Source organism: Paratractidigestivibacter sp. (assembly GCF_963660155.1).
Lineage (GTDB): Bacteria > Actinomycetota > Coriobacteriia > Coriobacteriales > Atopobiaceae > Paratractidigestivibacter.
Window position 1 is genome coordinate 31,832 of record NZ_CAVKWG010000045.1, and the last position, 57,085, is coordinate 88,916.

At 64.9% G+C, this 57,085-nt stretch carries 53 protein-coding genes and 1 pseudogene (1 of these 54 only partly in view); 15 read left to right on the forward strand and 39 right to left on the reverse strand.

What is annotated here, in order from left to right:
• Positions 1-174: 174 nt before the first annotated feature.
• Positions 175-2,883: a phosphoenolpyruvate carboxylase gene (locus tag U5709_RS08490; protein WP_321971213.1), complete on the reverse strand. Its 2,709-nt coding sequence runs from the start codon at positions 2,881-2,883 to the stop codon at positions 175-177.
• A 202-nt stretch (positions 2,884-3,085) separates the two neighbouring features.
• Between U5709_RS08490 and U5709_RS08495 the strand changes: the two genes are divergently transcribed.
• Positions 3,086-4,552, forward strand: a complete 1,467-nt coding sequence (locus U5709_RS08495; RefSeq protein WP_321971214.1) for a lipopolysaccharide biosynthesis protein — start codon at positions 3,086-3,088, stop codon at positions 4,550-4,552.
• A gap of 194 nt (positions 4,553-4,746) precedes the next feature.
• On the opposite strand, the gene crcB is transcribed toward U5709_RS08495, so the two are convergent.
• From crcB to U5709_RS08630, 27 genes are all read right to left on the reverse strand, one after another.
• Complete coding sequence (gene crcB / locus U5709_RS08500) at positions 4,747-5,121, reverse strand: fluoride efflux transporter CrcB (protein WP_321973204.1); 375 nt, start codon at positions 5,119-5,121, stop codon at positions 4,747-4,749.
• Positions 5,118-5,879, reverse strand: a complete 762-nt coding sequence (locus tag U5709_RS08505) for a TlyA family RNA methyltransferase (protein ID WP_321971216.1) — start codon at positions 5,877-5,879, stop codon at positions 5,118-5,120. The genes crcB and U5709_RS08505 overlap by 4 nt, the downstream gene beginning before the upstream one ends.
• Positions 5,879-6,175, reverse strand: a complete 297-nt coding sequence (locus U5709_RS08510; RefSeq protein WP_321971217.1) for an exodeoxyribonuclease VII small subunit — start codon at positions 6,173-6,175, stop codon at positions 5,879-5,881. Before U5709_RS08510 ends, U5709_RS08505 begins: the two co-directional genes overlap by 1 nt.
• Positions 6,175-6,813: a transcription antitermination factor NusB gene (gene nusB / locus U5709_RS08515; RefSeq protein WP_321971218.1), complete on the reverse strand. Its 639-nt coding sequence runs from the start codon at positions 6,811-6,813 to the stop codon at positions 6,175-6,177. The genes U5709_RS08510 and nusB overlap by 1 nt, the downstream gene beginning before the upstream one ends.
• Position 6,814: 1 nt before the next feature.
• A complete protein-coding gene (locus tag U5709_RS08520) occupies positions 6,815-7,177 on the reverse strand; it encodes an Asp23/Gls24 family envelope stress response protein (protein ID WP_321971219.1) in 363 nt (120 codons plus the stop codon).
• A 67-nt stretch (positions 7,178-7,244) separates the two neighbouring features.
• Entirely contained in the window at positions 7,245-7,811 is a 567-nt protein-coding gene (gene efp / locus U5709_RS08525) for an elongation factor P (RefSeq protein ID WP_321971220.1), read from the reverse strand.
• A 73-nt stretch (positions 7,812-7,884) separates the two neighbouring features.
• Complete coding sequence (locus U5709_RS08530) at positions 7,885-8,259, reverse strand: DUF956 family protein (protein ID WP_321971221.1); 375 nt, start codon at positions 8,257-8,259, stop codon at positions 7,885-7,887.
• Positions 8,260-8,360: 101 nt separating this feature from the next.
• Positions 8,361-9,281: a PTS system mannose/fructose/sorbose family transporter subunit IID gene (locus U5709_RS08535; protein ID WP_321971222.1), complete on the reverse strand. Its 921-nt coding sequence runs from the start codon at positions 9,279-9,281 to the stop codon at positions 8,361-8,363.
• A 16-nt stretch (positions 9,282-9,297) separates the two neighbouring features.
• Positions 9,298-10,113, reverse strand: coding sequence for a PTS mannose/fructose/sorbose transporter subunit IIC (locus U5709_RS08540; protein WP_321971223.1), 816 nt, complete (start codon positions 10,111-10,113; stop codon positions 9,298-9,300).
• A gap of 21 nt (positions 10,114-10,134) precedes the next feature.
• Positions 10,135-11,130, reverse strand: a complete 996-nt coding sequence (locus tag U5709_RS08545) for a PTS sugar transporter subunit IIB (RefSeq protein ID WP_321973205.1) — start codon at positions 11,128-11,130, stop codon at positions 10,135-10,137.
• Between the two features lie 331 nt (positions 11,131-11,461).
• On the reverse strand, positions 11,462-12,586 hold the full coding sequence (locus U5709_RS08550) for an aminopeptidase P family protein (protein WP_321971225.1): 1,125 nt from the start codon (positions 12,584-12,586) through the stop codon (positions 11,462-11,464).
• A gap of 83 nt (positions 12,587-12,669) precedes the next feature.
• A complete protein-coding gene (locus U5709_RS08555) occupies positions 12,670-13,854 on the reverse strand; it encodes a 3-dehydroquinate synthase (RefSeq protein ID WP_321971226.1) in 1,185 nt (394 codons plus the stop codon).
• Positions 13,851-14,399, reverse strand: a complete 549-nt coding sequence (locus tag U5709_RS08560) for a shikimate kinase (RefSeq protein ID WP_321971227.1) — start codon at positions 14,397-14,399, stop codon at positions 13,851-13,853. The genes U5709_RS08555 and U5709_RS08560 overlap by 4 nt, the downstream gene beginning before the upstream one ends.
• Positions 14,400-14,514: 115 nt before the next feature.
• A complete protein-coding gene (locus U5709_RS08565; RefSeq protein ID WP_321971228.1) occupies positions 14,515-15,027 on the reverse strand; it encodes a YqeG family HAD IIIA-type phosphatase in 513 nt (170 codons plus the stop codon).
• Positions 15,017-16,192: an endolytic transglycosylase MltG gene (mltG, locus tag U5709_RS08570; protein ID WP_321973206.1), complete on the reverse strand. Its 1,176-nt coding sequence runs from the start codon at positions 16,190-16,192 to the stop codon at positions 15,017-15,019. The genes U5709_RS08565 and mltG overlap by 11 nt, the downstream gene beginning before the upstream one ends.
• A 668-nt stretch (positions 16,193-16,860) precedes the next feature.
• Complete coding sequence (ruvX, locus tag U5709_RS08575) at positions 16,861-17,298, reverse strand: Holliday junction resolvase RuvX (RefSeq protein ID WP_321971230.1); 438 nt, start codon at positions 17,296-17,298, stop codon at positions 16,861-16,863.
• Positions 17,298-19,961 (reverse strand): alanine--tRNA ligase, encoded by a 2,664-nt coding sequence (alaS, locus tag U5709_RS08580; RefSeq protein WP_321973207.1) that lies wholly within the window; start codon positions 19,959-19,961, stop codon positions 17,298-17,300. The genes ruvX and alaS overlap by 1 nt, the downstream gene beginning before the upstream one ends.
• Before the next feature lie 252 nt (positions 19,962-20,213).
• Entirely contained in the window at positions 20,214-21,542 is a 1,329-nt protein-coding gene (locus tag U5709_RS08585; protein ID WP_321971232.1) for an AI-2E family transporter, read from the reverse strand.
• Positions 21,539-22,414 carry a SigB/SigF/SigG family RNA polymerase sigma factor gene (locus tag U5709_RS08590; protein ID WP_321973208.1) on the reverse strand — a complete coding sequence of 292 codons (876 nt, stop codon included), beginning with the start codon at positions 22,412-22,414 and terminating at the stop codon, positions 21,539-21,541. Before U5709_RS08590 ends, U5709_RS08585 begins: the two co-directional genes overlap by 4 nt.
• Positions 22,401-22,787 carry an ATP-binding protein gene (locus U5709_RS08595; RefSeq protein ID WP_321971234.1) on the reverse strand — a complete coding sequence of 129 codons (387 nt, stop codon included), beginning with the start codon at positions 22,785-22,787 and terminating at the stop codon, positions 22,401-22,403. The genes U5709_RS08590 and U5709_RS08595 overlap by 14 nt, the downstream gene beginning before the upstream one ends.
• 10 nt (positions 22,788-22,797) lie before the next feature.
• Positions 22,798-23,379, reverse strand: coding sequence for a hypothetical protein (locus U5709_RS08600; RefSeq protein WP_321971235.1), 582 nt, complete (start codon positions 23,377-23,379; stop codon positions 22,798-22,800).
• Between the two features lie 101 nt (positions 23,380-23,480).
• Positions 23,481-24,389, reverse strand: a complete 909-nt coding sequence (locus U5709_RS08605) for an AEC family transporter (protein WP_321973209.1) — start codon at positions 24,387-24,389, stop codon at positions 23,481-23,483.
• A 72-nt stretch (positions 24,390-24,461) separates the two neighbouring features.
• Complete coding sequence (locus U5709_RS08610; RefSeq protein ID WP_321971237.1) at positions 24,462-25,790, reverse strand: replication-associated recombination protein A; 1,329 nt, start codon at positions 25,788-25,790, stop codon at positions 24,462-24,464.
• A 106-nt stretch (positions 25,791-25,896) separates the two neighbouring features.
• A complete protein-coding gene (locus tag U5709_RS08615) occupies positions 25,897-27,141 on the reverse strand; it encodes a deoxyguanosinetriphosphate triphosphohydrolase family protein (protein ID WP_321973210.1) in 1,245 nt (414 codons plus the stop codon).
• Positions 27,142-27,175: 34 nt separating this feature from the next.
• On the reverse strand, positions 27,176-28,315 hold the full coding sequence (locus tag U5709_RS08620) for a hypothetical protein (RefSeq protein WP_321973211.1): 1,140 nt from the start codon (positions 28,313-28,315) through the stop codon (positions 27,176-27,178).
• A 160-nt stretch (positions 28,316-28,475) separates the two neighbouring features.
• Positions 28,476-29,549: an SGNH/GDSL hydrolase family protein gene (locus U5709_RS08625; RefSeq protein ID WP_321971240.1), complete on the reverse strand. Its 1,074-nt coding sequence runs from the start codon at positions 29,547-29,549 to the stop codon at positions 28,476-28,478.
• Positions 29,550-29,553: 4 nt separating this feature from the next.
• On the reverse strand, positions 29,554-30,384 hold the full coding sequence (locus tag U5709_RS08630; RefSeq protein ID WP_321973212.1) for an HAD family hydrolase: 831 nt from the start codon (positions 30,382-30,384) through the stop codon (positions 29,554-29,556).
• Positions 30,385-30,460: 76 nt separating this feature from the next.
• Between U5709_RS08630 and U5709_RS08635 the strand changes: the two genes are divergently transcribed.
• Complete coding sequence (locus U5709_RS08635) at positions 30,461-31,120, forward strand: histidine phosphatase family protein (RefSeq protein ID WP_321973213.1); 660 nt, start codon at positions 30,461-30,463, stop codon at positions 31,118-31,120.
• A gap of 64 nt (positions 31,121-31,184) precedes the next feature.
• Here the strand turns inward: U5709_RS08635 and U5709_RS08640 are convergent, their stop codons facing one another.
• Both U5709_RS08640 and U5709_RS08645 read right to left on the reverse strand, forming a co-directional pair.
• Positions 31,185-31,985 carry a metallophosphoesterase family protein gene (locus tag U5709_RS08640; protein ID WP_321973214.1) on the reverse strand — a complete coding sequence of 267 codons (801 nt, stop codon included), beginning with the start codon at positions 31,983-31,985 and terminating at the stop codon, positions 31,185-31,187.
• A gap of 175 nt (positions 31,986-32,160) precedes the next feature.
• The gene (locus tag U5709_RS08645; RefSeq protein WP_321971244.1) at positions 32,161-33,132 is read right to left on the reverse strand and encodes a hypothetical protein; all 972 of its coding nucleotides are present in this window, start codon (positions 33,130-33,132) and stop codon (positions 32,161-32,163) included.
• 205 nt (positions 33,133-33,337) lie between these two features.
• Here U5709_RS08645 and U5709_RS08650 point away from each other — a divergent pair, with 205 nt between their 5' ends.
• Positions 33,338-34,576, forward strand: coding sequence for an MFS transporter (locus tag U5709_RS08650; protein WP_321971245.1), 1,239 nt, complete (start codon positions 33,338-33,340; stop codon positions 34,574-34,576).
• A gap of 107 nt (positions 34,577-34,683) precedes the next feature.
• On the opposite strand, the gene U5709_RS08655 is transcribed toward U5709_RS08650, so the two are convergent.
• Entirely contained in the window at positions 34,684-34,968 is a 285-nt protein-coding gene (locus U5709_RS08655; RefSeq protein WP_321971246.1) for a helix-turn-helix transcriptional regulator, read from the reverse strand.
• 261 nt (positions 34,969-35,229) lie between these two features.
• Positions 35,230-36,255, reverse strand: coding sequence for a VanZ family protein (locus U5709_RS08660; RefSeq protein WP_321971247.1), 1,026 nt, complete (start codon positions 36,253-36,255; stop codon positions 35,230-35,232).
• A 129-nt stretch (positions 36,256-36,384) separates the two neighbouring features.
• Here U5709_RS08660 and U5709_RS08665 point away from each other — a divergent pair, with 129 nt between their 5' ends.
• The 6 genes from U5709_RS08665 to U5709_RS08690 all read left to right on the forward strand — a co-directional run bounded on the left by U5709_RS08665 (position 36,385) and on the right by U5709_RS08690 (position 42,047).
• Positions 36,385-37,320, forward strand: a complete 936-nt coding sequence (locus U5709_RS08665) for a D-2-hydroxyacid dehydrogenase (RefSeq protein ID WP_321971248.1) — start codon at positions 36,385-36,387, stop codon at positions 37,318-37,320.
• Between the two features lie 155 nt (positions 37,321-37,475).
• Positions 37,476-38,357 (forward strand): HAD hydrolase family protein, encoded by an 882-nt coding sequence (locus U5709_RS08670; RefSeq protein WP_321971249.1) that lies wholly within the window; start codon positions 37,476-37,478, stop codon positions 38,355-38,357.
• Positions 38,358-38,502: 145 nt separating this feature from the next.
• Positions 38,503-39,081 (forward strand): xanthine phosphoribosyltransferase, encoded by a 579-nt coding sequence (locus tag U5709_RS08675; RefSeq protein ID WP_321971250.1) that lies wholly within the window; start codon positions 38,503-38,505, stop codon positions 39,079-39,081.
• A 331-nt stretch (positions 39,082-39,412) separates the two neighbouring features.
• Positions 39,413-39,748 (forward strand): metalloregulator ArsR/SmtB family transcription factor, encoded by a 336-nt coding sequence (locus U5709_RS08680; protein ID WP_321973215.1) that lies wholly within the window; start codon positions 39,413-39,415, stop codon positions 39,746-39,748.
• Positions 39,749-39,791: 43 nt separating this feature from the next.
• On the forward strand, positions 39,792-40,010 hold the full coding sequence (locus tag U5709_RS08685) for a heavy metal-associated domain-containing protein (protein ID WP_321973216.1): 219 nt from the start codon (positions 39,792-39,794) through the stop codon (positions 40,008-40,010).
• A gap of 87 nt (positions 40,011-40,097) precedes the next feature.
• Positions 40,098-42,047, forward strand: coding sequence for a heavy metal translocating P-type ATPase (locus U5709_RS08690; RefSeq protein WP_321973217.1), 1,950 nt, complete (start codon positions 40,098-40,100; stop codon positions 42,045-42,047).
• A 364-nt stretch (positions 42,048-42,411) separates the two neighbouring features.
• On the opposite strand, the pseudogene U5709_RS10680 reads toward U5709_RS08690, so the two are convergent.
• Together U5709_RS10680 and U5709_RS08695 are read right to left on the reverse strand one after the other, a co-directional pair.
• Positions 42,412-42,480, reverse strand: a pseudogene (locus U5709_RS10680) (HAD hydrolase family protein); the annotation flags it as partial.
• Between the two features lie 138 nt (positions 42,481-42,618).
• Positions 42,619-42,882, reverse strand: a complete 264-nt coding sequence (locus U5709_RS08695) for a hypothetical protein (protein WP_321973218.1) — start codon at positions 42,880-42,882, stop codon at positions 42,619-42,621.
• Between the two features lie 121 nt (positions 42,883-43,003).
• Between U5709_RS08695 and U5709_RS08700 the strand changes: the two genes are divergently transcribed.
• The 6 genes from U5709_RS08700 (at position 43,004) to U5709_RS08725 (ending at position 48,518) form a co-directional block, all read left to right on the forward strand.
• The gene (locus U5709_RS08700; protein WP_321973219.1) at positions 43,004-44,011 is read left to right on the forward strand and encodes a LacI family DNA-binding transcriptional regulator; all 1,008 of its coding nucleotides are present in this window, start codon (positions 43,004-43,006) and stop codon (positions 44,009-44,011) included.
• A gap of 164 nt (positions 44,012-44,175) precedes the next feature.
• A complete protein-coding gene (locus tag U5709_RS08705) occupies positions 44,176-44,634 on the forward strand; it encodes a PTS sugar transporter subunit IIB (protein ID WP_321973220.1) in 459 nt (152 codons plus the stop codon).
• 95 nt (positions 44,635-44,729) lie between these two features.
• Positions 44,730-45,521, forward strand: a complete 792-nt coding sequence (locus tag U5709_RS08710; protein ID WP_321973221.1) for a PTS sugar transporter subunit IIC — start codon at positions 44,730-44,732, stop codon at positions 45,519-45,521.
• Positions 45,514-46,365: a PTS system mannose/fructose/sorbose family transporter subunit IID gene (locus tag U5709_RS08715; RefSeq protein ID WP_321973222.1), complete on the forward strand. Its 852-nt coding sequence runs from the start codon at positions 45,514-45,516 to the stop codon at positions 46,363-46,365. The genes U5709_RS08710 and U5709_RS08715 overlap by 8 nt, the downstream gene beginning before the upstream one ends.
• A 64-nt stretch (positions 46,366-46,429) precedes the next feature.
• Positions 46,430-46,846 (forward strand): hypothetical protein, encoded by a 417-nt coding sequence (locus tag U5709_RS08720; protein ID WP_321971259.1) that lies wholly within the window; start codon positions 46,430-46,432, stop codon positions 46,844-46,846.
• Positions 46,833-48,518, forward strand: coding sequence for an alpha-glucosidase (locus U5709_RS08725; protein WP_321973223.1), 1,686 nt, complete (start codon positions 46,833-46,835; stop codon positions 48,516-48,518). Before U5709_RS08720 ends, U5709_RS08725 begins: the two co-directional genes overlap by 14 nt.
• Before the next feature lie 276 nt (positions 48,519-48,794).
• On the opposite strand, the gene U5709_RS08730 is transcribed toward U5709_RS08725, so the two are convergent.
• The 5 genes from U5709_RS08730 to U5709_RS08750 form a co-directional block, all read right to left on the reverse strand.
• The gene (locus U5709_RS08730; protein WP_321971261.1) at positions 48,795-49,856 is read right to left on the reverse strand and encodes a hypothetical protein; all 1,062 of its coding nucleotides are present in this window, start codon (positions 49,854-49,856) and stop codon (positions 48,795-48,797) included.
• Between the two features lie 439 nt (positions 49,857-50,295).
• On the reverse strand, positions 50,296-51,897 hold the full coding sequence (locus tag U5709_RS08735; protein ID WP_321971262.1) for an MFS transporter: 1,602 nt from the start codon (positions 51,895-51,897) through the stop codon (positions 50,296-50,298).
• 237 nt (positions 51,898-52,134) lie between these two features.
• The gene (locus U5709_RS08740; RefSeq protein WP_321971263.1) at positions 52,135-52,590 is read right to left on the reverse strand and encodes a hypothetical protein; all 456 of its coding nucleotides are present in this window, start codon (positions 52,588-52,590) and stop codon (positions 52,135-52,137) included.
• A 3-nt stretch (positions 52,591-52,593) separates the two neighbouring features.
• On the reverse strand, positions 52,594-55,848 hold the full coding sequence (locus U5709_RS08745) for a glycoside hydrolase family 3 C-terminal domain-containing protein (protein ID WP_321971264.1): 3,255 nt from the start codon (positions 55,846-55,848) through the stop codon (positions 52,594-52,596).
• 438 nt (positions 55,849-56,286) lie between these two features.
• Positions 56,287-57,085 carry the 3' end of a glycoside hydrolase family 3 C-terminal domain-containing protein gene (locus U5709_RS08750; protein WP_321973224.1) on the reverse strand. The gene runs 2,219 nt beyond the window's last position, so the window shows 799 of its 3,018 coding nt (coding positions 2,220-3,018); the start codon falls outside the window, past its right edge; the stop codon is at positions 56,287-56,289.

The following is a 57,085-nucleotide window of genomic DNA, read 5'->3' on the forward strand; positions in this document are numbered from 1 at the left end:
AGCCCCCGTTCTTGTGCTGTACGGGAGCCTGGAGCGGGTGAATATAACGAAGCCCGCCCCCGCCGCGTTCCTTCTTGGGCGATTTCGCGTCAGCGAGCGAGCCGTGCGAAGCACGGCGAGCGCTGAGCCCAAGAAGGAACGCGGCGGGGGCGGGCCGCACATTATGACCCCCGATCACCCCGTGTTCTGCAGGCCGGCCGCCACGCCGGAAACCGTGCACAGAATCAGGTAGATGAACCGCTCCTTCTCCTCCGGCGTAAGCGTCTCGCCCTTGGTGCGAAGCGTGCGCAGCACGAGCGCCTGCGTGACGGAGAGGACGTTGACGAAGGGCAGGCGCATGCGGATAACGGGCCCGAGGATGCGGCGGTGCTGCAGCGGCCACTCGTCGCCCACGATGGCGAGCACCCACTTGCGGGTGAGCTCCATCTCGCCGATGACCTTCTCGTTCAGGTCCTCGCGCTCGCCCAGGCGCAGGTAGAGTTTGCCGATGCGCTCATCGGTCTTGGAGAGCGACATCTCGATGTTGTCGATGAAGGTGGTGAAGAGCGGCCAGTCCTTGTAGGCGGCCTGCAGCTTCTTGAGGTCGCCGCACTTCTCGCAGGCTGTGCCCAGGCCGTACCACGCAGCCAGGTTGATGCGCGCCTGGCTCCACGAGAAGATCCAGGGAATGGTGCGCAGGTCGTCGAGGCTCTTGGCGCCCAGGCCGCGCTTTGCCGGGCGGCTGCCGATGGGCATGAGGCCGACCTCGGTGAGCGGCGTCACGGTGCTGAACCACTGTGCGAAGTCCTCGGTGTTCAGCAGGTCGAGGTAACGCTCGTGCGAGGCGTCGTCGAGGACCTTCGCGAGGTCCGCGTACTTCTCGGTGGAATCGGTGTTGGTCCACTCCACGGAAGGGGCGGACTGCAGCAGCGTGGCGCCCGCGACGGACTCGACGTGGCGGCGGGCCAGAATCGGGTCGCCGTAGCGCGCGAAGATGACCTCGCCCTGCTCGGTGAGCTTGAAGCGGCAGTTGACGGAGCCCTTGGGCTGGGCGAGGACCGCGCGGTTGGCGGGGCCGCCGCCGCGGCCGACGGCGCCGCCGCGGCCGTGCATGAGGATCAGGTCGATGCCGTTGGCGTCGGCCCACTTGGCGATGTCCTCCTGCGTCTTGTGCAGGGTGAGCGTGGCCGAGGTGGGGCCCGCGTCCTTGGAGGAGTCGGAGTAGCCGAGCATGACCTCGAGTCGGCCGTCGGTCTGCGAGAGGCGACGACGGACCTCGGGGAGCTTGATCATCTCGTCGAGGATGCCCACGGCGCCCTGAAGGTCCTCGAGCTGCTCGAAGAGCGGGATGACGTCGAGCACGGGCACGTCGTCCTCGTGCGCGAAGGCGAGGCGGGCGAGCTCGTAGACGTCGGCCACGTTCTGCGCTGACTTGGTAAAGGAGATGATGTAGCGGCGAGCAGCGTCGACGCCGTTCTTGCGCTGGATCTGGCCGATGGCGCGGAAGGTGTCGAGCACCTCGTGGGTCATCGGGTCGAGCTCTCCCCTCTCGCCCCAGCGACCGTGCTTCTTGATGTCCTCGAGGGCGCGGGCGTGGACGACGGAGTGCTGACGAAACTCCATCTCGACCATGTGGAAGCCGAAAGACTGGGCCTGCCAAATGAGCCTCTGGACGGGTCCGTAAGCGGTGCGGGCGGCGCCGGCCGAGGCCAGCGACTCCTGAACAACGCGCAGGTCGGCGATGTACTCGTCGCAGTCGGCGTACATAACGTCGGAGGTGCGCTCGATGGTGGCGCGCAGGCGCTCGGCGATGACGAGCATGCAGGCGCGGTGGAGCTCCGAGGCCGAGATGCCGATGGCGCGTGTGGTGATCTTCTCGCTCATCTCGCACTGGTGGCTCCAGAGGTTGACGAGCTTCTTGGAGGGCTCGGTGGAGATGCCGTCCATGGTGAGGTTGCGGCCGATGGCGTGGGTGGCGTCGGCCAAGGTCTCCAGCATGTGGACGCGGTACTTCTCGGCCACCTGGCGGCTCACCTTGGCGGTCACGTTCGGGTTGCCGTCGCGGTCCGAGCCGATCCAGCTGCCGGGGTGGAAGAACGCGGGGCAGACGGGCGGCACGGTGCCGGCCTTCTCACCAAGCTGCCAGTCGTCGAAGCGGCGGTAGACCTCCGGCACCATCTCGAACAGGGTGCTGTCGAAGATGTCGATGATGGTGTCGGCCTCCTCGACGGGGGTCGGCTTCTTGTGGGCGATGGGGCTCGTGCGGAAGAGGGCGTCGATCTCCTGGAGCAGGCGCCGCTCGTTCTCGAGCGCGGCGACGCCGCCCAGGCCCTCGTGGGCGTCGAGCAGCTCGGCGATGCGGCGAATCTTGCCCTCGACGGCCTTGCGGCGCGCCTCGGTGGGGTGAGCAGTAAAGACCGGGTGGAACTCGAGGCGGTTGAGCAGGGCGTTCGCCTTGCCGCGGCCGCACTCGTCGACGAGCTGGCTGTAGGCCACGGTGAGGTCGTTGATCGGGTCGGCGGCGGCGTCGACGCTAACCTCGCTCTCGCGCTTGCGCAGCGACTTCACGCGGTAGTTCTCCTCGCAGATGTTGGCGAGGTGGAAAAACGTGACGAACGCGCGCATGAGCAGCGTGGCGCTCTTCTCGTCGAGCTCGGTGATGATGTCGCCCATGTCCTCGAAGGCCTGGTGCTCGGCCTCGGACTCGTCCATGTCGTCGTTCATCGAGATGGCGTCATAGAGCAGGACGTCGAAGATGGCGCGCAGGTCCTGGTCGGACTCCTCGACGACCTTGCGGACGAGGCGCAGAAACAGCGCCATGTTGTTGCGGATCTGCTCGGGGACGTCGACGCCCTGCAGGGCCTCGAGCGCGGCGGTCTCCTCAACGCTGAGCTTCTTGGTCAACGCGTCTCCCTCCGTGGGGCCGCGAGCGCATCGCGGCGTGGTTTGACGATATCTACTTTAAGGAATCATCCGTCCGCCGACAAAATTCTACCGTTCGCGAAACAATGAGTTCACCAATTGCGCTGGACTGATTCCAAGACGGCGCCCGCGCGGGGACTACAATCTTGTCTTGTAAAGCAAATCACAGGGAGGCGACCGGCACATGGCGGACAACCCTACGGGCAACCCTATAAAGAAGCTCGCGCTCAAGGTCGAGGGCAAGCGCGCGAAGGCGATCGCGGCGCCCGCTGGCGGCGAGGCGGCGGGCGGCGGCAAGACGGCCGGCGCGGACAAGGAGCATAAGCCGAGGTTCCTTCGCCGCGTCGTCGAGCAATGGTGGAACCGCCTCATCGGCGCCGTCTTCGGGCACCAGGAGTCCGCGCTCTCCGAGCAGTACCTTGCCCACCAGACCACGCGCGACTATGCGCTGAACACCGCGGGACAGGCCGCATGGGGCGCGCTCTTCCCGCTGCTCACCATGGTGTGCACCTGGGTCGTGGGCGCCGAGCAGGCGGGCCTATTCTCAATGGCCTTCACCATCGGCACGCTGCTGCTGTTCCTCGCGAACTTCGGCACCCGCACCTACCAGGTCTCCGACATCGACGAGATGCAGTCCTTCGCCGACTATCAGGTCCACCGCGTCATCACCTGCGCGGCCATGATCTTCGTCGGGTGGGCCTATTGCCGCGCGCGCGGCTACGCGGAGCCCATGATGAGCATCTGCATGGGCGTCCTCGCCTTCCGCGCCGTCGACGGCATGGCCGACGTCTACGAGGGGCGCCTGCAGCAGAAGGACAAGCTCTACCTCGCCGGCCTCTCGCAGGCGGTGCGCTGCGGCGCGGGCTTCGTCCTCTTCGCGCTCGTGCTCCTCATCACGCGCAACCTCGTATGGGCGAGCTGGGCCATGGCCATCGCCGCTGCAGCGTCGCTCGTCTTCATCTCCGCGCCGCTCGCCATACTCGAGACCGACCGCGGCGAGCGCCCGAAGCTGCGGCGCATCGGCGAGCTCTTCTGCGCATGCTGGCCGCTCTTCGCCGCGCTCTTCCTCTACAACGTGATCGACTCCATGCCCAAGTTCGCCATGGAAGGCGCGCTCTCCTACGACAACCAGCTCTACTACAACGCCATGTACTTCCCGGCGCACACCATCCTCATGATTAGCGCGTTTATCTATAAGCCGCAGCTCGTGCGCCTCGCGCGCATCTGGGACGACCCCGAGAAGCGCCGCCGTTTCGACCTGCTCGTGCTTGCCATGATCGGCGTCATCGCGCTCACCGGGGGCGCCATGGCCCTCTTTATGGGGACGCTCGGCATCCCGCTGCTCAACCTCATGTACGGCCTCGACTTCGAGCAGTTCCGCAGCCTCGTCTTCGTGATGGTGGCCACGGGCGGCCTGTGCGCCTGCATCGATTTCCTCTACCAGATCGTGACGGTGCTGCGCGCGCAGCGCGAGGTCACGCTGTACTACGGCGTCGCGTTCGCGTTCAGCATCCCGGTGAGCATGCTGCTCGTCAACTTCGCCGGCCTCTCGGGTGCCGTCGTGGGCTCGCTCGTGGTCATGGCGATCCTCTTGCTGCTGCTCGTGATGGAGTACCTCAACATCCGTCGCCGCATGGCCAAGGAGGGGTAGGGCAGCAGGCGCGGCAACAGTGCCTGCGATTTGGGGACAGTCCCCTTTTTGCACACAAGCCGACGTTTCAAGCAATTCGCCCAACGATTCGGCGGCGAGCTCGCAGCATCCATGCGTGTGCAGAAAGGGGACTGTCCCCAAACCGCTGCAGAAAGGGGACTGTCCCCAAATCGCAGGCCTGTAACCGAGCAGGTCTATGAGGCGATAACGGCGCCCAAGCGTGTGCCGGCCCACACGGCGAGCAGACACACGGCCACGTTGGCCACGATGTTCGCGGCTGCCCCGGCGACGTTTCCGGACTCGATGAGCGAAAACGTCTCGTTCGAAAACGTGGAGAAGGTGGACAGGCCGCCGCAGAGCCCGACGGTGAGAAGCGCCTTGACCTCGGGCTGCAGGGGCGACGCCGCGTTTGCGCCGCTCACCAGGCCGATAATGAGCCCGGCGAGCACATTAGCCGCGAAGGTCCCGGCCGGGAGCCCGGGCAGAGCCACGCGAAACGCATTGCCGATGCCCCAGCGCCCAAGGCTGCCGAGGGCGCCCCCGAGGGCGACCGCCAAAGCTTCCATCATCTCTTGCCCCCAATAAAGCCGCAGTTCCCGCGATGCCCCAGCATGAGGTACTCGACGTTGCCCTTCGCCCCGTGGATCGGGCTCTCGCAGACGCCGGCCACGTTAAGGCCGCCAGCTACGAACGCCTCGCGCACGCGCTCGACGGCTGCGTTGCGCACCGCCTGGTCGCGCACGACGCCGCCCTCCCCCACGTCCTCTCGCGCGGCCTCAAACTGGGGCTTTACCAGCGTAAGGAACGCGCCGTCGACACGAAGAAGCTCGAGAACCGCCGGCAACACCGTGGTGACCGACGTAAAGGACACGTCGCAGACAGCCAGCTCGAAGGCGCCCGTGCCTACGATGCCCGGCACATCCACGATGTTTGTGCGCTCAAGCAACCGCACCCGCGCGTCCTGCCGCAGGCCCCAGTCGAACTGCGCGTAGCCCACATCGACCGAGGTCACGGCCGCGGCGCCCCGGCGCAGCAAACAATCGGTGAAGCCGCCCGTGGAGCAGCCGACGTCCACGCAGCGAAGCCCCGCGGGGTCCACGCCGAAGTGGTCGAGACCGCGCTCGAGCTTGAGGCCGCCGCGGCTCACAAAGGCGCGCTGGCCCTTGACGTGGAGCGGCAGGCCCGCGGCCACGCGCTCCCCTGCCGACGTCAGGCGGTGGTCAGAAGTCGAGACCTCGCCCGCCATGATGGCGCGCAAGGCCTCGTCCTTGTTCGCGAAGAATCCCTGCTCGACGAGCTCCTCGTCGAGGCGGCGCCTCTTCGTCACTATGCGTTTTCCTGCTCGGCGAAGGACGGATCGACGGCGTCCTGGGCGGCCACGTCGCCCTCCCCCTCGGCGCCCTTCTTGGCGGCCTCGTCCTCGAGCTGCGCGGCCTCCTCGGACGTGAAGTCCATGGTATCGACCATGTCGACGGCCTTGGAGCCGAGCGCGATGGCCTCGTCGAAGAGGTCGAGTGAGCGCTCGAGCGAGACGTCCTTGTCGCGAACCGCCGAGACGATGGCGTCGAGCCGCTCGGTGATCTGCGGGAACGTCTGGTACTGCGACGTGTCGACGCGGGCCATTACCAGTCTTCCTCGTCGTCGTAATCGACGGTGCCGGGGCCCTCGACGTACCAGATGCCGCCGGTGAGGTCGTCCAGCATGTCGGAGCCGAACACGTAGGGCTCGGCCTCCTCCTCGGGCTCCTCCCAGACGTCGTTCTTGCCGCCCTCGAGGGCGTACTGGACGTCGGCCGAGGTCTCGCCGCGCTCGGCCAGGGCATCATGCGCCTTGGCCACGACGTCGATGCCGGCCTCCATGTCGTCGGCCACGCGGCCAAGAAGACCGTTGACGAAGCGCGCGGTCTCGTCGGTGCCGTAGGCCTTGGAGAGCTCGACGACCTCGTTGATGGCGACGGGGATGTCGACCTCGGGCACGTAGATCATCTCGTAGAGCGAGAGGCGCAGGAGATTGCGGTCCACCGCCGGCATGCGGTTGATGGACCACGACTCGGACCTCGTGGCGATAATGGCGTCCAGGTCGTGGCGCACGCCGTCGCAGCCAAGGGCGAGCTCGCGGCCGAACTCGCGCAAGGGGCCGTTGTCGAGGGCGTACTCGCCGTCGAGGACCTCAGCCACGGTACGGCCGGCGGCCTCGGCTTGGAACATGAGCTGCAGCGCTTGGCTGCGGGCGCGGGTACGCCCACCGAATCGATACGCCACGCTACTCCTTCGGGAAGACGAGGCTGTCGATGCAGATGTCCACGGCAGACGCCTCGACACCGATCTGCTCGCGGACGGCCTCGGCCACAGCGGCGCGTACGTCGGCGGCGAGCTTGGTGAAGGGATAGCCGTAGAAGACGGCGAGGTGCACGGTGACGTGCAGCGCGTCGTTCTCCACAAAGGACTCGACGGCGACCTCGGGCGAGACCGTGCGGCTGGTGAAGACCGAGATCAAGCTCGACGCGATGTCGTTGCCGCCCACGGACGCGACGCCCTCGACGCGCTTGGCGGCGATGGTCACGATGGTGGAGACAACGCTCTTTGAGATGCCGATACCAGAGACGGAAAGCTCGCTCTCTGCCATGGATACCCCCTCGTTAGATTGGCCGCCCCGTGTGCGCGGGGCGGCTTCGGCTCGTTATAAAGAAGAACTAGACGCGGGAGACGAACTTGCCCTCGCGGGTGTCGACCTTGATCATCTCGCCCTGGTTGAGGTACAGCGGGACCTGCACGACGGCGCCGGTCTCGATGGTGGCGGGCTTGGAGCCGCCCTGGACGGTGTCGCCCTTGAAGCCAGGGTCGGTCTCGGTGATCTCGACCTCGATGAACATCGGGGGCTGGACGGTGAGGAGGTCCTCATCGGCGTACATGAGCAGGCAGGTGTCGTTCTCCTTGAGCCACTTGGCGTTGTCGCCGATGAAGTCCACGGGCACGGGGATCTGGTCGTAGGTCTCCATGTCCATGAAGTAGTAGTGGTCGCCGTCGTTGTAGAGATACTGCATCTCCTTGGTGGTGAGCATGACGGAGTCGAACTTGGTGCCGGCGTTGCAGGTCTGGTCGCCGATGACGCGGCCGGAGCGGAGATCCTTGATCTTGTAACGGACGAAGGCGCCGCCCTTACCGGGCTTGACGTGCTGGAACTCGACGAGGGTGTAGATCTTATCCTTGATCTTGAGGCCCATGCCGTTCTTGAACTCGGCGGTGCTGATCTGCTGCATCGAATGACTCTCTTTCGTCTTGGCCGCTACCGGCCCCTTGCATACAACCTCGAAAGTATAACACCTGCGCGGACTAGCGGCCCAAATGCAACAAACCCCGCACACCTGCGCCGAGGACCTTGGCCAAGCTCGGGCTTTTCTGCAAGCGATCGTCGCTCACGTGCGCGCGCATCGCGCGCAGGGCGGCCTTGTTGTCGCGGGTGCTGAAGGAGAAATGCGAGCCCTCGGTGGTAAAGACGGCGAAGCGCGAGATCTTCTTGCCGGGCAGGACCTCGGCCGCTACGTAGTCAACCTTATCCCAGGGAATCTGAATATAGTCCTCGACGTTGCGCTCGTTGTAGTACTCGAACGCCTTGTCGCCGAGCATGATGTCTCCGCGGGAAGTGAGGCCGTTGAGCGAGCTGGCCTTGGCCGAGTACTCGACTTTGGTGTTCTGGGACTGAGCCATAGGTGCGCTCCTATTCGCGGGTGTTTCCTGCTTACAAAGAACGGGCCGCACCCGCGTCGGGGTACGGCCCGCTAGCGCGTAACGTGGGTTACGCGAGCATCTTACATGAAACCGACGACGCGGCCGATGATGCCCACGGCGAAGAGCGCGAGGATGATGGCGATCGGGCTCACGTTCTTCTTGAGGAGCTTGCAGCACAGCAGGGTGAGGAGCACGGCGGCAAAGCCCGGGATGAGCGAGTCGAGGTTGCTCTGGAGCGTGGTGACCTTGTTCACATCGAGCGCGGTGGCGCCGATGGAGCTATACATGGTCAGCGCCTCCTTGATGCCCTGGGCGCCCGCGGACAGCGAGTTCCAGTCGATGTAGGCGCCCTCGGACTGCGCGACGGTGGAGACAACCGGGGTGAAGGAGATGGACACCCAGCGCTCGACCAGCGAGCCGATGATGAACATGCCGAGGATGGAAGCACCCTCGGTGACCTTGCCCATCAGGCCGCCGGAAAGGTCCTTGGCGATGGAGGAGCCCACCTTGTAGCCGAATTCCTGGGTGTACCAGAGGAAGGCGACGCGGATGACGTTCCACAGCACGAAGAAGAGGATCGGGCCGAGGATGTTGCCGGAAAGGGCGAGGCTGGCGCCCAGGGCACCCAGGATCGGGCGCAGGGTGTACCAGAAGACCGGGTCGCCGACACCGGCGAGCGGGCCCATCATGCCGACCTTGACGCCCTGGATGGCGACGTCGTCGACGGCAGCACCGTTGGCGCGCTCCTCCTCAAGGGCGAGGGTAACGCCGATGACAGGGGCGGAAACGTACGGGTGGGTGTTGTAGAACTCGAGGTGGCGCTTCAGGGCCGCCTTCTGGTCCTCGGGATCGCTGTAGAGCTTCTTGATCGCGGGGATCATCGAGTAGCACCAGCCGCCGTTCTGCATGCGCTCGTAGTTCCAAGAGCCCTGGAGGAACTGGTGGCGGAAGCAAACCGCCTGACGGTCGGACTTGGAAAGCGTGATCTTGTTGTCTGCCATTCGAATCACTCCCTTCCTACTCGTAATCGTTCAGGATGTCGCCGAGCGGGTCGCCCGAGCCGCCGCCCGAGCCGCCGCCCTGCTTGGCCATGTCCTTAAGGCCGAGGTAGATAAGGGCGAGCGAGATGCCGATGGCGCCGAGGGCAATCAGCGTGAGGTCGGAGATGGCGGCGAGGACGAAGCCGAGGATGAAGAACGGCCAGACCTCCTTGGTGGCCATCATGTTGATGACCATGGCGTAGCCGACCGCGGCGACCATGCCGCCGCCGACGGCCATACCGCCGGAAAGCCATTCGGGCATAGCGTTGAGCGCGGCCGTCACGGCGTCGGACGGGATGAAGCAGAGCAGCGTCGCGGGGACGGCGATACGGATGCCCTGCATGAAGATGGCGATGTACTGCCAGCGCTCGATGGCGCCGAAGTCGCCCTTCTCGGCGGCGCCGTCCATGATGTGGGCGATGCCGGTGGCGAGCGTGCGGCAGATCATCGTGAGGAAGAGGCCGGCGACGGACAGCGGCACGGCCACCGCAATGGCGGTGTTGATCGAGGTGGTGGAGTCGGTGCCGCCGTTGAGGCCGAGGACCATCAGAATGGCCGAGGCCACGGAGGCGAGCGCCGCGTCAGGGGCGACGGCCGCGCCGATGTTGGCCCAGCCGAGCGCCATGAGCTGCAGCGAGCCGCCCAGCATGATGCCCTCGGTGAGGTGACCGGAAACAAGGCCGATCAGGGTGCAGGCCACCAGGGGCTGGTGGAACTCGAACTCGTCGAGGATGCCCTCCATGCCAGCAAAGAAGGCGACGACGATGATGAGCAGAATCGTGATTGGGTTCATGACCCATCCTCCTTACGTGTGTTACTTGGCCTCGGCGAGCGCGGCCTTGGCGGCGTTAACGAGCTCGTCGTAGCTCTGGGCCTTGTCGGCCGGGACCTTCTGTGCGGTGATGGTGAGGCCCGCGTCATGAAGGGCCTCGACGCACTCGAGGTCGGCCTCGTCCATGGCGATGGCGTTGGTCACGACGACCTTGCCCACGGAGTGAGCCATGGAGCCGATGTTGACCTGCTTGATGTCCGCGCCGCCCTGAATGGCCTGGAGCAGGTCCTGGGGCTTCTCGAACAGCAGCATTGCCTTGGTGGCGCCGAAGCGCGGGTCCTTAAAGACCTCGATCATCTTGGAGATGGGGACGACGTTGGCCGGAACTCCCGGAGGTGCCGCCTGCTCGATCATGGTCTTGCGAAGCTGATCGTGCGCGACGCCGTCGGAGACGACGATGATGCGGTCGGGTGCGACCGACTTGGTGATGGCCGTGGCGACCTGGCCGTGGAGAAGGCGCGTGTCGATGCGGACGTGCGCGATCTTGATGTGGCCGTCGCCGAGGACGGTGCCCTCGGGGATGGCGCCCTGCGGGGCAGGGGCCGCGGCGGCCGCGGGCGCGGCCTCGGCGGGGACCAGGGAATCCGGCTTGATGCAGACGCCTGCCTTGGCCTCCGGGTAAATGGCCTTGGCGACCTCGGCGGCCGTGTCGACCCCCATACGCTCGCCGTAGGCGGAGATGACCATCGGCAGGTTCATACCGCCGACGGCGACCCAGTTCTCGTGCCCCGGCTCGTCGAGCAGAAGCGAGATCTGGTTCCAAGGCGTGCCGCCCTGGAGATCGACCAGGAAGAGGACCTGGTCCTTCTCCTCGAAGCTCTCAACGGTCTCGAGGATCTTTGCCCTGAGGTCATCAGGCCCCATCTCGGGCATGAGCGTCACGGCTTCGACGTCCTGCTGAGGGCCGAAAATCATCTGGCCGGACATCTTGATGCCCTCGGAAAAAGTTCCGTGACTGGCTAGAACAATGCTAACCACCGCTTACCTCCCTTTCCTTTCTCTAACACTTCCTTACACCCCTTGAGCTGCATAAATACGGGAGCTATCATAATTTCTGCGCTTCCTCTACACAACTTCTTCATGGACTATAAGACATCAGCCTTACAGATGCAAGAGTTCGGAAGATTTTGGGAAAAACCGGCAACGCTGATTAAATAATTGCGCGATTTCGCGCGAATGGCAGCGCCGCACAAAGGTACCCGCCCGCGTTTCTCGCAGGCTGGTGCCTATTTTCTAGCGACGAGCATCACATGCGGGCGCCCACGGGCCAGGGCTACGTGACAAGGGGCCTCGCGGCTTTATGGACCCCTTAGCAGTCGATGCAGACGAGGTCGTGGGTCGACTCGGTGAAGGGCACGTAGCCCTCGGCGGTCATGATGCCGAAGTCCTCGAGGCGCACACCGAAATTGCCGGGCAGGTAGATGCCGGGCTCGATGGTGACGACGGATCCTTCGGGCACCTCGCGCTCCCAGCGGCGGCCGAAGTTCGGGTTCTCGTGGATCTCGATGCCCACGCCGTGGCCGAGGCCGTGCTTGAAGTAGTCGCCGTACCCGGCGTCGGCGATGACCTTGCAGGCCAGGTTGTGGATGTCGGCGCCGATGCAGCCGGGCTTGGCGGCGGCGGCGCAGGCCTCGTGGGCCTGGCGCACGATGTCGTACACGCGGCGCTGCTCCTCGGAGGGCTCGCCCATGCAGACGGTGCGGGTCATGTCGGAGTGGTAGTCGTGGTAGCCCGCGCCGTAGTCCATGACGATCATGTCGCCCTTCTTGACGACGTACTCGCCGGGCTGGGCATGCGGATTCGCGCCGTTGGGGCCGGCGGCGATGATGGTACCGAAGCTGAGGGCGTCGGCGCCGTGAGAAAGCATGTAGTTCTCGAGCTCGACGCGGATCTGCTGCTCGGTCATGCCGACCTTGATGAATCCGCAGATGTGCTCGAAGGCCGCGTCGGTGATCTTCTGCGCGTGGCGCATGAGCTTGACCTCCTCGGCGTCCTTGACCATGCGCAGGTCGCAGATGTCGCCGTGCAGGCGCGGGGTCATGCAGGCTATCGAGGCGTGGGCGCACTCCTCCCCGAACGCATCGAAGAAGGCGAGGTCGCAGGTGTCCTCGACGGCAACGACACGCGAGCGGGTCTCGAGCGCGCGGGCGGCGGCCCAGGCGGCAGGCTGCACGACCTGTTCGTCGATGGCCCAGGCGGTGTCGGAGCCCAGGCGCTCGAGGAACGTGTTCGCGTAGCGGGAGTCGGTGTGGAGCCACTGGCCGTCGGCGGTGATAAAGGCCGTGTGCGCGACCTCGTCGTCGAAGACGCGCTCAGCGCCGGTGAGCCAACGCAGGTCGGGGTTGTTGCGCAAGATCACGGCATCGTAGCCGCGCTCCTCCATGAGCTCACGGAGACGGGTCACGCGGCCGGCGCAGGCTGCTGCATCTGCCATAGTACGTACTTCCTTTCTTCTGTGCCCGCAAGAACGGCGCCGGCGAGCCCCCTGCACGGCGCCGCCGCTCGGGCTCTTTTAGGCTATCGGGCGGCGCACCAGGCACCGATGTGCTCGCAGAGCATATCGGTGTCCACGGCGGCAAGGCGCACGCGGCCCAGGGCGCGCGGCAGGTTGAGGACGAAGCGGTTGGAGCGCGAGAACCGCTCGGACTTGATGGCCTCGACGAGAGCGTCGGCGCCCACGGGGCAAGAGACGGTGCCCAGGCCCAGGCGCTCGAGCAGGTCGTCCTGGGTGAACATGTCGTCGATGGGGAGTTCCTCGCGGGCAACTGAGAGGCGCGCCGAGATGCGCAGCGCATCGGCCATGAGCGTGGACTCCGGCACGTCGGCGGGCACGACGCTGCGAAGCGCGCGGCGGATCGTCTGGCCGTACTCGACGGACTGGCGGATGGCGACGGAGGTCGAGGACGCGACCTTGCCCATGCTGCGGACACAATCGGTCACGGCGTCAACAAGGGTCGCGGGGTCGTCCGCGGCAATAAGGTCGGCGGCGTCCCACAGGGTACCGAAGGACTTCTCACAGTCGACCATGGCCGCGGCGACCATGTGGGCGCGGCCGAGCAGGCGGTTCTCGGCAGAGCTCGCGGGGAGAAGCAGGTTGAGGTCGCACACCTCGAAGCGGGCCGAGCCGTCATAGGCGACCATGCGAGGGGCACCCGGCACGTCGAGCGGACGCGGGCATACCCCGCAGGTGAGGGCCGAGGCGAGGTCGCAAGGGACGGCGGCGAACATGACCTGGCCGCACCAATGAGCGCAGGCCGCGGCGCAAAGCGAGAGCGCGCAGCCGTCGCCCACGCCGACCACGAAGTCGTCCGCGGTGATGCCCGCCTGCGCGAAGGCGGCGTAGAGGTCGGTCAGCGCCGAGAAGGAGCGGGCGGCATCGGCCTCGGGAAGGTCGATCTTCTTGACGAGGAAGCCCTTGTCGGTGAGGCTGCGGCGCAGCGTCTCGACGGCGTCAGCGGAGGCCGAGGGGGTCGAGGCGAGAACCGCCTCGCGCGGGCGGCCTATGGCCGAGGCGAAGTCGGAGGCGATGTTCTGCAAAAGGCCAGCGCCCACGCGCAGGTCGAGCGACGTGCCGCGCAGGGTGACCCACTGGCGACGGCGCGGCAGCTCGGGGCCGGGTTCTGGATCCATCCGCGCGGCCTCGGTCTCGGCGCCCGGCTCAGGAGCGGCCGCGCCTTTCTCTTCGGTCAGCTCTTCACTCATAGCAGGCCTTTCTCCCAGAGCAGCTGGCCGCTCTCGAGCGCCACCTGCTCAAAGGACTTGTTTCGGATGTCGATGCGGATGTCGGCGCTCGCCTCGTAGAGCGGGCGGCGGTGGCAATAAAGCTCCTCGGCCTGCCGCGCGTCGCCGAGATCGGGGCGCCTCACGGTGTTCTTTATCTGGCGCATAGAGTCCGCGAGATCGCCGTCGAGGTAGACGACGATGCCCATCTGGTGCATGAGCTCGATGTTGCGCTGGCACTCGACGATGCCGCCGCCGCAGCTCACGAGCAGGGACTTCTTTGCGAAGAGCGTCGAGAGGCCGCGCGTCTCGGCTGCGCGGAAAGCGTCCTCGCCGTCCTCCGCAAAGACGCGGGCGATTGGCTTTCCGAGCAGGCGCTCGGCGATGCGATCGGTGTCCACGTTCGGGCGATGGAATAAAGAGCCGAGGTTACGGGCGAGCGTCGACTTGCCCGCGCCGAGAAATCCGACGAAGAAGATGTGGTCACACCCCTCGTGAACGACGTACCTCGAATCGTTTGGAACCACGAAAACCCCCAGAAGAATCAGTTAATCGTCCTGATTCTACACGTTGGGCGACGCGCGCGGGATTGTGCGGAGCCAACTGTTGGCGGGGGTGTAACGCCACGCGCGAGCGCGGCCCCTATTCCCCCTCGAACTTCTTGCCCCGCAGGGCCAGGTGCTCGAAGATGCGGAAGATGTGCGTGTACCAGAGATCGCGGCGGCACTGCGGGCGCACGAGGATGGTGCGGGCGCCGGCGAGGTTGCCCGCGAGCACATCGGTGAAGACTTGGTCGCCCACCATGACGGTGCGCTCAGGAACCTCCCCCATCATGCGCATGGCCCGCTCGAGCGCGAAAGGAGCGGGCTTCATGGCATGGTCGACGGCGTCGCAACGAAGCTCGGCGGCCGACGCCCTCACCTGGTCGGTGTGGAAGTTGTTCGAGACGAGGCAGACCATGATGCCCGCGGCCCGAATGTCGTCGAGCCACGCGAGCACCGCGGCCGGGGCCTTCCTCGTGTCGCGGGGCACGCAAGTGTTGTCGCGGTCTATGAGCATCAGCGAGATGCCCGCGTCCAGAAGCGATGCCGGCTCAATGAGCTCGACCGCGGCGACGTAGCGCGTGGCTGCGGCCGAAAGGCGCCTACTGGGCATCTCGGATGGCCTGCTGGTGCTCTTCGTAGGTCTTGCTGAACTTGTACTGGACGTTGCCGTCGGCGTCGTTCCAGAAGTAGAAGTAGAAGTCGCCCTCTTCGAGCGCGGTCTGGTCAGGCGAGCAGACAGCCTGCAGCGCCGTCAGTCCGGGGCAGCAAATCGGCGTAGGCGGCAGGCCTTGGTGCGTATAGGTGCTGTAGGGGTCGCTCTCGTCATGGACCTCCTCGGCCGTCGGGTCGTGGCCCACGGTGTAGGCGGTCGTCGCGTCGGACTGCAGGTAGCCGTTGTTAGGCTCGTCGAAGTTGCCCAGGCGGTTGTAGAAAACGGCCGCGACCTGCGGGCCGGTGCTCTGCGTGGACTCCTTCTCGACGATAGAGGCGAGGTTGACCATCTCAGCGACGGAAAGGCCACGGCTCTCGGGGTAGCTCAGGTCGAGCGTCGCGAGCTCGGTCGAGAACTGGGTGAGCATGGTGCGGATAATGCCGTCAGCCGTGGCCCCCTCGCTGAAAGAATACGTCTTGGGGAAGAGGAAGCCCTCGAGCGAATCGGTATCGGAGGCGCCCTCGAGGAAGAAGTACTCCGATTTGTAGTTGGAGACGACGGCCTGGGCCGTGAACTCGTCCGCGGAGATGCCGTAGGTCTGCTCGACGAGGGCAGCGATGCGCTTGACGGTGTATCCCTCGGGGATGGTGATGGAGATGCCGCTGGGGTTCGGGCCCGCGGTGAGCTGATCGATGAGGACAGTCAGGTCGTTGCCGATGGTGATCTGGTAATCGCCGCTCTTGAGGGACGAACCGGCGTTGAGGCGGCTCACCTGGGTAAGAAACTCGCTCTTGTTCGCGATGACCTTCGCGTCGTAGAGCACCTGGGCCACGGAAGAGGCGTCGGAGCCCTCTGGGATGGTGACCGAGACGGTCTGGCCCGCCTCAATGGTCTGGGTATCGGACGTTGAGGAGGAGATGGCGGGGACGACCACAAGGATGATGGCGAACAGCACGGTGACGCCGGCCACGATGCCGCCGATGATAGAGCCGAGGCCGCCGTGCTTCTCTGTATGCTCGCTGCGGACGTTGCGGTTACCGGCTCGGCGCGTGGCGCGGGCAGCGGCGCCCGACATGCGGTTGGTGGTGAGGACGCTGCCGTTGCGGGCGGTGACCCTGCTCACGGCCGAGGACATACCGACGGCGCGGGGCTGCGAGACCTGGGGCTGCGCGACCTGGGCCGCAACCGCCTGAGGTTGCGCTGCCTGATCAGCCTGGGGTTGCGCCTCCTGGGCCGCAACCGCCTGAGGTTGCGCTGCCTGATCAGCCTGGGGTTGCGCCTCCTGGGCCGCAACCGCCTGAGGTTGCGCTGCCTGATCAGCCTGGGGTTGCGCCTCCTGGGCCGCAACCGCCTGAGGTTGCGCTGCCTGATCAGCCTGGGGTTGCGCCTCCTGGGCCGCAACCGCCTGAGGTTGCGCTGCCTGATCAGCCTGGGGTTGCGCCTCCTGGGCCGCAACCGCCTGAGGTTGCGCTGCCTGATCAGCCTGGGGTTGCGCCTCCTGGGCCGCAACCGCCTGAGGTTGCGCTGCCTGATCAGCCTGGGGTTGCGCCTCCTGGGCCGCAACCGCCTGAGGTTGCGCTGCCTGATCAGCCTGGGGTTGCGCCTCCTGGGCCGCAACCGCCTGAGGTTGCGCTGTCTGATCAGCCTGGGGCTGTGCGGGCTGCTGGCCAGAATCGGACGAATCGAGGCGACCGGAAGAGGAGGCCTGCGAGGACTCCGAGGCAGACGAGCTGGACGCAGGCGTCGAGAAATGAGCCGAGCGGCTCGGTGGCTGCTGGTAGTTTGAAGTGGTCATGAGCGGGCTTTCTTGTCGGTGGCGTCAACGCGTGAGTCGAGCCAGGATTGCAAAAAGAGCGAGGCGGCAACCATATCTACCTTGCCACGCATAGAGCGTTCGTTCAAACCTTGTTCCCGTAGAATACGCTTTGCCTCGGCAGAGCTCAGGCGCTCATCAACAAACTCAAGGGGAAGTTCACAGGCACGGGCGATACTTTGCGCCTGCGCCATGATGCGCTCGGCCTGCGGCCCGTCCTCACCCGCCATGGTCTTGGGGCGACCACAGATGAGGAAATCCGGCTCCCAGTCCTCGAGCACGTGGCGAAACGTGACGGCGTGCGAGAGGACCTCGGAGGCGGGAAGCACGCAGACAGGCGAGGCCACGCGCCCGGCGGGGTCGCTCACCGCGATCCCGACGCGGACCTCACCGATGTCGAGCGCGAGGGCGCGCACTAGAGGCCAAGCTCCTTCTTGGCGGCCTCCAGGGCGGCGTCGATGCCGGAGACGTCGGAGCCGCCGGCCTGGGCCATGTTGGGACGGCCGCCTCCGCGGCCGCCGACGAGGCCGGCGATGTTCTTGACGATGTCGCCGGCAGCAAAGCCTGAGGCCACGGCCGCGTCGGTGCCGCCCGCGAGAAGGGCGACCTTGCCGTCGGGGGTGGCAGAGGCGATCACGCAGGCCACGGGCTCGCCCTTGGCGGCGTCGCGGATGCCGTCCCAGGCCGAGCGCATGTCCTTGCCGGAAAGGCCATCGAGACGGGCGATGACCACCTTGTAGCCGTCGAGCTGCACGGCCTTCTCGAAGGCGTCGGCAACCTGGTTGGAGCCGGCGCCGGTCGTGGCGGCCTCGAGCCTCTTCTTGGTGTCGCGCAGCTCGGCGGCAAGGCTCGCCACGCGCTCGGCGGCGTCGGCCGGGCGGCACTTGAGCTCGCGGGCAACGCCGGAAAGAAGCTCGAGCTGCTCGTCCAGGTGCTCGATGGCGCCCATTGAGGTCACGGCCTCGATGCGGCGGGCGTTGGAGCCCACGGAGCTCTCGGAGACGATCTTGAACAGGCCGAGGTCGGCGGTGTTGCGGGCGTGGGTGCCGCCGCAGAGCTCGCGGGAGAACGGGGCATCGGAGTCGCCCGTGGAGACCACGCGCACGACGTCGCCGTACTTCTCGCCGAAGAGGGCAATGGCGCCGGAGGCCTTGGCCTCGTCGATGCCCATCACGCGGGTGACAATAGCCTCGGCAGCAAAGATCTCCGCGTTGACGAGGCCCTCGACGCGGGAGAGCTCATCTGCCGTCATGGCCTCGAAGTGGGTGAAGTCGAAGCGCAGGCGCGAGGGGGTCACAAGGGAGCCCGCCTGGGAGACGTGCTCGCCCAGGACCTGCTTGAGGGCAGCGTCCAGAAGGTGTGTGGCGGTGTGGTTGCGGCGAATGAGCTCGCGGCGGCCGTGGTCAACGGTGGCAGACACCACGTCGCCGACGTTGAGCTCGCCCTGCTCGACCTCGCCCACGTGGGCGTAGAGGCCGTTTTTGCCCTTAGTGTCGCTCACGCGGACGCGGGCGCCAGAGGCGCTCACCAGATAGCCGGTGTCGCCGCACTGGCCGCCCATCTCGGCGTAGAACGGGGTCTTGGAGAGGACCACGGAGACCTCGTCGCCGGCCTTGGCAGAGCTAGCCTCGGCCTCACCGCAGACGATGGCCACGATCTCGCAGCCCTCGGCCGCGTCCTCGTCGTAGCCGCAGAACTCGGTGGCGGCCAGCTTGTCGGAAAGGGCGGTCCAGACGTCGTTGAAGGTGCCCCAGGCGTCGCGGTTGGCGGCGGCGCGGGCGCGCTCCTTCTGCTCGGTCATGCAGGCGTCAAAGCCCTCCATGTCCACGTCGTGGCCGGCGGCCTCGCAGATCTCGCGGGTGAGGTCGATCGGGAAGCCGTAGGTGTCGTGCAGCTTGAAGGCCACGCCGCCGGGAAGCGTGGCGCCCTGGCCAAGCTTTGCGCACTCGCCCTCGAGCATGGTCTCGCCGGCGTCCAAGGTGGCGCCGAAGCGCTCCTCCTCTGCGCGGACGATGCCCTGGATGAGGGCGTTCTGCTCGACGAGCGCGGGATAGTTGCCGCCCATGAGGCGCGTGACCTCGTCGACGTAGTTGGAAAGGAACGGGCTCTGGATGCCCATGAGACGGGCGTGATAGACCGCGCGGCGAAGCAGACGACGCAGGATGTAGCCGCGGCCCTCGTTGCCAGGCAGGATGCCGTCGCCGATCATGAACGTGACGGCGCGGGAGTGGTCGGCCAGGATGCGCAGGCTGCGATCCTTGGCGGCGTCGGTGCCGTAGGTGTGGCCGGAGAGCTTCTCGCCCACGCCGATGAGGGACTGCAGCAGGTCGCCATCGTAGTTCGTGCCCTTGTGCTGCATGATGGCGGCGATGCGCTCGAGGCCCATGCCGGTGTCGATGTTGCGGTGCGGCAGCTCCGGCATGGAGCCGTCCTCCTGGCGGTCGTACTGCGTGAACACGAGGTTCCAGAACTCCAGGAAGCGGTCGCAGTCGCAGCCGGGGGCGCAGTCAGGCTTGCCGCAGCCGTACTCCTCGCCCTGGTCGAAGTAGATCTCGGAGCAGGGGCCGCAGGGGCCGGTGGGGCCGGCGGCCCAGAAGTTGTCGTCCTCGCCGAGGCGGGAGATGTGCTCGTAGGCCACTCCCTGGGCATGCCACAGCTCGATGGCCTCGTCGTCGTCCTCAAAGACGGTCATGTAGAGGCGATCGACCGGAAGGCCCAGGTGCTCCTGGCCGGTGATGAACTCGAAGGCCCAGGCGATGGCGTCGGCCTTGGAGTAGCCGCCGAAGGAGAAGTTGCCCAGCATCTCGAAGAACGAAAGGTGGCGAGCATCGCCGATGTTGTCGATGTCATTGGTGCGCAGGCACTTCTGGCAAGAGCAAGCGCCAATCTCTTTCATGGTCTTGGAGCCCTGGTAGTACTCCTTGAACTGGTTCATGCCGGCGTTGGCAAGAAGCAGCGAGGGGTCGTCGGGGACAAGCGAGGAGGACGCGCACAGCTTGCAGCCCTTGGACTCGAAGAACTTGAGGAAGTCCTCGCGGATCTCGGCGGTTGTCATGGTCTTGTAGTCGGCAGTGCTCATATATCTCCCCTGCTTCGGGCGTGCTGGCTTCACATACATAAAATTTAGTATAACGCGCAGGGCGCAGGGCGCAAAACGCACACACGCGAAGGGGATAGCCTGCTATTTGGGGACAGTCCCCTTTTTGCACACGAATAAGGGCCGCGAGCTCATCGCCGAACCTTTGGGCGAATTGCTTGAAACGACGGTTCGTGTGTAAAAAGGGGACTGTCCCCAAATAGCAGGCGTCCCTCAAGCCGCAGGCGAAAAAACCTATTCCTCGCCCTCGGTAACCTCGTCTTCGAACAAGGCGTCAAGAGCGCGGCCCTCAACAATCTCGCGGTCCTCGGCCGAAAGCGCCTCGCGCAGGCGCGACCCCTCGAAGAACGTGGCGTCGTCCAGCGCGTCAAGCTCGGGAAGAGGCGAGCCGTCGGGAGCCTTATAAGCGGTGCCGCGGAACAGCGCGCCATCTGGCGACACGACCTGGCGGCCCGTGCGGGTCTCGAAGAAGTACACAAACGTGCCGCGCAGCGCAGCCGTGAGCGGAATCGCGAGGACCATGCCGACGGCGCCGTCAATGCAACCGCCCACGATGATGCCCACGAGGCTGAGCGCCGGGTGAATCTGAACCGCTCGCTGCATGACGAGCGGCGAGAGCACGTTGTCAGCCACGTTCTGCGCGATCATGGCGACGACGAGCGCCGCGATGGCCACAGCCGGGCTCACGAAGAGGCCGAGGAGCACGGCGAGGATAGCCGAGATGGCCGGGCCGATCACGGGCACGAAGTGCATGATGAAGGTGAGGGCGCCGAGAAGGCCGGCGTAGGGGTGTCCGACGACGGCGAGGCCCGCGGCGACCATGAGGCCGTCGGCGACCGAGGTGATGAGCGTGCCGTACATGTAGCCGCCCGTCGAGCGGGAGAGTACGGCGAGAAGCAGCATGACGTCGCGGCTGTGGCGCGGCCCCACGATCTTGGCGAGCTCGCGGGCCATGAGCGGGTAGTCCTTCGTCACCCAGTACGCGAGGACAAGGCCCAGAAAAACCGTGGTGAAGGACTCGGCCATATCGGCGAGGTTGGTCATGAGGCCGCTCGAGACCTGGCGGGCCGCCTCGGAGGCGAGCGAGGTGCCCGTGCTGGAGAGCGTCGCGAGCACCGACTCAATCGCGCTCTTCACGTCGGTGTCGGCAGACTCGCCGTAGGTCGCCCAGAACGTCGCGAAGGCCTTCTGAGCCTGCTCGAAGTAGGCCGGAACGTTGCGCAAAAGCACGGTGAACTGCTCGAGGAGCGGCCCGCCAACGACGGCAAGCAGTGCGCAGAGGCCGAGGAGCAGCACGACGAGCGAGATGAGCGCCGCGACGCCGCGCGGAACGTGCGCATTCTCGAGACGGTTCGTAAGCGGGCTGCAGATAAAGCCCGCCACGGCGCCGACGAGCACCAGCTTGATGGCCTGGTCGACGAAGCCGAGGGCACCCACCACGAGCCACGCGGCGATAAAGACGCCGACGACGGTCCAGACGGCGAGCATGCGGGGCCGCCAACGCAAGATCCTCTCCTCGCGGCTGCTGGCCTCGGCTTCCGAGTCCTCGTGCCTGTCGATCATTGGGCCGACCTCTCGGGATCGATTTTTTGCTGGAGGCGCTTGAGCGCGCGGCGGAGCATGCGCGAGACCTGCACCTGCGAGATGCCGAGCTTCTCGGCGATCTCGACCTGTGTGAGGCCCTCGATGTAGCGCATGCGGATCGCTTGCTGATCGACCTCAGGGAACTCGGCGATGGCGTCTGTGAGGACCATGCGGTCGTCGGAGGCGGCGAGGTCCGCGTCCACGCTCGCGTAGCGGTCGATGACGGAGGGCACCTCGTCGTCCTCGGACGAGCCGCCCGTCTCGAGCGGCACGGAGCTGTAGGCGGAAGAAGACTCCATCGCCTCAAGCACCTCGTCGGCGCTCGTGCCGAGGTGAGCAGCGATCTCGTCGATCGTCGGCGTGCGCTGCAGCTCGCGGGTCAGCTCGTCGGTAGCGGTGTTCACCTTGGCGGAGAGCTCCTGCAGGCGGCGCGGCACGCGCACCGTCCAGCCCTTGTCGCGGAAGTGACGCTTGATCTCGCCCATGATGGTGGGCGTGGCATAGGTCGTGAACTCGAGACCGCGCTCCACATCGAAGCGGTCGATGGCCTTGATGAGGCCGACCGTACCGACCTGGATGAGGTCGTCGAGAGGCTCGCCGCGGTTCTTGAACTTGGAGGCGATGTAGCGCACGAGGTTGAGGTGGCTCACGATGAGCTGCTCGCGCGCCTCCTCGTCGCCGTCGTGCTTGTAGCGGCGGAAAAGCTCGCGGGTGCGCTCCTTGTCCCAGGCGGGCTTACCCTTGGACGAGCGTCGCAGACCGCGCCTGGCGGCACTTGCCGCCGCACGCTGCTCGGCGCGCTCGGCCGCGCTCGGGCGCTGCTCCTCGGGATGAGGCTTAGTGCTCGTCATGGGCACCGCCCGTTCGGAGCGTCAGCACAAGGAAGCTGCCCGATTCGTCGTCGGCGACGCCGAAATCCTCGCATATGGCGGCCAGAAGGGCCTCGACGAGGTCGAGGGAATCGTCGCCCGCCGCCTCGAGGTCTTCGCCCAAGGAATAGACGATCTCAAGGGTGCCGTCGCCGAACGCGATGCCGCACTCGACGCTCGCCTGACCGGTGGCGCACGCGTAGACGAAGCCTTCCTCCGCCGCCATGCGGACGTCCTCGACGTCCTCGAGCGAGAGATCGGCCACGGCGGCCGCGGAGGCGGCGCACATGCGGACGACGCGAGCGAACTCGGGCGCGGCGGGAACGGTAAGGCTGATGGGCTCGGCACAGGTCATGGCGTCTCCCCTACTGCTCGTCAGCGGTCTCGTCGGAGTCGGTGGCGGGCTTGGCGACCTCGCCGTAGACGACGTAGGAAGCGGCGCGGCGATCGGTCGCGGCGGCCTTCTCGGCGGAGGGCTTCTCGACGTCGGCGCCCTCGGCGGGGAGCTTCGCGGCGTCGCCCTGCTTGAGGGCGGGGGCGGCCGTTGCCGTGCCGCGGCCGGTGACCTTCTTGACGGCCTTGGCCACGCTGTTTGCGGCGCCCTGGACCGCGCCGTTGACGGTCTCGGTCACGCCGGCAGCGGTGCCGGAGACGGTCGAGACGTCGGTCAGAATTGCGTTTACGCTGGTAAGAGAGGCATTGGCCCCGTCCATGGCAACGTTTGCCTTGGCGACGATGGGGCTCACCTGTTTGACGGCGGGCTCGAGCTCGTCGACCATGCCGTCGATCTTGGCCACGATGGGCTGGGTCTGCGCGATGACCTCGTTTGCCGAGGACGAGACCTTCTCGATGTTCTTGCGCGCGGAGCGCAAGGTGAGAGCGAGCTCGACGACGGCCCAGACAGCCACCACGACGAGGACGATAAGGACGATGGTCAGGTAATCCATGATGAGCCTCCGAGCTCTGCTGGTACCGGATATGAGAATCGCGCGGCATTCGAAGCCGCAGACCTGTTCATTCTACCCAAACGAGACGGCCAACGGGCACCCTAGAAGGCCACGAGGCCGACCATGAGCATGAGCGGCATCGAGACGACCGAGAGCAAGGTCGACATTGCGACCATCCCGGCGGCGTAGCGGTAGTCGCCCTTGCCGAAGATCTGGCACAAGGTGGCCGACGTGGTGCCGCACGGGCAGATAAACCCGATGAGCAGCGTGACCTTGACGGCGGGCGAGGCGGGCACCGCCATGAGGACGGCAATGGAGAGCAAAGGCGTCACGACGAGGCGCAAGAGGCACGCCTTATAGATGGAGAGGTCGCGCACGAGGCCGCGGACGTCGGATTGCGCGAGGTAGATGCCCAAAACGACCATGGCAAGGCCCGTGTTCATATTGGCCATCCCGTCGACGAGGACACCCGGAACGCCCGTGAGGTCGACGGAGAGCAGGAAGAGCACGAAGCCGAGCAAGATGGCGATGATCGCCGGATTCGTCACGATCTTCTTAACGTCGAGGACCGCGGGGTCGCGCGTGACCTCAAAGGCCGAGTAGGTCCAGATCACGATGGTCTGGACAGCCATGCTCACCGAGATGTAGAAGACGTACTCCTCGCCCACGACCGCCTCGATGAGGGGCACGCCGATGAAGCCCATGTTCGAGATGACGACGCCCGCCTTGGCGATGCCGCCCCTGTGGGCGCCGTAAGCCACCTGCGCGCAGGCCATGCAGACCGCCACGAGGATGAGCGTGACGACGGCCGAGATGCCCGCCACCTGGAGTTTCTGCACGTCAAAGGTGCCGGCGAGCGTACGGAGGATGACGCAGGGCATCGACACGTAGACGGCGAAGTTGGTGAGGGAGCGCGAGCCCGCCTCGTCGACGAGGCCCGCGCGAAAGACGACGGCGCCGACGGCCATCATGAGGAACATGGCGACGGTCTGGGCGACCATGACGGGCATGGTAGTGGCTAGCTCGAGATCCGTAGGGGCTCCTTTCATGGAACATGCAAAAGGGACGGTCATTTTTGCAGGTCAGGCGTCGGTCTGCGCGTCGGCGACGTCGCGGCCGATGGCCTCTTGGCGCCACGCCTCCCAGCCCCGCGGGCTCGCTTGGTAGAAGCAGCCGCGCTCGAGGCCGTCGGGCAAGTAGCTCTGCTCAACCCAACCGCCGGGGTAGTTGTGCGGGTACAGATAGGCGCCGTACTCCTCGGAGCCAGGGCGGTGGCGGTCGCGCAGGTAGCTGGGGACCTCGCGGCGCGGGCCGCTTCTCACCTCGTCCATGGCGGCGTCGATGCCCGCCTCGGCGGCGTTCGACTTGGGCGCGAGAGCGTTGTACACGGCGGCCTGGGCCAGGTTGATGCGGCACTCCGGTAGGCCGATGACCTCGACCGCGCGGAAGGCCGCCTCCGCCACGAGCAGCGCCTGCGGGTCGGCGTTACCGATGTCCTCGGAGGCCGAGATCATGATGCGGCGGGCGATGAACTTGGGGTCCTCCCCGGCGTCGAGCATGCGCGCGAGCCAGTAGAGCGCGGCGTCGGGGTCGCTTCCGCGCATCGACTTGATGAAGGCGCTGATGATGTCGTAGTGCATGTCGCCGGACTTGTCGTAAGAAAGGCCGCGGCGGGGGTTGGCCTCGAGCACGTGCTCGGCGGTGACGAGAGCGCGCGCGTCCGAGCCCGGCTCGGGGTCGGCCATCTGGCTCGCGAGCTCGAGCGACGTGAGCGCGGCGCGGCCGTCGCCGCCGGCGAGCCTGACGATCTCGGACTCCGCCTCCTCAGTGAGTTCGAAGGCGCCGGCGAGGCCCTCGGGGGCCGCGACGGCGTGGCGGATCATCCTGCGAAGGGAATCGTCGTCCAGCGGCTGCAGCTCGACCACGCGGCTGCGGCTGATAAGGGCGGAGTTCACCTCGAAGTAGGGGTTCTCGGTCGTGGCGCCGATGAGCACGACGACGCGGTCCTCCACGGCATGCAGCAGCGCGTCTTGCTGACTGCGGTTGAAGCGGTGGATCTCGTCGACAAAAAGGATGGTGCGGCGGCCCTGGGTGAGCAGGCGGCTCTCGGCGGCCTCGATCTCGCGCCGTAGGTCCTTTACGGTGCCGGTGATGGCGCTGACCTCGACGAACTCGGCATGGGTGGTGTTCGCGATGATGCGCGCGAGCGTGGTCTTGCCCGTGCCGGCCGGACCGTAGAGGATAACTGACGAGAGCGTGTCGTGCTCGATGGCGCGCCGCAGCCACGAGCCCGGCCCCACGGCCTTCTCCTGGCCGAAGTAGCCGTCGAGGGTCTGCGGGCGCATGCGCGCGGCGAGCGGCGCGTTGTCGTTGCGCCGAGCGGTCTCTATACGGGTGAATAGCGTGTCCATAGGAACGATTGTACGACATTCGCCAGTTGGCGATAGCCTGCCATTTGGGGACAGTCCCCTTTCCGCAGCGGTTTGGGGACTGTCCCCAAACCGCAGGCGGTCCCGGCTACGGCCTCACGCCCTCGCCGAAGTAGCCGCGAAGCGGGAAGAGGCCCGCCGACTCGGGAAAAACAGCCTCGCAGGTGGCCATGAAGTAGTCGTCGGTCATCGCCGAGATGAAGTCGACGATGGTCTGGTCGAGGTCGTCTTCCCAGTCGTACTCACGCCCGTAATGCGCGAGGCGCCGTTCACAGCCGCGGATGTGCTGGCAGAATATCGCGCTCGACTCGTCTCCCGCGCGCAAGGCCTCGAGCTCATGGTCGTAGAGCGCGCAGAAGAGCTGCGCCGTCTCGCGGCCGAGTCCTGAGCTCACCTCGCCGGCGCCGTAGATCTTCTCGTAGTTCTCTCGCTTAGCCCGCTTGAGCTCGGCAAACCCTTCCTCGCTCATGGCGATGCACGGCTTGCCGACGCTGTTCTCGACCACGTCGGCCACGAACGCCGAGAGAGCCCAGGCGTTGTAGCCGCCGCCCAAGCCGTCGTCGAAGGCGTCCTCGGAGAGCAGCCCCGCGCGCACGGCGTCCTGCCGATCCTTGCCCACGTAGGCGATGATGTCGGAGATGCGCACGACGCAGCCCTCGAGGGTCATCGGGCGCAGGTGCCCGATGGCACCCTCCCCCGTCTCCCAGCACGAGGCGACCACGCGGTCGAAGGTGTCGAACTCGGCCAGGCCGCTCGTCTCGAAGACCTGCTGCTCGAACTCGCCGTTATGGGTAAGGCAGCCGTCGAGCGTCTGCAGGCTCACGTTGCGCCCGCCGAGCACATCGATGACGCGCACGGACTGCACGTTATGGAAAAACCACCGGCCAGTCCTCTCGTGGAAGACGTCGTTCAAGAAGCGCTCGCCGGCGTGGCCGAAGGGCGTGTGCCCGATGTCGTGTCCGAGTGCGATGGCCTCGATAAGGTCGAGGTTGAGCCCGAGGGCGCGGCCGATGTCTCTGGCAACGCGGGCCACGAGCTGCACGTGCAGGCCGCGGCGCGAGAGGTCGTCGTTCGCGCGGAACGAGAAGACCTGGGTCTTTCCCGACATGCGGTTGTACGCCGGCAGATGGACGATCTTCTCGGCGTCGCGGACAAAGGCGGGCCGAATCTGCGTGTCGCGGTCGCGCTCGGCGGAGCTGCGGCGGATGGCCGAGGTGTCCTTGCACGCGAACGGCGAGAGGCCGCCCGAGGCGAGCCGATCTGCGACCGCCCGGGCAGCCCCGGCAGAAAGCTCCCCCGAAAGACCGGGGGCGAGCTTGTTGACCTGTTGCATGACCTGCGACCTCTCGCGCGGCCCTCGCCCTGCGCTACTCGTGGACGACGAGGCAGCCGCGGTACACGTGGTCGCGGCACTCGCCCATTATGTCCCTATCGGCGCTTTCGGGGAAGACTCCGGCCAGCTTGCCGCCGAAGACGAAGAGGCCGAGGCGCTCGCCGGCGACGGAGGACTCGGAGCCGGGCGCGGGCACGTGCTCCTCGATGAAGGCCATCTCCTCATCGGAAAGCTCGTTCATGGCCTCGGGGGCGCGAAGGGCGTCGAAGAGGGCGTCCGTGGCGCAAGACCAGGTGGAGAAGCCGCCGATGACGCAGGCGAGGCCGCGACGCGCAGCCTCCTCGAGGGCAGACGTGCCCGGGCACGGGCGCATGGCGATTTCCTCGGAGGTGGCCAGGCGGTAGACGCAGGCAATAGGGCCGTCGTCGTCGACGAGTCGCGGCTCGCCCGCCGCGGTCTCGACGCGCAGGTTGCAGATGTCGACGAAGCGGGCGAAGACGCCGAACTCGGCGAAGCGCTCGCAGATGTCGGCCACCTCGTCGAGATCGGCCTCCTCAGGGTAGCCCACGATACCGAGCGCGGGGCTCTCGCAGTTGTGGGTGCCGGCGTTGGCGTTTGCCCAGGTGCGATAGGTCGCGCGCAGGGTCTGGACAAGGGCGTCAACAGAGTCGAAGGCCTCGATGTCGGCATGCTTCTCGGCGAAGGCGCGGTAGGCATCGGTCATCTGCTCGGCACGGGTGACCTCGACGGTGGAGGTCATGCCGGTGAATCCGTCGACCGAGATGCCGCGCACCTGCAGGGCGCCGCTGCGGCCGCAGAAATCGACGTCGACGCGGGCCAGGGGCACCACGGTCTCGTAGCCGGTGGGGACGAGGGTAAGGGCCTCGACCTCGGGCGTGAAGCCGAAGCGGGAGCGGAACGAGGCGTCCTTGAGGTAGAGCTTGGCGACCTTGTCCATGATGGAGCCGCAGGTCTCGGCCGCGGCGGAGAGAATCTGGATCTGCGCGTCATTCAGGATTCGGGGCGTCGCCGACCATGCGATGGAGCCGTGGCGGTGGGCGGCGTGGGCGGATGCGAGATAGGTTTCGGCCTTCTGGATGCTGGTGTCTTCAGCGGAAAGGGCGCGCACGCCCTCGTCGAACTCACGCTCGAGAGCACTGAAATCGTTGGCCATGGTTCCTCCTGGAGGTTGAGGGATCAGCTTTTCGGTGAGCGGTAGATATCGGTCGCTCAGCGTTAAAACACGGGCATTGTAGCCGAATTTTCCAGGACGTCCACAATCCCGCCAGGAACCTATTCTGATTTTTGTGCGCAAAGCATGGAGCTAAAACAAATTATGTGGCGTCGACCTGCGGGTTAACCACGGGGAAACTAAACGAATTCCTCAACCGTTCGTACACAATTCGCTGTCCATCGGCGCCGGGATGGTCCGATCCATCGGCAAGAATAGACGGATCTCTGGGAAGGATTCCATCGCCATCTACCACGTGCATCTGTGGGTGAGGAGCTGCGCACGAGGCGATGATGCAACCCACGTCGGCAAAGCAGCTCTCCTCGTGCGTCGCATAGATTTCCTCGGTATGAAACAAGGGGGTCACAACGAGTGTCGGGGTGTGCGGGAAGGCGCGGGAAACCTCCCGCAGATACGTGTTAACGTCTCGCTCGACCGAATCGGCGCGGCAGGGCTCGAAGCGATAGTTGGCGCCGAACTCGACGACCAGGGCCGCGGCGTCCACGGCCGAGGCGACGTCGGCCACAGTCCCCGGCTGGAACACCTGCCCGCCGACGCCCTGGTTGACGAGCGTGAGGCCGAGGTCGCAGGCGAGCAACGCGGGCCAGGTGAGGGCAGGGTCGAGCGCCGTGAAGCCCTGCGCGATGGAGTCGCCCAGCACGAGCAGGGCTTTGTTCGCGGGCGCAGACTCGATGTAGGAGCCGTCGCCGTAAATACGCCCCAGCTTACAGCCGGCGAAGCACGGCAGCCAGATCCGAACACGGCGCGTCATGCCCGGAAACGCCCCGGCGGCAAAGCGCACGAAGCCGTCCTCGCCGGGCACACGCACCCCGAGGGGCTTGTCGCCGACCACGAGGGAGAAGCCGTCGAACGGCACCTTGACCTCAGGGTTGTTCGCGATAAGGTCGCGCAGCATAGCGACGGAGCCCGCTGGAAACGGGTCTGCGGCGACCTCAAGGGCGAGGTGCGCGCAGTCCGTGACTACGTCGAGGCAGATGCCCGATGTGCAGCCGGCCATCTCGCGGTAGAGCCTCGGGTGCCAAGCGGCGAGCCCCGTGAGCTCGCGTAGCTGGGCCTGCGTAAAGCGAGACGGGCGAACAAAGCCGTCGCAATATATGCGCAGGTCAAGAGCTCCACGCAGCAAGTCTGCGACAGGTCGCTGAACCGAGATGTCCACTCCCCTACCTCCCGAAGACCTGCTCGAGGACCTTGAGCACTCCCTGCTCAAGGCACGGCTCGGCAATCACGTCGGCCGCGGCTTTGACCTCGTCGCTCGCGTTGCCCATGGCCACGCCCACGCCGGCGAGACGCAGCATCTCGATGTCGTTGCCAGCATCGCCGAAGGCCATAACCTGCGATTCGTTGATGTCGAAGGAGGCAAGAAGCACGCGGATGCCCGACGCCTTGGACACGCCTTGCTGAATGACGTCGAAATACCCGTAGCCGCCGCCCACGCCCGAGTCCACCACGTCCATGGCCTCGCCGATCTTTCTGCGCAAGCTCAGAATCGAGTCCGCGAGCCGGCCTTCGTTCACCCGCGACCAATACATAAGCACGTCCTTGCGCGCCTCGGCGTCGGCGAGCGAGTCCACAAGGCGCATGTTGTGGGAGTACATGGTCATCTCGGCAACGAAGTCCTCGTCGGCCCCGCGCTCGCAGAAGGCGCCGTCAGCGCAAACGGCGCACAGCGGTATTGCTGGGTAGGCTTCGTGCGCCGCCAGCACCCGCTCCACCGCAACCTCGCTCGCAACGCTGACCTGCGCATCACTGCCTTCGGGATGCACATACGCCCCGTTCGAGCCGATGATGGAGATCTGCGGCGCGAGCTCGCCGAAGATCTCCTCGACCTGGAAGCTCTGGTTGCTCGTTGCCACAGCAAAACGACAGCCCGCCTCACGCATGCGCGCGAACACCGCGCCGAACCTCTCACGCGAGAAGTCCTCGCCGCCAAGGTCCAGAAACGTTCCGTCCTCGTCGGTCACCACGAGTTTGACCTGCTCTTTGTTTATCACTGTGTTTCTCCTTTTATAGAGTACGCGCACGCAAGTCTATACTAGCCGCCGCAGGATATGCCCAAAGGAGACGACTTTGACCAAGTATCTATGCTATATGCGGCACGGCGCGACCGAGCTGAACGTCGCGGACGCATGGCAAGGGCGCGCCGACTCCCCGCTGACCGAGCTCGGTCGCCGGCAGGCGGCGGAGGCCGGCGACCACATCCGCGAATCCGCGCTCGAATTCGACCATATTTATTGTTCTCCTCGCGGGCGCGTGGTCGAGACGCTCCAAGCAGCATTGCCCGAAATCGTCGCCCGCGGCGCCTTTGAGTTCGACCTCGGCCTGCTCGAGATGTCGTTCGGCGAGGCGGATGGCATGCTGCACGCCGCCGACGACCCCAAAAGCCCCTACTTCAACCTCTTTGAAAAGATCGGCGGCGATTCCGAGTCCCGCGTCGAGGTGCGCATCTGCGAGGCGGCCGAGCGCTTCATGGCAGCCGACGACGCCCATGACGTGCTCGTCGTTTCCCACGGGACCTGCGGGCGCATCTTCCGCAACCACTGGGCCGAAAACGCCCGCGTAGAGGCCCCGCGCCACCTCGCCAACTGCAGCCTCTATACCTACGAGTTCGACGAGGCCACCCGCGGGTTCTCGCTCGTCGACATCTTCGAACCGGCGAGCGCCACGAACCCCGAGGACTTCATCGCCGCGCCGGCGGTGCGAGCCCGCAGCCCGCGAAACGCCCAATAAGGCGCCGCGGACCACCCGCGGCGCCTTTCTCTTTTACCGATTGCCCAAGCCGACTACCCAGTCTTTATTCGCCCTCGGCGATGTCCTCGTAGAACTCCTCGCCGTCGTCGAGCCTAAGGACGAGCACACGGCCGAAGCCCGCGCCGCCCGCAGCGCCCGCGTCGATGTCCCAACGATCGGACACGCCCCCGGTCGACTCGTCAGCGCCCATTCGGACCATCGTGGCGCGCCCCTCCTCATCGGCGGCGCAAACATCCTCGTCGTCAACGAACTGCGCCAGGTACACCGTGGGCGTGTGGCCCGCGATGACGATGGGCCCGCGCCCGTCCTCGTCGATAAGCCCCGTGTGGCATCCCCAGAACCCGTCGCGAATCCAGAGCAGGTCCTCGGCCTTTTGGGCCAAGAGCATCTGGCCGATCTTCTCGCCGGTGTCCCAAGGGCCCTCCCCGATGCGCGCGGAATCGATGCCTGCGTGCACCAGCACATAGTCGCGCTCGCCGACCCTCACATGCGCGAAGGTAGGCAGGCCAGACACCCACTCGACGATCGCGTCGGCCTCCTCCTCGGAGAGCTCCGCCAGCGCGTCGGCCGTGACGCAGCCCCCGTTCATGCCCCAGTTGAGGGTGCACATCTGGTTCTCGGGGTGCTCCATGCACGCTAGCATGAGGTCCTCGTGGTTGCCCATAATGACGTGGGCGTTCGGCAGCGAGCGCACGTGCTCGATGACGCCCAGCGGGTCGGGGCCGCGATCGATCATGTCGCCCAGGCAATAATAGACGTCGTCTTTGCTCGGGTTCGTGCGCTCGATGGCCCGCTTGAGCGGGGCCGCATGGCCGTGCACATCGGAGAACACATATGTAGCCATCCTCAGCCCCCTCTCGGTCGATACATTGCTCGTTACTGTAAACGCAGGGTCGCGCGGTGGCGGCCAGAACTTTGTAAGTTGCCGCAGACGGCATCGATCGCGCATGCGAGCGCCGTGTCCGTCGCTGACGAATCGGCGAAACGCTCCGCGATGGCGCCGAGCGTTTCGCCCCTGCTTACTGCTCCCAGTCGAAGTCCCCGTCGACCGCCACCGGCTCGCCCTCGAAGTTGAGGTTGCCGGTGAGGTCCTGGGAGGCCTGCTCGTCGAACTCGGCCGAGAAGACCTCGGCGAGCGCCGGCAGCACGCAGGCGCGGGCGTCCTCGAAGAGGTCCTCGAACGACTCGTGGGTCGCCTCATGCGTGAAGGGGTTCTCCCACGCGGCGCGGTCGCGGTTATCGAAGTCCGAGACGGCCCCCTCGCGCACCCGGTGAGACATAGCGGCAAGAAGCGAGTGGTCGCCTCGCCTCGCCGCGCGCTCGACCACCGCAAACGCCTTGGCCTTGGCACCGCGCGGCGAGTAGAACGCGCGCTGCACCAGGCGGAACTCCTTGACGGCCGTCGAGAAGGTCCTCGGGTCGATGGCTCGCCCATAGGTCCAGAGGGCCACGTAGAAGTAGACCTTGTCGACGGCGGAGAGAACCTTCGGGGAGGCCTGGAGCACCTCATCGAAAGGCCGGTAATCGCGCACTGTCTTATGCTCGACGCCCCACAGCACGGCCTCGTCGAGGTCGCGCTCGATCTCGGCATGCACGAACTGGCCAGACTCAGGCCCCAGGCCCTCGACGCCGGCGGCCGTGAGGCCGTGCTGCCAGTGATAGACGAGCGGGTGCACCGCGCGGTCGAGCAGGTAGTGGCACACGAAGCCCGCCATGTAGGCGCGCGCGACGATGCGGTCGGCGCCCTCCAGGTGCTCGGCGGCCTCGCGCATCGCGTAGATGAGGCGCGCGGGCCGCGCCGCGTGCATCACGTTGCCGAGCGGCTCCCACTTACTCATCAAGGGGTCGATGCAAAGATAGAACAAGGGATCCGGGCCCTGGTTGCCCAGCAAGAAGGCGCACCTCTCGTCCTCGGTGGCAAATGAGCGGAGGCGGGAGACGTCGTCGACGACGCTCTTTCCAAAGAAATCGTGCGTGAGGATCGCGGGCATGGGTTTCCTTCCGAAGGTTTCGCTGCCCTTGATTATGCCCCACCAAGCGCGCGGCGGCGGCTTCAACCTGCGCCGCGCTTGCCTTCCGCGGGCAATTACGCGACCATTGCGGTCTTTGCCGCCGTTGCTCGCGTCGCAAAGGGGTACCGTAATCCAAATGGACGCGTCACGAATGGTCGCACGCCCGTAGCAGAACGGAGCCGCCATGACAAAGCAGAAGCTTACGCTCGCCGAGAAGAGCTGGATCATGTACGACGTGGGCAACTCCGCCCTTGTGCTTCTCGCCACGAGCGTCATCCCCATCTACTTCAGCTCGCTCGCCCCGGACGGCGGCGTCGTGGTCGCGTGGAGCTACGCCGAGACCATCGCCTCGCTCATCATCGCGCTGCTCATGCCCATCCTCGGCTCTATCGCCGACATGCAGGGCATGAAGAAGAAGTTCATCGTGGGCTGCGTGGGCACGGGCGTGGTGGCCACCATCGCCCTTGGTTTCCCCACGAGCGCTGCGGCGTTTCTCGTCATCTATGTGATCAGCTCGGTGGCGCTCAACTCCTCGATGGTCTTCTATGACGCGCTGCTCGTCGACACCACGACCGACGAGCGCATGGATGAGGTCTCGAGCCAGGGCTATGCCTGGGGCTACATCGGCAGCTGCGTTCCGTTCATCGCGTGCCTGCTCGTAGTGCTCAACTATGAGGCTCTCGGCATGAGCCTGCAGACCGCCATGAAAATCGCCTTCTTCATCACCGCGGCATGGTGGCTTGCCTTCACCATCCCCATGCTCAAAAACGTCGAGCAGAAGCACTTCAAGCCGCGCGAGGCGCACGCCTTCTCCAACGCAATCAAGGGGATCGGCAACACGCTGCGCGAGATGTGGTCCAACGCGGCCATCAAGTACTACATGATCGCGTACTTCTTCTACATCGACGGCGTCCACACCATCATCAAGCTCTCCACGAGCTACGGCACCGACCTTGGCATCAGCTCCACGCAGCTTGTGCTGGCGCTTCTCGTCACGCAGTTTGTGGCGTTTCCGTCCGCCATCATCTACGGCCGCCTGTCCTCCAAGTACGGCACGCGACGTATGCTGCTGATTGCCATCGCCGCCTACTTTGGCATCACGCTGTTTGCGTCGTTCTTCCTGCGCTCGGCTGCCGAGTTCTGGGTGCTGGCCATTCTCGTCGGCATGTTCCAGGGCGGCATCCAGGCGCTCTCGCGCTCTGAGTTTGGCAAGCTCTGCCCCAAGGAGCGCGCCAACGAGTACTTTGGCTTCTTTGACATCTTTGGCAAGTACGCGGCCATTCTCGGCACGTTTTTGGTGGGCACGTTGACCGCCCTCACCGGCAACTCGAGCCTAGGCGTGCTGAGCATCGCGATTCTCTTCGTCGTCGGCTTCGTGCTCATGCTCAAGGTCCCGGAGCGCGAGGACGGCGCGGAGGCCTAGGCACGCGCAGCTCGAAGCAGATAAAGGCCCCGAGACGCTCGGCTCAAGAAAAGGCCCCGAGACGCATAGACCGAGCGTCTCGGGGCCTTTTCTTGCGGCGGCTAGCCTTAGGGGCGGTCGTCGTCCTCGAGGCCGTCGATGTCGAGCAGCTCGGAAATGCCGATGCCGAAGGCGGCGCACAGATCCCTCATCGTGAAGAACTCGAGATTCATGGGGGTGCCCGGGCGGCTCTCGCCGTGCTCGTACTTCTGGTAGGTCTTTGCTGAGATGCCCGCCCGCGTGGCCACCTGCTCCTGCGAGAGGCCACGCTCCAGGCGCAAGTCCCTGAGGTGCAGCCCAAGTCTGAGCGAGAGCTCGACCTCGGCCTTCGTTATGTCTCTCTTCTTCGGCATGGCTCTGAGTTTTGGCCAGCCGGGGGCGGCGCACCACCATACATGTATGGTATTTCGCCCTGAGTACAAATCACGGGGCCGCAAGAGCCACCCGGACCACCGCGAGGCTCCAAAAAATCGAGCAATACCAATGATTTTCGAGGCGGCATTGGTATTGCTCGCGATTCTGAGACTCAAAGGGCTCGTTTTCTCAAAAACGGGGTGAATACCAATCGCCGGCGCGGCAATCGTGGTATTGCTCGCGATTTTGGGAGCGGTGCGCTAATAATCGCGGCGCTGGCTCGACGCCGGGAGGAAGTCGTAGGGCATTTGCTTGAAGACGGCGCCGAAAGCGGCGAGCGGGACCAGGACACAGAGCGGGAACCGGGCCGCCAAGAGCAGCGCCACGAAGCGCACGCCGAAGAACGCGGCACGCAGGACCCCGCGGCGCGGCTTCGTCTCGTAGTTCATGCGCACGAATGAGGAACCGATCGTCTTGCCTCCCCATGCAAGGGGCACGATGAGCTGCAAAAGGACCATAAAGGCAAACATCGACCAATGGGTCAGCCACTCAATGGCGCGCGAGAGCCGGCCACTCCCCACAAGGTTGTGGCGCAAGACGTACTGCGCTCCGACTACGAAGATGACGGCGAGCACAAACACGAGGATCGAGTCGACAGCGAGCGCTACCGCACGGCGCAGCACGCCCGCGCGGCGCGTCGGCTCGAGGTCCATGGGGTTCGTGTGGCGCGGCACCAGGCACGAATAGATCTCCGCCAAGATCCAACCCACAAAGGAGCCGACGGTGTTCGTGAGCAGGTCGTCGACATCAAAGGTTCGATACGCGAAATCGTAGACTCCCCAATCGCCCGTGAGCTGGGTCGTCTCGACGAGAAGCGACACCGCAAAGCCGGCGAGGACCGACCTGGCGGGCCCCCACCCGAGACCGCGGGCGACGATAAAGCCGAAGGGGACGAACAGCGCGACGTTGGCAAAAAGCTCGAAGATAAGGACCTTGTTTCTTGAGCGCAGGACGGTGACGAACTGCCAGAAGTTGAGCTGCGGCGAGATCCCATAGGTAATGCCGGGGCCCGAGTCGCCCGTGGGCAGCGGGTAGAGCGTGAAGCAGCCGAGGCCCATGAGGTAGAACACGGCGATGTAGCAGCCGACAATCGACGAGAGGTGCAAGCGGCCGTCGCGGTGATACAAAAACGCGAGGATCGGCACGGTAAAGACGAGCGAGGCGAGGGGCCAAAGCGCGAGGGCTAGGGCGGATCTGTCGGAGTAGGAGATCAGAGCAGCGCGCATAAGACATGGGGCCTTTCGGTCGGGGTCTCCTCAATGGTGCCCGAGGCGCGTGCGGATTACGTGTACGGGCGGGATTTCCGGCAGGTTTATCATGAGGTCCTAGGCCTTTGCGAAGAAAGGGAGCAAACGATGAGGATCTTGGTGCTGCCGCCGGTAAACAATAGCCACAAGGCGACGCTGGAGGAGGCCGCGCCGGGCGCCGAATTCGTGTATTCCTCCCCTGCCGAGGTAAACGAGACGCAGGTGGAGGATGTCGACGTGATCTTCGGTAACGTCCGGCCGCCGCTTCTGGGGGCGGCTTCGCGGCTGCGCCTGCTGCAGCTCAACTCCGCGGGCTACGACAAGTACGTCGCCTGCGGAACCGTGCCCGCGGGCTGCGCCCTTTGCTGCGCGACGGGGGCTTACGGGCAGGCGGTCTCCGAGCACCTTTTCGCGAGCGCCCTGTGCCTAATGAAGAAGCTCCCCAGCTACCGCGACCTGCAGCGCGAGCACACCTGGGGAGACCTCGGCGAGGTCCGCTCCCCTGCCGGCGCGAACGTCCTCGTGCTCGGAGCGGGCGATATCGGCACCCATGTGGCGCGGCTCTTCTCGGGCGTCGGCGCACACGTGTGCGGCGTGCGGCGCGCGCGGGTCGCGGCCGAGCCACCGTTTGAGCGCATGGCGACTATGGACGAGCTGCCGGGGCTCCTGGCTTGTGCGGATGTGGTCTGCTCCGTCTTGCCGAGCACGCCCGCGACCCGCGGCCTCGCGAGCGGGGAGTTCTTCGGCGCGATGAAGCCGGGCGCGTACTTTTGCAACGCAGGTCGCGGCGACCTCGTCGACCAGGCGGCACTCGTGGCCGCGCTCGAGTCCGGGCACCTCGCGGGCGCCGCTCTCGACGTGTGCTCGCCGGAACCCCTGCCCGAGGGCGACGCGCTCTGGGACGCACCGAACCTGCTGCTCACGCCCCACATCAGTGGGTTTTATCACCTGCCGGTCACGCTCGACAACATCGTGGCCATCGCGGCCGAGAACCTCGCGCACCTTGCGGCCGGGGAACCGCTGAGAAACCACGTCGAGTTCTAAGACAGCAGGCACGCGGCGGCGGGCGACGCGGCGGCGGGCGAGGCCGGCGCCGCCGGCATCTGAAAACTTTCCTCAGGTTGACGGCGGGCAAACCGCCGCCTAACAAGACTGCGACATAATCAGGCATGGAAAACAACGCGAAAAAAGGAGCCGCTTTGCCCGCAGCCGAAAGAAACTACGACCTCATTGCCTTCGACCTCGACGGAACCGTCTTCGATTCCCCCACGAACCAGGTGCTCTCCGAGCGCGTCGTCCGCGCGCTTAGGGCCGCCCACGAGGCCGGAGCCGTCATCGCCGTCGCCTCCGGTCGGCCCACGTGGATGCTCGGCGACGAGCTGCCCGGCGCCCCTTGGCTCGACTGGGCCATCACCTGCAACGGCGCGCGCGTGAGCGGCGTCCATGCCGTCGGCGACGACATCGCGGCAGCTTTCCCACGACCGCTCGCCTGCAAGGTCCTCGAAGCGGTCCACGAGTTCGGCGGCACCATGTCAATCCACACCAATCGCTCCTCTCTTATGGAAAATGCCCAGCTCAGAAGCATGAGCAAGCGTTTCGCCGAGGAAGCAGGGGACGAGGGCAGCTACACCGGCAACCCCATCGAGAACCTGCTCGCGACGTTCGGCGGCGTGGCGGTCGAGTCCGGCGTCGAGGCCTTTGCCGAGCGCACGGACGACCAGCTCGACAAGATCGACTGTACCCTCCCCTCCGCCGACGCCGCCAACGCACTCGAAGCCCGGCTCGAGGAGCTCGGCGGGGTCGATGCCGCGCGCCTCGGGCCTTGCGAGCTCGAGCTCACGGCGAAGGGCGCCTCGAAGGGTGAGGCCTGCGAGGCCCTCTGCCGCCGCCTCGGCATCGAGGTCTCACGCACCGTCGCTTTCGGCGACTCCGGTAACGACCTCAGCATGGCCGGCCGCGAGCTCACCTTCGTGGCCATGGGCAACGCCACCGACGAGGTCAAGGCCGCGGCCGACGCCATCGCCGACCCCGTGACCGAGGACGGCGTTGCCACCTGGCTCGAGGCGAACCTTCTCGCCTAGCCCTCTCGCCTGGGGCCTGCCACGCGACGCGTTGCATGAATTGTCGGCGAACGGAGCTTTTTGGGTTGGCAGCGGCGCATTTGGGGCCATAATGGAGTGCAACCGTTTTTCTTAAGCCACACATGGACCGCCTGGGAGGTTGCGCATGAAGCTGCTCGAGGACCGTATTCGCAAGGACGGAATCGTTCGTGAGGGCAACGTCCTCAAGGTCGACAGCTTCCTCAACCACAAGTGCGACGTCGCGCTCTACGACGAGATGGGCGCCGAGTGGGCGCGCCTGTTCGCCGGCAAGCAGGTCGACAAAATCTTGACCATCGAAAGCTCCGGCATCGGCATCGCCTGCACCGCGTCGCGCCACTTCGGCAACGTGCCCGTGGTCTTCGCGCGCAAGACCGAGTCCAAGAACCTCGACGGCGACCAGTACCGCACGCAGATCAAGAGCTATACGAAGGGCCGCGTCTATGAGGTCATCGTGGCAAAGCGCTTCCTCGAGCGCGGCGAGCACGTCATCGTGATCGACGACTTTCTCGCCATGGGCTGCGCCCTGAACGGCCTACTCGAGATCTGCGACGAAGCCGGCGTCATCGTTGAGGGCATCGGTATCGCCATCGAGAAGGGCTTCCAGCCCGGCGGCGAACAGCTGCGCAAGCGCGGCTATCAGGTGGAGAGCCTCGCCATCCTCAACGGCATGGACGCCAAGACCGGCGAGATTACCTTCGCGTAGGCGACTCCACACACCCGCAGTACCCTCGAGCGCCCTTCGGGGCGCTTTTTCGTGCCTCGAGAAACACGAACTCCGGCGAGTGGGCACCTTAATTCGAACTGCACGGCTATCTGCACATCCAACCTCCCCTTCAACTGCGCAAACATAGGGCAAAAGCCACCTACTACCTCGACATGCTGAATTAAGGTGCGCACTCGCCAGAGTTTGTTCACCGACATCGCCCCGTCGCGAATCGCGTTCATCGAATCGCTTGAATAACCGGTCGGAATCTCTGTTGACATATGAGCGTCTGTTCATATAATCAAACTTGTCACGAGAAAGGAGCCGAAGCATGAGCGACGAGCACAACGGTCCCATCCCCGTGGGCAAGTCCTTAGGCGAGCTGCCCGACGAGGAGCTGCTCTACGACCTGGCGGACCTGTTCAAGGTGTTCAGCGACACCACGCGCATCAAGATTCTCTTCGCCCTCATGGGCCGCGAGCTCTGCGTGGCCGACATCGCCGAAGAGACCGGCTCCACCCAATCGGCCGTCTCCCACCAGCTGCGCACGCTCAAGCAGGCCCACCTCGTCCGCTTCGAGCGCGACGGCCGAAACGTCGTCTACTCGCTCGCCGACGACCACGTGTACACCATGCTCAACCAGGGCATGAGCCACATCTGCGAATAAAAGCAGGGTCGCTCCCGCGGCCCCGAGAAGGAAGGGATCCATCATGAAGAAGGCATTCAAGCTCGACGAAATCGACTGCGCCAACTGCGCACGTGAGCTGCAGGACGAGCTGGCCAAGCTCGACGGCGTCAAGTCCGTCTCCGTAAACTTCATGACACAGAAGCTCACGCTCGAGGCAGACGACGCCGAGTTCGACGAAGTGCTCGAGCGCGTCGTGGACTTCACCGCGGAGGCCGAGCCCGACTGCGAGATCATCCGCTAGGAAACCCTACCCGCCCGCCGCCGCCGGCGGGCGTTTTACCTGCAAATATATGAGCGATTGCTCATACGTTCATTTTAGGGAGAGGCCATGGCCGCATCAAAGCAAGCGGACGCCAAGAAGAAAAAGAAGCGCCGCAAGAAGGAGTCGCAGCAGCATAAGACGCGCCGCATCCTGCTCGCGCTCGCCATCTTCGCCGTCGTGTATGCGGCAGACGAGTTCGGCGCTCTCGCTGCCCTCTTCGGCGAGCCGGGCGCGCTCTACGCGAGCTTCGTTCTCTACCTCGTCCCCTTCGTCATCGCCGGCCACGACGTACTGCAGAAAGCATGGAACAACATCCGCCACGGCAAGGCCTTCGATGAGAGCTTCCTCATGGCGGTGGCCACCCTCGGCGCCTTCGCGATGATCTTCTTCCCCGACACCGACCCCCACATGGCCGAGGGCGCCGCGGTCATGCTGTTCTACCAGGTAGGCGAGCTCTTCCAAGCCTACGCCGTGGGCAAGAGCCGCAAGTCCATCGCCGACATGATGGACATCGCGCCCGACTACGCCAACGTCGAGCGCGAGGGCGTACTGACCCAGGTCGACCCCGACGAGGTCAACGTGGGCGACTTCATCGTGGTCAAGCCCGGCGAGCGCGTGCCCATCGACGGCGTCGTCACGCAAGGCGCCTCCCAGCTCGACACCGCTGCCCTTACCGGCGAGTCTGTCCCGCGCCACGTGGAGGAGGGCGCCGACGTGGTCTCGGGCTGCATCAACATGACGGGCGTCCTGCACATCCGCACGACCAAGCCATTCGGCGAGTCCACGGTCAGCCGCATCCTCAAGCTCGTGGAGAACGCAAGCGAGAAGAAGGCCAAGACCGAGAACTTCATCACCCGCTTCGCGCGCGTCTACACGCCGGCCGTCACCGGCGCGGCCGTGCTGCTCGCCCTCGGCGGCGGGCTTCTCACCGGCGCCTGGAGCGACTGGATTCTGCGCGGCCTCACGTTTCTCGTCGTGTCGTGCCCCTGCGCGCTCGTGATCAGCGTGCCGCTCAGCTTCTTCGGCGGCATCGGCGGTGCCTCTCAGATCGGCGTGCTGGTCAAGGGCTCGAACTACCTCGAGGCTCTCTCCGAGGTCGACACCGTGGTCTTCGACAAGACGGGCACTCTCACCAACGGCACGTTCGAAGTCGTGGCAACGCACCCCGCAGACGGCCAGACCGAGGCTGGGCTCCTCGAGCTCGCGGCCCACGCCGAGTCCTTCTCCGACCACCCCATCGCTGTCAGTGTCAAGCGCGCCTACGGCGCCGACCTCAACGAGGCGCGCGTCGTCGAAGCCGGCGAGGAATCGGGCCACGGCGTCCATGCAAAGGTCGACGGCCGTGAGGTCCTCGTGGGCAACAACAAGCTGATGAGAAAGCACGGCATTGATGCGCCCACCTGCGATGTCGTGGGCACCATCCTGCACGTCGCCGTCGACGGCGCCTACGCGGGCCACATCGTGATCGCCGACACGGTGAAAGACGACGCCGCCCAGACCATCGCCGACCTGCATGCCGCCGGCATCCGCCGCTGCGTCATGCTCACCGGCGACCGCGAGGAAGTCGCGGCCGACGTCGCGGGACGCCTCGGGCTCGATGAATGCCATGCGCAGCTTTTGCCCGCCGATAAGGTCGAGCGCGTCGAGGGGCTGCTCGCCTCCGAGAGCGACAAGCGCAAGCTGGCCTTCGTGGGCGACGGCATCAACGACGCGCCGGTCCTCACCCGCGCCGACGTGGGTATCGCCATGGGCGCCATGGGGTCGGATGCCGCCATCGAGGCCGCCGACATCGTGCTCATGGACGACAAGCCCTCCAACATCGCGCGCGCCATGAAGGTCGCCCGCAAGACCATGGGCATCGTCTGGCAGAACATCGTCTTCGCACTGGCTGTCAAGCTGATCATCCTCGTGCTCGCAGCGACCGGCATGGCCAACATGTGGCTCGCCGTCTTCGGCGACGTGGGTGTGGCAATCATCGCGATCCTCAATGCCATGAGGGCTATGCGGGTTAAATAAACCGCTGGTCAACCGCTGGCTCCGCCCCTCTCACCCTCCCTTGCCATCTGGCTCAGCGCACGCTCGCTTGCGCGAAATCTCCTGATAGCAAGGGAGGGTGAGAGGGGCGGTTTCGTTGTTGAAGGGGCTCTCGGAAGCGCAGCGCGGACAGGTTCGTGAGGGAAAACCTGACTTTTCCGGGACTAAAACCGCAAACGAGGTGTATTGGTTATAAGAAAGCCTGCATTTGCCCAGTTGGCGCACGGAGCCAGTCGAACCTGTATCGCCGGACTTTGAATTTAGTCCCGGAAAAGTCGGACGGGAGCGAACAGCACAGATAATGAGGGTCTCGCGTCTACGCCCCGACTCGCCCCGGACCGGGCCGCTAAGCGCCGAACATGCCCACGAGCTGCAGCATCTCGACGTCGTTGAGGTTGTCGCCGAAGGCCATCGTCTACGCGGGATCGATGCCCAGATGCTCACCTGGGACCGCCATCGCCGTGCCCTTATTCGCGCCCTCAGGCATGACGTCTAACCATGTAAGGCCCGAGACCTTGACGTGCAGAGCGTTGTCGAACCGCTCGGTAAAGCTTTACGCCATCTCCCGCTTGCGCTCGGGTCCCGCGAGGAACGAGATCTTGAAGAAGTCCTCGGGCATGTCCTCCGGCGCGTCGATGAACTCGATGTCATCGCCCACCACATTGCGCTCGCGCTCGGCAAACCCATCGGCACCCAGCAAGATGTAGCCGACCTTCTCACCGGAGATGAACAGGTCGCAATCGCGCAGCCGCAGCGGCGCCGGCGCCGCTGCGGCGGAGCCGGAAGCGATACCGACGGAGTCGCTGAGCGGTCGCATATCGCCGGCGAACGGTTGATTGACGTGAAAGTTGTAAACGATACCAATTTCCAATTGACGTCATTTTCAATCAGAGTATTCTAAATACCGTTAACACACGGTCCCATGAGGGGAGATGGAAATGGCAACGATTTCAGACGTGGCAAAGCTGTCGGGTCTCTCCGTGGCCACCGTCTCCCGCGTGATCAACAACAAGCCGCACGTCAGCGCCGAGAAGCGCGAGCGCGTGCAGGCTGCCATGGATAAGCTCGGCTACGCTCCCCTGCAGGCCGCCCGCCAAATGCGCGGCTCGGGCTCCGGCAACATCGCCGTCGCCATCCCCACCATCACCAACAACTTTTTCGCCCAGCTGGTGGACGCCATCGAGAAGACCTGCCGAAAGGCCGGTTACCGCAGCCTCATCACTCAGACCGAGGGCGAGAAGTCCGGTGAGCTCGACGCGATGAACCTGCTCAAGATGCAGCACGCCGACGGCCTCATCCTGTGCTCCATCGAGAACAAGTGGGACCTCATCTGCTCCTACGCTCAGTACGGCGCTCTGGCCGTCTGCGACGAGTACAACGCCTCCGACGCCGTGAGCCAGGTGCTCGGCCGCCAGTACGACGGCTTCTTCGGCGCCACCCAGTACCTCATCGGCTGTGGCTACAGGCGCATCGCCTACTGCACCGGCTTCTCGGACCTGAAACCTCTTCCCAAGGGTTCTGACCTGGACTCCGATCGATACACGGGTTACTTTGATGCGCTCAAGTCGCGCGGCCTTGCGCCCAACCCCGCCTGGCGCTTCGAGGGCGTGAGCACCCTGGAGGACGGCCGAAACGTCCTTCGCCGTATCCTCGCCATGGCTGAGCGCCCCGACGCCGTCGTCGCCGGATCCGACGAGGTGGCCGTGGGCCTCGAGCTCGAGGCCATGCGCTGCCGCCTCAAAGTGCCGGACGACATCGCCATCATCGGCGTGGACGACCAGCCCATCGCCGAGGTCGCGCCCGTCCCCCTCACCACCATCCGCCAGCCTATCCGTGAGATGGGCACGCTCGTGGCGCAAGACATCGTTCACCAGCTCTCCGACGAGCCTTCCGAGCCGGTGAGGCAGACGCTCAACCTGGAGCTCATCGTCCGCTCCTCCACGTAAGAGCCTATATATAACCCCCTAACAGCCCATCCCCTGCTCCCCTAGCGCCCGTGCGTCAGGCGAAGCTTTTTCTTTGCAACAAATTGGTATCGATACCAATTTGCGGATAAGCACGTCAATAATCGCGCAGCCGACCGGCCGCGCACGAGAGGAAGGAGCCCCTCATGGTAGTTCTCGCACGCATCGACCAGCGCCTCATCCACGGCATCGTGGTCAACCAGGTCGCCCCAGCCTTTAAGGTCAAACGCTTCATGGTCGTCGACGACCTACTCTGCGACAGCGAGGCCATCAAGGCCAGCATGCGCATGGCCAAGCCCGCCGGCACCGGCGTCTCCGTGATCAGCGTGGACACCGCGGTTGCCAACTTCGCCACCGGCAAGTACGACGGCCAGAACGTCCTTGTGCTGGTCAAGGAGCCCGAGACCCTCATCCGCCTCATCGACGGCGGCGTCCAGATCCCCAAGGTGGACCTCGGCATCATCTTCAACGAGCAGGGCCGCGAGCCCGTGACCAAGTTCATCGCCTTGAACGATAAGGAGCGCGCCGACCTCGAGGTCATCAAGTCCCGCGGCGTGCCGGTTGTGATCCAGTACGTGCCAACCGACGAGGAACAGCCCTTCTAGCCCGGGTCGCCCTCCCCTACCCCACGGGCGGGCCGCCTCCGGCCTCGCCCGCCCTCACCAGCCGTTATATGCGCAACACAAGGAAAGGAAGCGCAATGGAGATCCTGCAAGACGTGCTCGTGCTCATCGTGGCCGGGTGGATGACCATCGACCAGAACGGCCCCGTGGTCATGAGCTGGTTCGGCGTCATCGTCGGCCTCATTACCGGCGCCATCATGGGCGATATCAACACCGGCCTGGTCATCGGCGGCACGTTCCAGCTCATGAGCCTGGGCGTCGCGGCCCTCGGCGGAGCATCCGCCCCCAACTACGGCCTGGCCACCATCGTCGGCACCTTCATCGCCGTGCGCACCGGCACCGGCACCGACGCCGCCATCGCCGTGGGCCTGCCCGTCGGCCTTCTCGCCATCCAGCTCGAGGTTGTCGCACGCATCATCAACAACTTCGTCGCCCACAAGATGCAGGACCTCAACAACGCCGGTGAGTGGGACAAGATGTGCCGCGTCGCCTGGCTCGGGCCCGTCATCTGCTCCATGCAGACCATCCTGCCGACCCTCATCGTCATCCTCTTCGGCTCCGACGTGGTCAACTTCGTGCTCGAGTTCATCCCCGAGTGGGTCACGAACGGCCTCTCCATCGCCGCGGGCATGCTGCCTGTCGTCGGCGTGGGCATGCTGATGCGCTACATGCCCGTCAAGAAGTTCCTGCCCGTGATTCTCATCGGCTTCGTTTTGTCCGCCTACCTCTCCGTCCCCGTCCTGGGCATCGCAATCGTCGGCTTCGCCGCCGCTTTCTGGTACTTCACTTCCGAGATCCGCAAGTCTGACAACGTCGCCGTGGCCGTGGCCGCCGACTCTTCCGATATGGGGGATGATTTCGATGAGTAACGAGATGACCAACGCCGCCAACGCCGCCGCCCAGAGCGCCGAGGGCCGCTACGAGCCCACCAAGGCCGACCTCAAGCGCGCCGCCGACCGCTACAACTTCATGGCCTGCAACATCTTCAACTACGAGTCCCAGATGGGGGCAGCCGTTGCCTGGGCGCTCGCCCCGGTCCTGCGCAAGATCTACCCCAACGACGAGGAGTACAAGGCGGCGCTCAACAACCACTTCAACTACTTCAATGCCACGACCTGTATGTCCTCGATGATCCTGGGCGCCACGACCGCCACCGAGGCCCGCGACGGCATCGCCGCCAAGGAGGCCGTCCAGTCGCTCAAGACCTCCCTCATGGGCCCCTTCTCCGGCGTCGCCGACACCATCGTGTGGGTACTTTGGCCCACAATCATGGGCTCCATCGCCGGCTACATGGCCCAGCAGGGCAACCCCCTCGGCGCCATCGTGTGGTTTATCTGCAACGTCGCCTTCTGGTTCGTCAAGCAGAAGCTCTTCGAGGTTGGCTACACCTCCGGCACGAAGCTCGTGACCGAGCTCGGCGAGAAGCTCTCGACCTTTACCGAGGCCGCGTCCATTATGGGCCTCTCGGTCGTGGGCGCGCTTATCGCCACGTCTGTGAAGATCTCCACCGGCCTCACGTTCCAGGTGGGCGAGGTCGCGCTGAACCTGCAGACCGACATCTTCGACGCCATCATGCCGTCGCTTCTGCCGGTGCTGCTCACCGTGCTCGTCTATAAGCTCCTCGGCAAAAAGAAGTGGACCCCGACGAAGCTCATCCTGCTCATCATCGCCATCGCCCTCGTCGGCTCCTTCTTCGGCGTCCTCGCCGTCTAATCGCCCCTCGAGTGGACAAAGGGACAGTCCCTTTGTCCACTCCCGCGTCTTAAGGAGAAACGTCATGAAGAGAACCCTTATCCTCGCCTCGCACCACACCATGGCCGAGGGCCTCAAGGACACGCTGGACTTCATCTCGGGCGGGGCGGCCGACGTAGTCGCCGTGGCCGCCTACATGGACAACGAGCCGTGCGAGGCCGCGGTCGACGCCGCCATGGCCGCTCTCGACGACGAAACCGAGGCCGTTGTCCTCACCGACCTCAACTCCGGCAGTGTGAACCAGCAGTTCTTTCGCTACCTCGCCCGGCCGCACACCCACGTGGTGAGCGGCATGAACCTGCCGCTCGCGCTCGTCCTCGCGCTGGAACCCGCCGACGACTACCTTTCCGCCGAGCGCGTTCGCGAGATCGTGGGGGACGCGAAATCCGAGATCAAGTATGCCAACGACCTCGCCGCGGAGGTGGACGATGACGACGAGTAACCCCGAGTGGTGGAAGAGCGCCATCGTCTACCAGGTCTATCCCAAAAGCTTTTGCGACTCCAACGGCGACGGCGTGGGAGACCTCAACGGCATCCGGAGCAAACTCGATTATCTGGTCGAGCTGGGCGCGGACGTCATCTGGCTGAACCCGATCTTCGCCTCGCCGCAGGTGGACAACGGCTACGACATCAGCGACTACCGAGCCATCGAGCCGACGCTCGGTACCATGGCCGACTTCGACGCGCTTCTGCGCGAGGCGCACGCCAAGGGTCTCAAGATCATCCTCGACCTCGTGGTCAACCATACCTCCGACCAGCACCGATGGTTCCAGGAGGCGTGCCGCAGCCGTAAGAACCCCTACCATGACTACTACATCTGGCGAGACAAGATCCCCAACAACTGGGGCTCCAGCTTCGGTGGCCCCGCCTGGACGTACGTGGAGAGCGTGGGTCAGTACTACCTGCACTGTTTCGCGCCCGAGCAGTGCGACCTCAACTGGGACAACCCCGAGGTGCGCGCCGCCGTCTACGACGAGATGCGCTTCTGGCTGGACCGCGGCATCGACGGCTTCCGCATGGACGTTATCACGCTGATCTCCAAGGACCCGGCCCTGCCGGACGGCCCCGTAATCCAGAACAAGGCCTATGGCAGCTACTATGCCGGCTGCGCCACGGGCCCGCACGTGCACGAGTACCTGCAGGAGATGGAGCACGAGGTCCTCTCCCGTTATGATGTGATGACCGTGGGTGAGGCGCCGCACACGAGCGCCGACCAGGCGCAGCTCTACGTGGGCGCCGACCGCGGCGAGCTTGACATGGTCTTCCACTTCGACCACATGCACCTGGACTACGACGAGAACGGCAAGTACGCGAAGACCCGCGTCTACCTGCCCGACCTCAAGCGCGTGATGAACGTATGGCAAGAAAAGATCGCCGCGTGCGGCGGTTGGAACAGCCTGTATTGGTCGAACCACGACCAAGCCCGCGCCGTCAGCCGTTTCGGCAACGAGTCGCCCGAGTGGCGCGAGAAGAGCGCCAAGATGCTCGGCGTCTGCCTGCACCTCATGCAAGGCACCCCGTACGTCTACGAGGGCGAGGAGATCGGCATGGTCAACGCCCACTTCTCGAGCATCGACCAGTACCGCGACGTGGAGGCGTTGGACACCTTCCGCGACTTCACGGGACGCAAGGGCTTCTCCGAGGCCGACACGCTGGAGCTTCTGGCGCTGAAGTCGCGCGACAATGCACGCACGCCGATGCAGTGGACGTCCGGGCATGCCGCAGGCTTCACCACCGGCGAGCCGTGGATCCAGGCCTCGGGCAATGAGGGCGAGGTCAACGTTGAGGCCGCGATGGCGAACCCGGATTCCGTTTGGCACTTCTACCAGCGCCTCATTGCCCTGCGCCACAATCGCGCCAGCGTGACGGACGGCCGCTACGAGCTGCTAGCGCCCGACGACGAGAAGGTCTACGCGTACCTTCGCCGAACCGAGGACGAGACGCTCGTGGTGCTGTGCAACTTCTCCGACGAAGAGGTCTCGTTCGAGCTGTCCGCCGAGGTCGTGTGGGATGCAAGCGGGCTCGTGATCTCCAACGAGCCCGACGCCGCTGCCGAGCTTTCGCGTACCGTGGCGCTCGCCCCCTACGCCGCGCACGTTTACGCGATCCGCTAGCGCCTCTTTGCGCCACGCAACAACCAAGCGTTGCGTAAACCGGGGTTGTGGCAAGAGGTGCACACCAGGCGTTGCGGGACCGGGGGTCGTGGCGGGAATAGGCTTCCGCGCGTTGCGGGACCGGGGGTCGTGGCAATATTTACTTGCCACAGCTCCGGGTTTCGCAACAAATTGGGCCCTAACGAGCGCTATTCTTGCCACAACCCCGGATTCCGCAACGCAGCACGGAGCTCAATTGCCACAACCACAGGTTCCGCAACGAATCGGCAGCGTCCCTCAGAACCAATACTCGTCGAGAGGGACGTACTCGGGCTCGGCAGGGCCTTTGGAAGCCGAACGGGCCTTCTCGCGCGCCTTACTATCCCAATTCACGCCGTCGATATGGTCGAGCTCGCGTTTCAGCGACAAGCGCAGCAGCCGGCGTTTCTCGCCAAGCGCACGGGTGACGCGGCACGGCGTGCGACCGAGGTCGGCCGCGACGCAACCCATCAAGTCATCCATATACGACAGATTGTCGTAGAGCTCCTTGTTCACGTGGTACTCTCGCCCGCCAAAAGAGAGGATCTCGTTGGAACGCCGCTGGTCTGCCGCCTGCCGTGCGCGCGTCAGATGGGCCTCGCCGTCATATTCGAGCGCAACAAACGCATACGGCGCGTCGGCCCCTTCCTTTGGAAGCATGGTGATATCGGGCCTGCGCTCGCCCGCGCGACCGCCCATGCCGATCAGCCCAACCTCGAGCTTTTCATTCAGCGCCTTAACCGGCAGGGCATACCCGCCGAGCCGCCGCGGCAGGCTCACGCGCAAATACAACTTCGTCTCCATGGGCGAGGCAGAATTCGACGGTGCACGACCCAAAACCTCTCTTGCCACGCGCGCCCCCTTGAACTCCCCGAGCGCGTCGAGGTGCGCCTTCATTGACTCGCGCGTCATGAGCGGCGCCTCGCGGGAGAACATGCCGTCCTCCCGCAGCGCATAAGTGCCGAGCAGCTCAGCCATGAGCACGGTGAGCTCCATGCGCGAAAGCCGGGTCGCGAGCTGGACGCAAAGGTGCTCGGGCGAGACGACGTGGATGCCGTCAAGGATGTGCACGAAGCTCGACGCAGGCAGAGCCCCTTTTTGCAGATGGGTGACGACATTCTTGCGTCGCACGCGCGAGGACAGGTCGCCCACCATAAGCTCGAGGCGCTCGGGGGCATATCCGAATGTGGCGAGCCCGCGGCGCGCCGTAGCGAGCTGCTCGGCCGTCGGCACAGCAGCGGGAACGCTCAGCGAGGTCCTCCCAGCCGCCGCCAATAAACCCTCGAGCGACCGGCAACGGAGAAGCTCCAGCGCACCCATATGTGAGATGACCATATCCATATGACGAGAATAGCGGTGTTCGGAATGAATTCAAGGGCGTATTAAATAATTGTTTGTATCGTCCCACTTGTTTTTTGTCGCAATCTTACAGATATCTTGCAGAATTCTTCCCGCGGGCGCACAATGTTGCGAGAATCGGGGTTGAGGCAATTGCGGGCCGCGGCGCGTTGCGGAAACGGGAGTCGCGGCAGAAACCGGCCACCGCGCGTTGCGGAACCCGAGGTTGTGGCAATAATTCCTTGCCACAGACCCTGATTTCGCAACAAAATGGCCCTTAACGGGTGCTTTTCTTGCCACAACCACGGATTCCGCAACGCGCACCTGCCCGCGATTGCCCTCGCCTCCACACAAAGAAAAGCCGCCCCCTTGCGAAGAGGGGCGGCTTTCCCGTAAAAGAAGAGTCAAATTCAAACGGTCGCTATGCGCGGTACTTCTCGGGGACCTGGTCCATGGTCTCGTAGGTCGCAAGCGCGCACTCGACGCTCATGCCCTCAGCGATGGCGTCCTTGCGACAGGCGTTGACGGCCTGGATCTCCTTCATGCGGTCGCCAGTCAAGGTGTAGCCCTTCATGGCGATGAGGGTGAGCACCCAAGCGACCATCGGGATGACGCAGAACAGCACGATGGTGAGCCAGTTCATGCCGGAGGCGTAGGCGGTCGTGGTGTCGGGGAGCTCGGTGAGGCCCACGGCCAGAAGCGCGATGCCGACGACGGTCGTCGAAAGCGAGCTCACGAGCTTATCCACGAAGGAGAACAGCGTGCCGATAACGCCCGGGGCGTAGTTGCCGGAGCGATACATCTCGTAGTCGGAGCAGTCGGCGATCATCGGGATAGCCATGTCGGCGGTGGAGTAGTAGGCGCCGTAGCCCAGGCCGTAGAGCACGATGAAAATGATGGTGTAGGCGTTGAGCGTGAGGTGGAAGCCGCCCTCAGTGGAGAAGATCGAGAGGTTCATCGCGGCGTTGTTCGGGTCCCACAGGGCGAGCAGGACGCAGACGCCCAAGTACAGCACGAGCGCGAGCGAGGTAAACGTGACGAGGGTCTTCTTCTGGCCGTGCTTCTGGCTGATCTTGAGGCCGCCGATGAAGAACGGCGCAGAGAACACGTAGCCCATGACGTACATCGGCAGATACAGGCCGTTGTAGTTGTGCATCATGCAGCTGTAGAGCAGGATGCCGACGGAGGTGTTGGTGGCCACGGCGAAGGCGAACTTGGTGCCGGAAGCGGCGACCATGAGGCGCTGGAGCTCCTTGTTGGCCTTAAAGATCTGCACGTAGTCCTTGATGCCAAGCTTGTTGGCCTCCTCGCCCTCGTCCTTGCCGCCGAGGCCCCAGTACTCCTTCTTGTCCTTGCCGGCGATGCCGATGACGGCAAGGGCGGTGAGGGCGGCGGAGAGGATGATGACGAGCGGGATCAGGAAGTTGAAGAAGGCCTCGGTGCCGAAGCCGACGTTGCCGCCGACGATGGAGGCCACGGCCATGGTCACGCCCATGCCCACCAGAGAAGCGATGGTGTTGAACAGCGTGAAGGTCGGGCGCTGCTTGGGGTCGTTGGTGAGGCAGGTCTGGCCCGAGCGGGTACAGGAGGTCTGAATGGAATAGCCCACCATGAGCAGGATGTAGAACAGGGTGTAGACCACATACTTGACCGCCGTGGCGTCGGCCGGGATCAGCCGGGTGCCGTAGAAGAGTAAAAGCGATGAGACGATCATGACCACGTTGCCGAGGACCATGAACGGACGGAACTTGCCGAACTTGGTCTCGGTGCGGTCGATCATCATGCCGACCACGGGATCGATGAAGGCGTCGAGGGCGCGGGTCACGGTGACCATGGTGGTCGCGAAGGCGAGCACCAGGCCCAGCACGCCGTTGGCGTAGTAGGCAATGTAGTTCATCAGCAGCACGTAGTACACGTTCGTCGCGCCGTTGTTGAACGGGAACAAGATCAATTGGTAAAGCTTGGCCTGGTTGAGGGTGGAGGCCCCGCCCTCCTCGACCTTGGTTTCGGTGGAATCGGCCATGCGCGTTCCTTTCTGCTAAGAAGTTCGCCGCAAATTCGTCACTAATATATTAGTTGCGGGCAATCAGACCGTAATGGAGCGTACTGCCCTACGGCACCAAATTGGCGGCGAACGGATGAATCAAGCCGCTTAACCCCAGCAAAAAGACAGGAGCCCCGCCCCGCAAGCCTTGCTCGGGGGACGGGGCTCCGTGTCTGATTTACGCCTGAGCTGGCATATCAGATGTCAGCCTGAATCCTAGGCCTCGGCCTTCTTGGCGATGGGCAGGAAGCAGCCCACGACGAGAAGGATCGCGCCGACCAGGAAGCAGCCGGCAGAGGCGACGGCGGCGTAGAACATGCTCCAGCCGGTGGTGTCCATGGAGTTCCAGGAGAACAGGCCGGAGATGGACAGGGCACGGGAGGAGACGACCTGGACGCCGACGTAGACCATCAGGAAGATGGCGACGCCGAGGGCGAAAAGGGCGACAAGGCCGGGGCCCTTCTCGACGCCCTGCATGTCCGTGTAGATGGCCACGACCACGAGGGCGATGGCGACGACGGCAAGCGCGATGCACATGCCGAGGCCAGCGAACTCGTAACCCTCGCCCATGGTGGTGCTCACGACCATGGCAATGATGCCGGCGACGGCAAGGACCATGGCGACGACGTCAAGGTAGAGGCCGATGCCCTTCTTTGCGTTGGTGGACGACATGACTTAAGCCTCCTTCTTCTCGCTCTTGCGGGAGTTCATGACCGCAGAAGCCGCGCCGGCGACGGCGACCACACCGAAGGCCGCGGCCGCGCCGAGGTACGCGCCGCGCCACCAGGTCATCTGCTTCTGCATCTTGGTGGTGGAGTTGTAACGGTTGACCAGGTTGGACTGCGTCATGGCGTACAAGACCATGTGCGCGGACTCCTTGACGGCCTTCTGGACGGTCGCGTCGCCGGCGATCTTCTTCTCGCCGATCTTTACGCCGTCGTTCTGGCTTGCGAACGTGGAGCAGTTCTCGAGCGTGGTGGAGCTGTAGAAGCCGGAAATGCCGCGGGTGTCGAAGCAGGTGACGCCGGAGACCAGGACGGAGGCCCACAGGTCGGTGTCGTCATAGATGTCGGTGACGGCGTAGCCGCGGAAGCCCCACTCGTTCTTGAGGATGTCGGTCATGAGGCCGGTGGAGCAGGTGCACTCCACGGGGCCGACCTTGGAGAACGAGGTCATGAGGCCGGTCATGTTGGCGTTGTGGGTCTCGGTGTCGTAGTCGGTGGCCTCGAAGGCGATCTGCCAGCCGCGCAGCTCGTTCTCGCGGGCCTGCTGCTCGGTCATGTACGGGGCGACGCCGGCGCGGTTGGTCTCCTGATCGTTAAAGGCGAAGTGCTTCGGCGAGGCGATGAGGCCGTACTCGAGGGCACCCATGGAGTACTCCATGGCGGTGTTGCCGCAGACGACCGGATCCTCGGAGTAGTACTCGCCGGTGCGGCCGTTGTACTGCTGACGGTGGACGTTCAGGCCCGGGCCCCAGAGCATGGCGATGCCGGTGAAGAGCGACTCCTCGCCCATGAACTCGCCCATCTGGAAGTAGAGGCCGTTGTTGAAGGAGGCAGCGGTCAGCGGCGCGTTGCCGAAGACGGCGCCGTTCCAGGCGGCGTTAGCGTCATTCTCGGAGATGGTCCAGGGGGCGGAGGTGTCCTTGGAGGCGCCCAGCGCGATGACGATGCCGTTGCCGGCGTTCTCGGTGAGATAGTGCTCCTGCAGGCCGATGGAGTCGATGCCCGGGATGGAGGGGCCGCCGAAGGTGGCGATGTAGAGGGCCTCCTCGAGGGTGATCTTGTCGAGGATCTCGGCCCACGCCGGGTCGTCGTACTCCCTGCCCTTCATGTCCCAGAACATGAGGTCGGAGTTCTGGCCCCACTTGATGCCGGACACATCGTCGTCGGTCTTGACCTCGTAGTAGTTGCCGTTGAGCTTGTCGATGAGATCCTGGTCGGTGACCTTCATGTCGCTGTACTCGACAGGCCAGGTGCCCTGCCAGTCCGCACGGGACAGGTAGGTGACCTCACCGGGCTGGAAGTGGTTCCAGTCGGCGTACTCGAGGTGGTTGGAGACCTGGTAGCCGTTCTTGGAGACGGACAGGGCGGTCTTGGAGATGACGTCCTCGGTCACATCGAGCTTGTAGGCGCGGGAGGCATCGCCCACGCCGGTGAGCTTGTCGGACACGACGCCCTGGGCGGCGAGAATGTTGTTCACGGCCTCGTGGGCGCCGTTGCCGGTGGCGAAGTAGTACGCGCCGGGGTCGAGAACCCAGGTGCCCTTGGTGCCGTCGGCGTTGGCGCAGGAGCTGTCCCAGCTGGCGATGTACTGCAGGTCGCACTTGACCTCGACGGTCTCGGAGGCGCCGGGGGCGAGCTCGGCAGTCTTCTCGAAGTTGACGAGTTGGACCGCAGCCTTCTCGAGGCCGCCGGTGGTGTAGGGCGCCTGACCGAAGATCTCGACGATGGACTTGCCCGCCACGTCACCGGTGTTGGTGACCTTGACCTTGAAGGTCAGGTACGCCGTGGTGGCACCGCTGGCGGAGTCGGTCTTGACCTCAAGGGTCGGGTCGCCCTCGAAGGCCTGGGAGAAGGTGGTGTAGGACAGGCCGTAACCGAAGGGATAGACGACCTCGTTCTCATAGGCCCAGGTGTCGCCCGCGGTGGCGCCGGCGGACGAGGACGCGTTGCCCTGGCCGAGCACGGCGTCGACGTAGCGGGTCTCGTAGTACTTGTAGCCGATGTAGATGCCCTCGGACTCGATGATGTACTTGGAGGCCACGTCGCCGAAGATGCCGGCGGGACGGGTGAGCACGTCGGCGTTGGCGTAGGTGTAGTCGCCCATGTTCTGCATGGCAGGAGCGCTCATGTTGTGGGTGGCATAGGTGTCGGTGAGAGCTCCGGAGGGGTTGGCCTTGCCCACGAGGATATCCGCCACGCCCAGCATGCCATAGCAACCCGGGAAGCCGATCCACAGGATGGAGGCGATGTCGGGATCGTCGGCGAGCTCCTTGATCTCAACGGCGTTGGAGGTGTTGAGGATCACGATGACGTTCTTTGAGCACTCCTTGGCCAGGCTGATGGCTGCGCGCTCGTTGTCAGTGAGCTGGAGCGGCTCGTCGGCGCCGAGGCCCTCGGCGACAGCGCCCGGCAGGTAGTCGATAGACTCCGCGGACGGGCGGGAGATCACGACGATGGCCGCGTCGCCGTAGTCGGCGAAGCTGGAGCGGAAGTCCGCGGCGACGCCCTCGATGTCGGAGACGGAGGGCTCCTTGGGGTCGTAGGTATCGACGGTCATCTCGCAGTTGGCGTGCAGAAGGGTCTCGTTCAGCTTGGCGTAGGCGTCCGACATCGTCGGGTTGACGGAGAGGCCTGCGCCGTCGAAGTCGAACTCGTCGCCGGACCAGGAGCCCATGGTGGGAGCCACGGCGCCGGTCGAGCGGTTCACGTTGGTGATGATGGTGTTGGCGAAGTCGGTACGGTCCTCGGACAGGGCCTGCTTCAGGGTGATGCAGGGTCCGAAGAGCTTGAGGCCAAAGCTCGAGCCCAGCATCGGGACCTCGGAGCGGATGCCGAAGAGGGAGACCTTGGAACCCTCGGCGAGCGGCAGGCCGTTGCCCTCGGAGACCTCATTCTTCATCAGGACCGAACCCTCGGCAGCCTGCGTGCGGTTGAGGTCGATGGCCTTCTGGATGATGGCGTGGGAGTTGCCGGTGCCGTCGGAGTTGAGAAGCTCCTCGGAAGGCGTAAAGGCCTGGTAGAGCGGTTCGGAATCGGTGCTGGTGGAGCTCAGGGCCTCACTCGTGGTGCCGAGGTTGGTGTCGAGCGTGGTGCTGAACTGCTCCATGACCGAACCCGCGCCGACGGTGGCGGAAAGGCCAAGGGCACCGATGCCTACGAATCCGCGGCGGGTCAGCATGGACTTGGGCTTTGCCTCGTTACTCATGACTGCGCCCCCTTCCCGTCCATGCGCATCTTCGAAGAATTGCTCATGACTTCCTTCCTTTCTACGAAATTCTTGCGGCCCCGCGCTTGGGCGGAGGCCATCCCGACCGAAGCGCGAAGCTTCCTCTTCCCTCGACCGGACTGGTATATCAGCAAATTTATAATGTGCCTTATGCCTGCATGACTGGTATATCAGAGTGGTAAATGGCGTTGATTCCTAGGTAAACGGTTCCCGATTCCCCTGCATTTCAATGAATCGCCGTTTACGGAATCGATTTTCCGTTAACAGGATTCGAGGCTCGAAGGTCTCTGGTATATCTGCTATCAGAGGTAAATTCCCAGCTAAATTGTCATGTCTACGCCGCATAGCAACAAATAACGCGCCGCCCACGAGGGACGGCGCGTCTTTAGCGCGGGTATATGCCGCTCGCGAAGGCGCTTACGCGACCCTCCTCGGCTTGGGGTTGGCCTGCCTGAACTTGCGGTTCTTCACGATCTTGAACACGAGGCAGAACAGGAAGCCCAGGCCGCTGGCCACGAAGCAGGCGGTGTCGAGCACCACATAGGTCGGCGTGCGGTAGGCAACCGTGGTGCCGGCGCCGATGCCGTTCATGGCCAGGGAATTCAGGGTCGCGTAGGCGATGCGGTGGCAAGCATCGCGCATGGCGCTCACGACGACCGGGTCCTTCTCGTAGTTCTGGAGCTGGCTCCACTCGATCTGGCACATGGAGTCGAAGAGGTCGGAGCCCGCGAGAACCGCGTCCGCGCCGTTCATGTAGGTGTAGCTGATGGCGGAGTTGTCGGAGATGGCCACGCCGTTGCAGCCCCACTCGCCGCGAAGGACGCCCTCGATCATGCCCTCGTCGGCACCGTTCCAGGCGCAGCCCACGCGGCTGTAGGACGTCATGACGCCCGCAAGCTCGGACTCGGCGAAGGCGTACTCGAAGCTACGCAGGTAGACCTCGCGGATGGCCTGCTCGTTTGCCCAGGTGCAGACGCCGGTGCGGTTGGTCTCCTGGTCGTTCAGGGCAAAGTGCTTGATCATGACGTGGCAGCCCTTGGACTCGATGCCAGCGACCTCGGAGGCCAGAAGCTTGCCAGAGAGCAAGCCGTCCTCGGAGAAGTACTCAAAGTTGCGACCGCAGTAGGCGTTGCGGTGGATGTTGGCGCCGGGACCGTAAAGGTAGCTCACCTTGGCGGCGATGCAGTCGTTGCCGATGACGCGGCCCACATCGGAG

Bases quoted from the DNA above. Each gene is read 5' to 3' on its own strand.
- U5709_RS08740 (WP_321971263.1), bottom strand. From the start codon at position 52,590: ATGTCGTCCACCAACGCAAAGAAGGGCATCGGCCTCTACCTTGACGTC.
- U5709_RS08695 (WP_321973218.1), bottom strand. From the start codon at position 42,882: ATGCGACCGCTCAGCGACTCCGTCGGTATCGCTTCCGGCTCCGCCGCA.
- U5709_RS08640 (WP_321973214.1), bottom strand. From the start codon at position 31,985: ATGGCTACATATGTGTTCTCCGATGTGCACGGCCATGCGGCCCCGCTC.
- U5709_RS08745 (WP_321971264.1), bottom strand. From the start codon at position 55,848: ATGAGTAACGAGGCAAAGCCCAAGTCCATGCTGACCCGCCGCGGATTC.
- U5709_RS08665 (WP_321971248.1), top strand. From the start codon at position 36,385: ATGAGGATCTTGGTGCTGCCGCCGGTAAACAATAGCCACAAGGCGACG.
- U5709_RS08550 (WP_321971225.1), bottom strand. From the start codon at position 12,586: ATGGCAGATGCAGCAGCCTGCGCCGGCCGCGTGACCCGTCTCCGTGAG.
- U5709_RS08650 (WP_321971245.1), top strand. From the start codon at position 33,338: ATGACAAAGCAGAAGCTTACGCTCGCCGAGAAGAGCTGGATCATGTAC.
- U5709_RS08530 (WP_321971221.1), bottom strand. From the start codon at position 8,259: ATGGCTCAGTCCCAGAACACCAAAGTCGAGTACTCGGCCAAGGCCAGC.
- U5709_RS08710 (WP_321973221.1), top strand. From the start codon at position 44,730: ATGGAGATCCTGCAAGACGTGCTCGTGCTCATCGTGGCCGGGTGGATG.
- U5709_RS08620 (WP_321973211.1), bottom strand. From the start codon at position 28,315: ATGGCCAACGATTTCAGTGCTCTCGAGCGTGAGTTCGACGAGGGCGTG.
- U5709_RS08685 (WP_321973216.1), top strand. From the start codon at position 39,792: ATGAAGAAGGCATTCAAGCTCGACGAAATCGACTGCGCCAACTGCGCA.
- U5709_RS08735 (WP_321971262.1), bottom strand. From the start codon at position 51,897: ATGGCCGATTCCACCGAAACCAAGGTCGAGGAGGGCGGGGCCTCCACC.
- U5709_RS08715 (WP_321973222.1), top strand. From the start codon at position 45,514: ATGAGTAACGAGATGACCAACGCCGCCAACGCCGCCGCCCAGAGCGCC.
- U5709_RS08645 (WP_321971244.1), bottom strand. From the start codon at position 33,132: ATGCCCGCGATCCTCACGCACGATTTCTTTGGAAAGAGCGTCGTCGAC.
- U5709_RS08565 (WP_321971228.1), bottom strand. From the start codon at position 15,027: ATGCCCAGTAGGCGCCTTTCGGCCGCAGCCACGCGCTACGTCGCCGCG.
- U5709_RS08535 (WP_321971222.1), bottom strand. From the start codon at position 9,281: ATGGCAGACAACAAGATCACGCTTTCCAAGTCCGACCGTCAGGCGGTT.
- U5709_RS08495 (WP_321971214.1), top strand. From the start codon at position 3,086: ATGGCGGACAACCCTACGGGCAACCCTATAAAGAAGCTCGCGCTCAAG.
- U5709_RS08555 (WP_321971226.1), bottom strand. From the start codon at position 13,854: ATGAGTGAAGAGCTGACCGAAGAGAAAGGCGCGGCCGCTCCTGAGCCG.
- crcB (WP_321973204.1), bottom strand. From the start codon at position 5,121: ATGATGGAAGCTTTGGCGGTCGCCCTCGGGGGCGCCCTCGGCAGCCTT.
- alaS (WP_321973207.1), bottom strand. From the start codon at position 19,961: ATGAGCACTGCCGACTACAAGACCATGACAACCGCCGAGATCCGCGAG.
- U5709_RS08690 (WP_321973217.1), top strand. From the start codon at position 40,098: ATGGCCGCATCAAAGCAAGCGGACGCCAAGAAGAAAAAGAAGCGCCGC.
- U5709_RS08595 (WP_321971234.1), bottom strand. From the start codon at position 22,787: ATGACCTGTGCCGAGCCCATCAGCCTTACCGTTCCCGCCGCGCCCGAG.
- U5709_RS08520 (WP_321971219.1), bottom strand. From the start codon at position 7,177: ATGGCAGAGAGCGAGCTTTCCGTCTCTGGTATCGGCATCTCAAAGAGC.
- U5709_RS08655 (WP_321971246.1), bottom strand. From the start codon at position 34,968: ATGCCGAAGAAGAGAGACATAACGAAGGCCGAGGTCGAGCTCTCGCTC.
- U5709_RS08590 (WP_321973208.1), bottom strand. From the start codon at position 22,414: ATGACGAGCACTAAGCCTCATCCCGAGGAGCAGCGCCCGAGCGCGGCC.
- U5709_RS08600 (WP_321971235.1), bottom strand. From the start codon at position 23,379: ATGGATTACCTGACCATCGTCCTTATCGTCCTCGTCGTGGTGGCTGTC.
- U5709_RS08660 (WP_321971247.1), bottom strand. From the start codon at position 36,255: ATGCGCGCTGCTCTGATCTCCTACTCCGACAGATCCGCCCTAGCCCTC.
- U5709_RS08610 (WP_321971237.1), bottom strand. From the start codon at position 25,790: ATGGACACGCTATTCACCCGTATAGAGACCGCTCGGCGCAACGACAAC.
- U5709_RS08615 (WP_321973210.1), bottom strand. From the start codon at position 27,141: ATGCAACAGGTCAACAAGCTCGCCCCCGGTCTTTCGGGGGAGCTTTCT.
- U5709_RS08700 (WP_321973219.1), top strand. From the start codon at position 43,004: ATGGCAACGATTTCAGACGTGGCAAAGCTGTCGGGTCTCTCCGTGGCC.
- U5709_RS08680 (WP_321973215.1), top strand. From the start codon at position 39,413: ATGAGCGACGAGCACAACGGTCCCATCCCCGTGGGCAAGTCCTTAGGC.
- U5709_RS08720 (WP_321971259.1), top strand. From the start codon at position 46,430: ATGAAGAGAACCCTTATCCTCGCCTCGCACCACACCATGGCCGAGGGC.
- U5709_RS08605 (WP_321973209.1), bottom strand. From the start codon at position 24,389: ATGCCCGTCATGGTCGCCCAGACCGTCGCCATGTTCCTCATGATGGCC.
- U5709_RS08675 (WP_321971250.1), top strand. From the start codon at position 38,503: ATGAAGCTGCTCGAGGACCGTATTCGCAAGGACGGAATCGTTCGTGAG.
- U5709_RS08585 (WP_321971232.1), bottom strand. From the start codon at position 21,542: ATGATCGACAGGCACGAGGACTCGGAAGCCGAGGCCAGCAGCCGCGAG.
- U5709_RS08540 (WP_321971223.1), bottom strand. From the start codon at position 10,113: ATGAACCCAATCACGATTCTGCTCATCATCGTCGTCGCCTTCTTTGCT.
- U5709_RS08705 (WP_321973220.1), top strand. From the start codon at position 44,176: ATGGTAGTTCTCGCACGCATCGACCAGCGCCTCATCCACGGCATCGTG.
- efp (WP_321971220.1), bottom strand. From the start codon at position 7,811: ATGCAGCAGATCAGCACCGCCGAGTTCAAGAACGGCATGGGCCTCAAG.
- U5709_RS08730 (WP_321971261.1), bottom strand. From the start codon at position 49,856: ATGGGTGCGCTGGAGCTTCTCCGTTGCCGGTCGCTCGAGGGTTTATTG.
- U5709_RS08510 (WP_321971217.1), bottom strand. From the start codon at position 6,175: ATGGCCCGCGTCGACACGTCGCAGTACCAGACGTTCCCGCAGATCACC.
- U5709_RS08725 (WP_321973223.1), top strand. From the start codon at position 46,833: ATGACGACGAGTAACCCCGAGTGGTGGAAGAGCGCCATCGTCTACCAG.